Genomic DNA, 57,671 nt, shown 5'->3' with positions numbered 1-57,671 from the left:
CCGCAGGATTTCGATCCTTTTCTCAAGGTAATCAAGCAATCGAGCAACGTCGTGGTGAACATCACCACCGGCGCATCGCCCTATATGCCGGTCGAATACCGGGTGAAGCCTGCAGAAACATGGCAGCCGGAAGTCGCCAGCCTGAACATGGGTTCGATGAATTTCGGCCTTTTCCCGATGCTGAAGCGCGACAGGGAGTGGAAGCACGATTGGGAGCCGGAGATGCTGGAGGCGAGCCACGACCTTGTTTTCCGCAACAGCTTCAGGGATATCCGCTACGCCCTCGACACATTGAACAAGACCGGCACGCGCTACGAGTTCGAGTGTTACGACACCAGCCACCTGTACAATCTGCATTACTTCTGGCGCGAAGGGCTGGTTGAGGGGCCCTTGTTCATCCAGACCTGCTTCGGCCTGCTGGGCGGCATCGGCGCGCATCCGGAAGACGTGATGCACATGAAGCGCACTGCGGACCGCCTGTTCGGTGAGGATTATGAATGGTCGGTTCTCGCGGCGGGCGCCAACCAGATGCCGGTGGCTGCGATGGCGGCCAGCATGGGCGGGCATGTGCGTGTCGGACTCGAAGACAGCCTCTGGCTGGGCAAGGGGCAACTGGCTGAAACCAATGCCGCGCAAGTGATCAAGGTGCGCCAGATTCTCGAAAGCCTGGGTTGCGAGATCGCGACGCCCGATGATGCGCGCCAGATCCTCTCTCTTAAGGGCGGCGACAAGGTCGCCTTCTGAATTCACCGATCAATTGCTGGACGCGAAAGCCGAAACATGATTTCGATACCCACCGACCTTACCCAGTTCCGCGTAGACTTGCACGACAATGGCATCGTCCATCTTGTCTTCGACTGCCCGGACCGGACGATGAACGTCTTTTCAAACAAGGCGATCCATGAATTGGGAGCGTTTGCCGAGTGGCTGCATCGGACCGACGTGAAAGGCGTGGTGGTCCGTTCCGGCAAGGACAACGGGTTTTGTGCTGGCGCAGACCTTACCGAACTGGGCGTTGCTTACGAGATGATCGTCGCCGCGCCGGAAGCCGATCGGTTTGATATCGCGTTCAATCATTTTTTCCCGCTCAGCCATGCTATCCGGCGCCTTGAAACCGCGTGCAAGCCGGTCGCGGCGGCAATCGCGGGGGTGGCGCTTGGCGGAGGGTGCGAGCTTGCGCTTGGCGCACACTATCGCGTGCTGGGCGACACTCCTCGTGCAATGTTGGGACTGCCGGAGTGTCAGGTCGGCCTTTTGCCCGGCGCCGGCGGAACGCAGAGGATGCCGCGTCTGGTGGGCGTGGAGGCTGGCTTGGAGGTGCTGCTTCAAGGAAGGACATTTGCCGGACAGGCCGCGCTGGAGGCCGGGCTGGTGCATGAAGTGGTGGCGCCCGGCGACGAAGTCTCCGCCGCTGAGGCATGGCTGCTTTCCAATACTGCGCATTCCGTCCAGCCTTGGGATGGGGCAGGCGCGGTGCCGATGTCGCATCGCGATTACGCTTCGGTAATCGAGGCCCACCGCGCGCGCGAACTGTCCCGCATGCTCGGGCATGAGCCTGCCCCAATTGCGATACTCGATTGCGTGGAGCTAGGTATGATGCAGCCGCTCGACGGGGCGATCCGGTCCGAGATGTCGGTCTTCGCCAGCCTCATCCAGCGGGCCGAACCACGCAACATGATCCGCGCCATGTTCCTCGGCAAGCAGGCACATGACCGGATGGTAAAACAGGGCTCACTTCCTGCCGCCGTGACCGACGCGCAGGCGGCCATCGAAGAGGCCGTCGCCGCAGCACTGGAATCCCAACCCCGTCTGGCTCTCGCCGGGTTCGGCGCAGGCGCGGACCCCGTGCAGAACCGCGTCGGACAGGGCCTGTGGTTGAACACGCAACCTGAATTGCTGAACGCCCTGGCTGCACCGGCTGCCGTGGCCGCGAAGGTCGTCCGCGGTCTGGACGATGGTTCGGTTCTGGTGCTTGATCATCTCGTTTGCCGTGACGGTATCGTCCCGGCCTATTTCGGCGGCGCTAGCCAACTGGCGCGCCACGCGTCCTGATCTGTTTGTGAGCAGTATGTTGGAATGAAAGTCCTCACGCCCGTGAATGCGTGGGTGACGCGCCCATCGATTAGACCGGACGTCCATGAACGCCGTGCACTGTTCATGAAAAGTAGGTCCGCGCTTGCCTTCAAGGCCCTTCAGACTAGAAGTCGCGGCGCAAGCAGCAAGGGAAAATCCACGCGATGGCCAAACGCTACTGGCTGATGAAGTCCGAACCCGATGTCTATTCCTACGACGACCTCGTAGCCGAAGGGGAAGGGACGTGGGACGGCGTTCGCAACCATCGCGCCAAGAACAACCTTGCCGCGATGAAGAAGGGCGAACAGGCGTTTTTCTACCACTCCAACATCGGGCTCGAGATCGTCGGCGTGATCGAGATCAGTGAGGCGGGCATCACCGACCCGACGGACGAGACCGGCAAGTGGGCCGCGGTGAAGGTGAAGCCTGTTCGCAAGCTGGAGCATCCCGTCACGTTGAAGCACGTGAAGGCGACGCCCGATCTTTCGGAAATGGAACTGGTGAAACAATCGCGCCTGTCGGTCAGCGAAGTCATGCCGGACGAATGGAAAAAAATCCTGTCGATGGCGAAAAAGGGCTGAGCAATCCGGCGATTGCGGTTTGCTGCGCAAGGCGATGGTTAACCCGCCTGTCCCGTTGCGGGGCGCATGGCGCAATGGCCCTTGGATAGCGTTGTAAAGGCCGATAGTTAAGGAACGGTTAGCGCCGCAGGGGCGTTGGTTTGGTGTTCGATCGCCACCAGCAGACAGAGCCTTGAAACCATGCAGAACGCAGCCGTCATTCTTCCGGACCAGCCGACCCGCCGCCCGTTTCGCGCCGCTGTGCTACGCCGCCCGACGTTTGGCCGTCGCCGGTTCGTCGCGCTGAAAGACGAAGGGGAACCCCGTTCGGGCTGGAAACTAACGATGCAGGATGCGCGCGATTTCCTGATGGCCTATTCGGCCTGCCTGCTTGCCGTAATGGGCTTTATTGCCTGACTGCCTATTCGGCTGGAACAAGCTCCAGTTCGGCGCGGTAGAGGATCCACCCCAGCCACGCCGACACGATACACATCGCCGCCGCCAGCAAGAGCTGATCGACGATGGAAACGCCAAGGCCGGTCAGCCCCATGGCCACCAGCGCACCGCCCGCCATCGCGGCGGAATTGACGATATTATTGGCCGCCACGGTGCGTGCAGTCTGCGACTTGTCGACCACGGTGGTGAGGAACGCATAGAGCGGCACGACGAACATGCCGCCCGCAATCGCAATGCCCAGCAGGCAGACAAGCAGCGGTATGGCCAGTGGCAGCTTCACGAATTCCATGACCGAGTAGAGCCCCACGTGCGGGACCCATGCCTTGCACACAAGGTGGAAGGCCACGACGAAAAGGCCCATGACGACAACGGAGACAGGGGCATGGCGGGCCGATACGTCGCCTTTCAAAAGGACGTTGATCGACATCGACCCGATCGCCACGCCGATGGAAAAGACCACGAGAAACAGGCTTGCCACGGCCTTGTCAGCAGTCAGCACGTTCTTGGCCAGTGGCGGAAATTCGATGAACAGGATCGCGCCGATGGTCCAAAAAAAGCTGATCGCAAGGATTGCGTAGAAGACGCGCTTGTCCTCCATCGTGGCGCGCACGACCTTGCAGGACGAGCGGAGGATATTGAAGTCGACTTTCTCTCCCACCGCCTGCGCCGGGGCGGGGGGCACCTGCCGTCCGGTGAAATAGCCGATCACGGCGGTCACCATGACGATTGCCGCGGCAACCTCCACCGAAATGAAACCGGCCAAGATCGTGCCGGCAAGAATGGCAAGATAAGTCCCAGCCTCCACCAGTCCCGTGCCTGAGAGCACTTCGTGTTTTTCCAGATGCTGCGGCAGGATCGCGTACTTGATCGGGCCGAAAAAGGTGGAATGGGCGCCAAGACCGGTCAGCGCCACCAGCATCAGCGGAATGGCAAGCGTGGTCACCATCATGCCCTGCCATGCCAGCAGCAGCCCTGCGGCGCCGATGGTCATGATACCGATTTCCGCCAGCTTCACGATGCGGATGATCGCCGCCTTGTCGCGCATGTCGGCCAGCTGGCCCGACAGCGCCGACAGCAGTACATAGGGTATCGTGAACAGCCCCGATGCGATGGCGGAGAATTTCGCTTCCTCCGCAGTCGAGGAGTACACCGAGTACACCACGAACAGCACCATCGCGTTCTTATAGAGATTGTCGTTGAACGCGCCCAGCATCTGGGTCGCGAACACGGGCAGGAAGCGCCGACGCGCGAGGAGGTGGGTCGATGTCGTCATACGTGCCCGGTGCCAACGTCCTTAAAGGGAAAGGCCTGCGGCACAACCCCCGGCAGCGCTTTTGCCCAGTTGCGGCTCATGCCTGCTTTTGCCGTCACGCGTTTCACGCTATGCGCCTTTATGGGCCAAAGCTTGAGATAATGCTGACACTTCCGAACCTTCTGACAATGTCGCGGATATTCGCGGTACCACTGCTGGTATTCCTGTTGTGGTGGCCGGGTTGGCAAATGGGTCACCTGATCGCTTTCGCGCTTTACTGTGTCGCCGGTATTACCGACTACTTCGACGGCATGCTGGCCCGTTCAAGCGGTAGGGTCAGCCGTCTTGGCATCTTCCTCGATCCCATCGCCGACAAGATCATGGTCGCCGCCGTCATCCTTGTGCTGGTGCACACGGGGATCATTTCGTGGCTGCATGTCCTTGCCGCTCTTGTCATCCTTCTCAGGGAGATAATGGTTTCCGGCCTTCGGGAGTTCCTTGCGGGCGTGCAGGTTTCGGTTCCGGTGTCGAAACTGGCCAAGTGGAAGACGACGTTCCAGATGGTGTCGCTGGGCGCGTTGATCCTGTCGGGTGCCTTTCCGCAGGCACAGTTCGTCTATCAGGTGGGCATCGGCTCGCTCTGGGCGGCGGCAGTGCTGACGGTGCTGACCGGCTGGGATTACCTGCGCATCGGTCTGCGCCATATGGATTGATTGCGGCTCAGCCCGCTCTGCGCAAGGTGACCATCCGGGCGTAGTCGCGACAGGGGCTGGCCATGACGAGGCTCAGGCCGCGACGTTGGCAGCAATCCTGCGCCGCCGTGAACAGGTCCGCGCGCGGCGTGACATGGAACCTCGCCAGCCATGCCCGAAGCAGCGCGCCCGTCCATTGCGGCAGGCGTTTCTGCTGTCCGAAGTCGACGACGTGGAGCGATCCGCCCGGTGCGAGCATTCCGGCCGCATGGTCAAGCGCGCGAGTCCAGTCGGGGATCATCGACAGGGTATAGGACATGACGATGCTGTCGAATTCCCCGCGCCCGAACACGCGGTCGGGATCGAACGCCGTCGCATCGCCAAGACCTAGTGCATAGCGCCGTCCCGTGCGGTCCATCCGCTTGCGGGCGGAAACCAGCATTTCGGCCGAGATGTCGAGACCGTGGAGGCTGGCCGCGGGATAGCGGTTGCCGATCAGTTCGAGGTTGCGCGCAGTGCCGCACCCTATTTCGAGCACGTGGCCGCCATCCGGCACGGCAAGTTCGCGAATCAACCTGTCCCGACCCAGCAGGTAGTATTTACGCGTCAGATCGTAGAAATGGCGCTGCACGCGGTACATCGTATCCATCTGGCGCGCGTGCGCCAGCGAGGCGCGGTCTGCCGTGTCGATACCGTCCATCTCAGCCGCGCCGGACATAGAGATGCGTCGCGCCGTAGATGGCCGAACGGTCCTGCGCGGAAAGTTCGCGCGAGCGGTCTTCCTGATAATCCCACAGCGCCAGCAGCGCGGGATCGAGCCTGCCCGGCAGTAGCGAGGGTTCGGCGGCAGTGCGGAACAGGACGCGCGCACCGGGCCGTGCGGTGCGGCAAACCTGGCTCCACAATGCGTTGAGCTGGGCATCGGTCATCCAGTCCTGCGCATCGAGGAACAGGTAGCAGTCGATCCCCTGTGCATCCTGCGCGCCCAGAAAGTCCGTCATGTTCGCCTGTTGCACCGAGATGCGCGCGATCCGCTCTTTCAGCGCAGCATGGTTTTCGCGTTGCAGGTAGGGCGGAAGGCTCGCCTTGTCCGCAGGCTCGTAGCCGCGCGAAAAAGCCTGCCATGCGAAGTAGTTGTCGGCAAAGGCGAAGTCGCAGGTCAGCTTCTCCAGCCGCTCGCGAAGCACGTCTGCCATCGCCCGCCCGCCGGACAGCTTGGCATATTGGGCAGGCGGAATGCCGAGGCCGAACAGCGATGCCTTCTGCCCCGTCAGCCAGCGGACGAGCGGACGGTCGAACAGCGGCAGCACGCGGGTTTCGAACAAGTGGCGCTGTTCGGCAATGTCGCGTGCTTCGAGCAGGCGGCGCGGGTCCTCGCCGTGAATACGGGCAAGGAAATGGGCAAGGCCGATGAAAGTGCCCAACAGCCCCTGCCGATAGAAATTCCGCCCGAAGTGATGGATGCGCCTGCGGCCGGACAGGTCGCGCGATTCCCAATAGCCCCGTGTCGCATCGTCAAGACGGGGCGCGAGATAGGCGTGGTATGCCGCCACGTTGGCGCGGGTGTTGGCGCCGGCGAAAAAGGCATGGAAATGCTCGTAATCCGGCAGGTACAGCACGGCGGCATGCTTCAGCCGGTTGAGCGCCACGTGTGCCGCGTTGAGATCGACCGCCATGACTTGCGCCGGATCGGCGGTGAGGTAGCTGAGCGCATTGCATCCGCCGCTGGCGATCGTGACGATGCGGTCGTCGGGGCCGATGTCCAGCCCGGCTATGTCGGCCACCGGGTCTTCCCAGATCTGCGGATAGACAAGGCCGCGAAACAGGAAGGCGAACGCGCGTTCGAGCAGCGCCTCCTTGCCCGATGCAGCGCTGACGGCAGCGGCTTCGACAAGCGTGCCGCGCGCCGGAGCCACGGTCGATTCGATAGACATATCTCGTTCCCCCGGACGCATGATGCGACCGTCCGGTGACCGCGATAGTGCGGCTTCGTGAAACGCCCGTGGCGGAAATGCGACCGTTCTGTCGCAAAACAAAAGGGGCGCCGCAAACGGGCGCCCCTTCGAAAAATGTTGTCGGACCGTGTCACAGCTGGCCGAGCATGTGCTCCGCGCTCGACACCTCGAACTGGCCGGCTTCCTCGACGTTCAGCTCGACGACCTTGCCGTCGTCAACAACCGCCGACCAGCGCTGGCCGCGCTGGCCAAGGCCGAAGCCCGAACCGTCCATGGTAAGGCCCAGCGCCTGCGCCATGTCGCCGTTGCCGTCGGCCAGCATCGTGATCGCGTCGGAACCGTCGCGGTCCTTCCATGCCTGCATGACGAAGGGATCGTTGACTGCGGTGCAGGCGATCTCGTCGATGCCCTTGGCCTTCAGTTCGTCCGCCTTTGCGACGAAACCGGGCAGGTGTTTGGCCGAACAGGTCGGGGTGAAGGCACCGGGCACCGAGAACAGAGCCACTTTCTTGCCAGCGAAATATTCGCCCGACTGGACCTTTTCCGGCCCTTCGCTCGTCGCCTTGACCAGCGTCACCTCGGGAAGGGGATCTCCCACCTTGATCGTCATATTGAATCGTCCTTTCAGCCAGCGGATTTGTCGCCGGTGCCAGACATAGGACCGCCATTTCGCGCTGCAAGGAGGTATGGGCGGATAAGACGATGATCCGTGGTTAATTTCCTTTTACTGCTGGGGTTTAACTTTCGGTAAACAATTTGCGGGATGCTCAATGACATCGAGGGCCAGGCCGTGATCGCGGCCATTGTCGGTCCGGCAAAGGTCGGGAGCATCGAAATGGGGACTTTGGGAAAGATCATCGCGGCGGCGGCGTCAGCCGGCATGGTCGCGGGCGCAGTGGTGCCGGCACGGGCCGCAGCCAGCGATTACGTCAGCGCGGAAAAGCTGCGCAAGCTGGACATCATGCTGATGGTCACGGCGCTGCGTTGCCGCCACGGGGGCGACAATTTCCAGCGCGACTACGAAAAGTTCTCGATCAAGCACAACGTCGCGCTGCAAGGTGCGGCAAAATCGCTGCAGGCATCCTATACCGGCAAGTACGGTGCGAAGGGCGCCAAGCGCCAGCTCGACAAGATCAGCGTTTCGATGGCCAACCAGTACGGTCAGGGCCACCCCTGGCTGGAATGCGCGGAATTGAAGCAGGTAACCCACGATCTCGCCGCGGATCGTGACAGCAGCCGGCTCCTGGCGGTTGCGGACCAGTTGCTTGCCAATAGCCGGCCCGCAAAGTTCGCCATGTCCCGATAAGGGCAGGGCGGACAAGTGACCGGACCGGTACCGTACACGCGAGGGTACCGACGAACAGGGGACGCACCCGGATCGCCAGCCGGGTGTTGATGACCGAGGCCGCAAGGCAGATATAAAGTTTTCTTTATATTTGCCCTCGGGACGGAGAGCGGGTAGAGGCCGGTGCAGTCTGGGCTTCTGCCCGCTTTTCGTATTTCCGCCGGGCGCAAGGCGCGCGGCACAGTAGTTTTCAGGAGCTGTTCCCTTGGCCACTGCCACTATCGAGAACGACTACGTCATCGCCGATATTGCCCTTGCCGATTATGGCCGCAAGGAAATCGCGATCGCCGAAACCGAAATGCCCGGCCTCATGGCGCTGCGCGAGGAATATGGCGCGGCGCAGCCGCTGAAGGGCGCGCGCATCACCGGTTCGTTGCATATGACGATCCAAACCGCCGTGCTGATCGAAACGCTGGTGGCGCTGGGTGCAGAGGTTCGCTGGGCGACCTGCAACATCTTTTCGACGCAGGACCATGCTGCTGCTGCCATCGCGGCGCAGGGCATTCCCGTCTTCGCGATCAAGGGCGAGAGCCTTGCCGATTACTGGGACTACGTCGGCCGCATCTTCGATTGGGACGAGGGTAATGGCGAAACCGCCAACATGATCCTCGACGATGGCGGCGATGCCACGATGTTCGCGCTGTGGGGCGCACGGCTTGAGGCGGGCGACGAACTGCCCGAACCGACCAATGCCGAGGAGATCGAGTTCCAGCGCGCGCTGAAAGCGTTCGTGAAGGCGAAGCCCGGCTACCTGATGAAGTCGGTTGCCAACATCCGCGGCGTTTCGGAGGAAACGACGACCGGCGTTCACCGCCTTTACCACATCGCGAAGGGCGGCAAGCTGCCTTTCCCCGCGATCAATGTGAACGATTCGGTGACCAAGTCGAAGTTCGACAACCTCTATGGTTGCAAGGAATCACTGGTCGACGCGATCCGCCGCGCGACCGACGTGATGCTGGCCGGCAAAGTGGCCTGCGTTGCCGGTTTCGGCGACGTCGGCAAGGGCAGTGCCGATTCGCTTCGCAACGGCGGCGCGCGCGTGATGGTGACGGAAATCGACCCGATTTGCGCGCTTCAGGCCGCGATGGAGGGTTATGAAGTCGTCACGATGGAGGAAGCGGTTGAACGCTGCGACATCTTCGTGACCGCCACCGGCAACGAGGGTGTGATCACCGGCGAGCACATGAAAGCGATGAAGAACATGGCCATCGTGTGCAACATCGGCCACTTCGATTCCGAGATCCAGATCAGCGCGCTCGACAACTACGACTGGAACGAGGTGAAGCCGGGTACCGATCTGGTCACGATGCCGGACGGCAAGCAGATCATCGTTCTGGCCAAGGGCCGGCTCGTGAACTTGGGCTGCGCCACCGGTCACCCCAGCTTTGTGATGTCGTCCAGCTTCACCAACCAGACGCTGGCCCAGATCGAGCTGTTCACGAAGGCGGACCAGTACGACAATTCGGTCCACATCCTGCCCAAGCATCTGGACGAGAAGGTGGCCGCGCTGCACCTCGACAAGCTGGGCGTGAAGCTGACCACGCTGTCCCAGCGGCAGGCCGATTACATCGGCGTGCCGGTCGAAGGGCCGTTCAAGCCCGAACACTATCGCTACTAAGGTCACGCCGTAATTCCGTCCATGCCGGGCTGCGAATGGCACTCGTGCGTACTTCCGGTGCTCACGTACCGGAAGTACGCTGCGCTCCGGGTCACGCGCGAGCACCATTCTCGCCTCGCCCTGAACAAAATTCCGACATGACCCCGTCAAACGGTTCAATTCACGGTTTTCCCCGTCGCTTCGGGGGCGGGGCTGTTGTCACGCGGCGCGCTAGGGCATAGCCAAGTCCCATGGGAACCTGGTGGGGCGAAGAGTCGATTGCGATCGGCATACCGGCACTGGTGCTGCTGGGCCTTATAATGGCCTGCTGGACCGCTGCGGCCGCGTGGACGCTGTTCATCGCCCGACGCCGCAACCTGACATCCCGCAAGGACCGGATGCGCCTGCTGCGCATGGTTCGCATGATGGACGAGGCGCCTGCGCTATCCCTGTTGGTGCGCGGCGATGGCCGGATCGAGGGGACGGAACGGATCGCCAGCTGGTTCGGTCTCGAAACCGTGCCGAAGACGATCCAAGAACTGGCCGGAACCGACCGGCGCGGCGTTCCTCCCGAAGAGATCGAGAAGCTGTGGCAGCAGTGCCGCCGCACGCTTAAGTCCGCCGCGCCTTTCCGGCTGACCCTGCATCCGCACGGGCAGGGGCATTCGCTTTCCGTTGCCGGACACCTTGCCGATCCGCAGATCGCGCGCGGCGGTGCAGTGCTCGTCTGGATCATTGATTCCAGCGACAGCGCGAACGAGATTGCGCGCCTGACCGATGTTGCGGCGAAGGCGCAGGCCGATTTCTCCGCGCTCGTCGGCCTGATCGAGGCGGCCCCTGTCCCGATGTGGTTTCGCGGACCGGACGGGCGCATCCGCCTGGTCAACAGTGCCTATGTCGCGGCCGTGGGCGGGGAAACGGCGGAAGATGTCGTTGCCGCCAATACCGAACTGGTCGAGCCGGTGGACGGGGTCAGCCCGTCGGAAGTGGCGCACCAGGCGCGCGACAGCGGCCATTCGATCGAACGCAACGTCATGGTCACCATCGATGGCGAACGGCGCGCCTTCAGCGTCAGCGACCTGCCGGTCGGCAACGAGGGCATTGCCGGCTATGCCATCGATGTCGAGAACATGGAGCAGCTGAACCGCGAATACCGCGCGTTCCGTGCCGCCCAGCGCGCCTTGCTGGACCAGCTTTCCTCCGGCGTTGCGCAGTTTGATCCGCAGCGCAACCTGATCTTCGTGAACCTGCCGATGCAGCGCCTGTTTCGCCTGCCCGCCAGCATCGGGCAGGACGCGATGCCGCTTGCCGAGGTGCTGAATTACATGCGCGATGCGGGCCGCCTTCCCGAAACGCGCGATTTCCCCGCATGGCGGCGGGAGAAAGAGGCGTGGTTCACCGCGTCCGGCGCGAATGACGAGGAGTGGGTCCTGCCCGACGGAACCCATCTGCGCATCGTCGCCCAGCCGATGCCCGATGGCGGGTTGATGATGATCGTCGAGGACCGGACCGAACAGCTGCAACTGGCCAGTGCCCGCGACACGCTGCTGCGGGTGCGCACGGCGACGCTCGATTCGCTGTTCGAGGGGCTGGCCGTGCTGGCGCCTGACGGAAGGCTGCAGCTGTGGAACCGCCGTTTCGCTGCCGAATGGGCGCTGTCGGAAGAATTCCTTGGCAGCCATCCGCATATCGACACCCTGCTCGATGCCCTGCGCCCGCAACTGGCTACGCCCAAGGATGCCAGCCGGATCGGCATGGTGATCGAGGCGGCGACCTTGCGCCGCGAACAGACGGGCGGGCGGGTCAGCCTGTCCGACGGGCGCACGCTGGCGCTGATGGGCATGCCGCTGCCCGATGGCAACGGGATGCTGACCAGCCTAGACATTACCGACAGCCAGAAGGCGGAGGCCGCGCTGCTTGAACGCAACCAGGCGTTGATAGAGGCGGACGCGGTGAAGACCCGCTTCCTTGCCAACATGAGCTACGAATTCCGCACGCCGCTCACTTCCATCACCGGCTTTGCCGAGATGTTGCGCGATGGCGTGGCCGGCGATCTTTCCGATACGGCGCGCGAATACCTGGCCGCGATCCTCGATTCGACCGCACGCCTGTCCGACCAGATCGAATCGGTGCTGGACCTGACGCAGAGCGAGGCGGGCCTGCTGCCGCTGGCGCGCGAGGTGATCGAGATCATGCCGCTGATGACCCGCATCGTGCAGGACCGGGCAACCCAGATCGAGACTGCGGGGCTTACGCTGAACCTGCGCGGCGATCGCAGTTCCGGCACGGTGGAGGGCGATCCGCGCCGTCTTTCCCGCGCGCTGGGCAATGTGCTCGACAATGCCATCGCCTCCAGCCCGCGCGGGTCGCGGGTGAACGTCGACTTGCGCCGCCGCCGTGACGGGGCGCATATCCTGATCCACTACCAGTTGGGGGCAGAGGGGGCAGAGGCGGAACTGGCGCGCCAGAATGCCGGGCTTGGCCTGCCGCTCGCCCGCGAGCTGATCGAGGCGCATGACGGTTCGATCGAATTCATGAGTCACGCTAACAACGGCGTGACCGCGACGATCCGTCTGCCGTGAGCGCAGCGCGCACGATCAAGCTTGCCGACGAGCGGGCGACGGCCGCGCTGGGCCAAAGCATCGCACGCCTTTTGCGCGCGGGCGATGTCGTCGCGCTGTCGGGCGGATTGGGGGCGGGAAAGACGACGCTGGCCCGCGCCATCATCGCGGCACTTGGGCATGAAGGCGAAGTTCCGTCGCCCACGTTCGCCATCGTGCAGACATACGATCCGCCTGATGTTTCCCTGCCGCTGGTCCATGCCGATTTCTACCGGCTGGAAGATCCGTCGGAGGCGGAGGAGCTGGGTCTGGACGATTATCGCGATGGCGCGGCGCTGATTGCGGAGTGGCCCGAACAGGCGGGCGGTTTCGCGCATGAGGCAGGCTGCATCTCCATCACGCTGGAAACGGCGGAAACAGGACGCTTGGCCGTTGTCGAGGCGGGTGCGGATTGGCTAGACCGGATGCCATGAGCAACGCGCCCGTTTCAGACACTGCCCCCCCGCATGCCCGCCCGTTCCTTGCCGCCGCCGGCTGGGGCGACGCGGCGATAGAGCCGCTGGCAGGCGACGCATCGTTCCGCCGCTATTTCCGCGTGCGCCGCGCCGACGGGGCCTGCGCCATGCTGATGGACGCGCCGCCACCGAACGAGGATCCGCAGCCGTTCCTGACCGCGGCACATTACCTGCTGGATCACGGCTTCCGCGCGCCGCAGGTTCTGGCGGAGGATGCGGCGCAAGGCCTCGTCTTGCTGGAGGATTTCGGGCATCGCCGGATGCGCGATCATCTTGACGTTGCGCCCGATGACGAAACGCCGGTCTATCGCGATGCCGTGTCGGTACTGGCCAGGCTGCACCGCGCGCCCGCCGGTCCGTTCCGGCCCTACGACCTCAACGAATACCTGCGTGAGGCGAAGCTGTTCACCGAATGGTTCTGCGTCGCGCACGGCCTTGCCGTCGACGATGCGGGGTTCGAGGTGGCTTGGCGCGAAGTGATGGCGCCGGTGCTGGAAAGCCAGCGCGACGGCGTGACCGTGCTGCGCGACTATCACGCGGAAAACATCATGCTGCTGGAAAACGGCGGAGAGTGGGAAGCGTTCGGACAGGGGCTGCTGGATTTCCAGGACGCGTTGGTGGGCCATCCCGCCTACGATCTCGTGTCGTTGCTGCAGGATGCGCGGCGCGATGTCGATCCGGCGCTGGAAGCAGAAATGCTGCGCCACTACCTGCAGCATGTCGATGACGACGAGGCGTTTCTTGCCGACTATGCCCGGCTGGGTGCGCAGCGCAATGCCAAGATCGTGGGCATTTTCGTGCGGCTTTCGCGGCGCGACGGTAAGGACCGCTACCTCGATCTCATCCCGCGCGTGTGGGAATTGATGGAGCGTGATCTGGCGCATCCGGCGCTGGCGCCCGTCGCCCGCTGGATGGAGGCGAACATTCCAGGCGAATTGCGCACCGCGCGCGGGAAGACTGCCGCGTGAGCAGGCTTGGACAGGAACCGCTGGCCAGTGATACCGCAATGGTCATGGCCGCAGGACTGGGCAAACGGATGCGGCCGCTGACCGTCAGCCGCCCCAAACCGATGGTGAAAGTCTGCGGGAAGCCGCTGCTGGACCATGCGCTGGACAAGCTGGCCGCTGCGGGCGTGGCGAACGCGGTGGTCAATGTTCACTACCTTGCCGACGCGATCGAGGCGCACGTGAAGCTGCGGCAAAGCCCGCAAGTCGTCGTGTCTGACGAGCGTGAAATGCTGCTGGAAACCGGCGGTGGGCTGGTCAAGGCTCGGGAACAGCTGGGCGACACGTTCTTCTGCCTCAATTCCGATGCCATGTGGCTGGATGGCCCGCGTGACGTGTTCCGCCAGCTTTCCATCGCGTGGGATCCGGACAAGATGGATGCGCTGCTGCTGCTGGTTCCGCACCAGCGGGCGCACAATTATCGCGGGAAGGGGGATTTCCATCTCGACCCGCTGGGCCGCATCAGCCGCCGCAAGTCCGGCAGGGTTGCGCCCTTCGTGTTCAGCGGCATACAGCTGTGTTCCTCGCGCCTGCTCCGCGATCCGCCGGAAGAAGCGAAGTTCAGTACGAACCACTTCTGGTCGCGGGCGATAGAGGAAGGGCGGCTTTACGGCACGATCCACCTTGGCGAATGGATAGAGATCGGCCAGCCCGAACACATCGCCCCTGCCGAAGACCTGTTTTCGCGTGTCTGAGGGCACGCGGCTTTCCCTCTATTCGATCGCTGCCCACCGCGGGTTCGCCGATGCCCTCGTAGCGGGGCTGATCCCGCGTTACGCCGAGGATCGCTTCGGCCTTGCGCGGCTGACCCTGCTGCTGCCCAGCCAGCGTGCGGTTCGCACCGTAACCGAAGCGTTCGTGCGCCTTTCGGGTGATGGCCTGCTGCTGCCGCGCATGGCGGTGATCGGCGACATCGATCTGGACGAGACGCTGGGCCCGCTGCTCGATCCGATCGGGGAAGGCGCGGACGTTCCTCCGGCTGCGGACCAGACCCGCCGTTGGCTCACTCTTGCCGCGATGCTGCGGCAGGCGATGCAGGCCGAAGGCTTGCGTGTGCCATCCACCGCCGCGCTGCTGCGCCAGTCGCGAGAGATCGCGCGAACGATGGACCGCCTGCTGGTGGAGGATATCGATCCAGACGACCTGATGCGCGAACGCGTGATCGGCATTGTCGGCGATCTTTCGGCGCACTGGGAAAAGAACCTGCGCCTGTTCATGCTGGTGCAGCGCATGTGGCTTGCCGAACTCGCCTCGCGCGGTCAGGTCGATGCCCCCGCGCGGCGCAACGCGCTGTTCGACCATGCCGCCCGTCGCTGGCGCGAAAGCCCGCCAGCGCATCCCGTCGTCGCAGCGGGTGTAACGTCTGCCAGCCCCGCCATCGCCCGCCTGCTGCGCGTGATTGCCGGCATGCCCGATGGCGCGGTGATCCTGCCCGATCTCGATCTTGCTCTGGAAGAAGAGGTTTGGGCCGCGCTCGGCTCTGCCGGACATGGCGAGACACCGGACGATCCGCCGCTGGGGCCGGGCGATGCGGTGACCCATCCGCAATATCACCTGAAGCTGCTGCTCAACCGCATGGGCGTGAACCGCAGCGAGGTGTGGCCATGGCACCGCCGCGGCCTTGGCGCAGCCCCGCCCGAACGCAGCAAGGCGATTTCGAACCTGTTTCTGCCGCCGGAACAAAGCGCATCGTGGGTCGACCTGCCGGCCGGCAAGCGAAGGCTCTCCGGCGTGCGGATCATGGAAACCGCGCATCCGGAGGAGGAAGCGCAGGCCATCGCCGTGCTGATCCGGGAGGTGCTGGACGTGCCGGAAAAGCGTATTGCCCTCGTCACGCCGGATCGCGGACTGGCGGGACGGGTCATCGCGCACCTTCGCGCATGGAACGTGGTTGCCGACGATTCGGCGGGCACCCCGCTGCCGCAGACGGTGGCGGGGCGCATGTTTCTGTTGCTGGGCGAAGTGCTGGGCACGCGCGCCGCGCCGATCCCGTTTCTTGGCGCCCTGGCCCATCCGCTGGCGGGCAGTGGTGACGGCCGCGCCAACTGGCTGGAACAGGTCCGCAAGCTCGACCTTGCGTTACGCGGGCCAAGGCTGGACGCGGGGCTGGACCCGCTGGGCAAAGTCGCGATGGAGCGTGCCCGCAAACGCGATGACAGTGCCCTTGCGCAGTGGTGGCAGGATGTGGAGGCCGCGCTGGCTCCGCTCGCCACGCTGGGAGAGGGGGAAACGGTGGATCTTGCCGCCGTGCTCGATGCCCTTGTCACGGCGGGCGAAGCGCTATGCGGAACCGCGATCTGGGCCGAAGCGGACGGGCGCGCGCTGGCATCTTTCGTCGAAGACTTGCGAGAAGCGGCGCAAGCCGAACCGACGGTGCTGGACCCTGCCGAACTGCCCGCGATGCTGCGCGATGCGATGGACCAGCAATCGGTTCGTCCGCCGTGGGGCGGGCACCCGCGCATCGCGATCTACGGCTTGATCGAGGCGCGGATGAGCCGGGCCGATCTCGTCATCTGCGGCGGGCTGACCGAGGGATCGTGGCCCGCACCTGCGTCAACCGATCCGCTGGTCGCGCCCGCCGTCCTGCGCGCGCTGGGCGTGCCGGGCGGCGACTTTCGCATCGGGCTTGCCGCGCACGATCTTGCCGCCGCACTCGGCGCGCCGGAAGTCGTGCTCAGCCACGCAAGGCGCGATGCATCCGGTCCTGTCATCGCCAGCCGCTTCGTCCTGCGGGTAAAGGCGATGCTGGGCGACCAGTTCGACAGCCACGTGGAAGCAGAAGCGCCCAAGCTTGCCGCCGCTATGAACGAGGCTGCGCCCGCGCCTGCCTATCCCCAGCCCAAACCGATGCCGGGGGCCGATCAGCGCAAGGTCGACATCAGCGCCACCGCGCTCGACCGGCTGCGATCCGACCCCTACCAGTTCTATGCCAGTCACATTCTGCGGCTGCGCAGGCTGGATGCCATCGACGAGGAGCCGACCCCTGCGTGGAAGGGCACGACGGTCCACGCCATCCTGCAGGAATGGAGCGACAAGTTCCAATGCGCGCCGGGCACTCTGCTGCCGCTGGCGGCGGGGATGCTTTCGGACCTGTCGGGTCACCCCTTCATGCGGGGCCTGTGGCAACCGCGGCTGATGGCGGCGCTGGAATGGGTGGAGGCGGAACAGGCCGCACTGATTGCCGGGGCGCGCGAAGTGCTGCTGGTCGAAAAATCCGGCGCGATGCAGTTCGACGGCGTGAAGATTACCGCCAAGGCCGACCGGATAGACCGCCTGCCCGACGGAACGCTGGCCATCGTCGATTACAAGACCGGCGGCGCGCCCAGCGCGGCCATGGTGGAGCAAGGCTTCACGCTGCAACTGGGGACGACGGGCCTGATCGCGGAACACGGCGGGTTTGAGGGTGTGTCGGGCACGCCGACGCATTTCGAATACTGGTCGCTGGCGCGGGGCAAGGACGGTTTCGGCTATCGTACAGAGCCTGTGAAGGAAGGCCGCAAGACCAGCGGCATCCCGCGCGAGGATTTCCTGCCCGAAAGCGCGCGCTTCCTAACCGATGCCATCGACAAGTGGATCGTGGGCAGCGAGCCGTTCACTGCGCGGCTCAATCCCGATCTTGGCGGTTACAACGATTACGACCAGCTTATGCGGCTGGACGAATGGCAGGGCCGTTCCGAAGACGGTGATGGGGCATGAGCGCGAAAGTCTATCCGCTCAAGGACCGGCAAGCCGATGCCGTCGATCCGCGCGACACCGTGTGGCTGTCGGCCAGCGCGGGCACGGGCAAGACACAGGTGCTGTCGGCCCGCGTATTGCGGCTGCTGCTTCAGCCGGATGTAGAGCCTTCGCAGATCCTGTGCCTGACCTTTACCAAGGCGGGCGCGGCCGAAATGGCGACCCGCGTGAACGACGTGCTGGCCGGTTGGGTTCGTGCCGATGACGTTTCGCTCGCGGCGGACCTCCGCGCGATCGGTGCGGCATTCGATCCCGATACGGTGGCCCGCGCCCGCACGCGTTTTGCCGCCGTTCTCGACTGCCCCGGCGGCGGACTGCGGATCGAGACGATCCACGCCTTTTCGCAATGGCTCCTTTCCGCCTTCCCGCTGGAGGCAGGTCTGGTGCCCGGTACGCGCCCGATGGAAGACCGCGACCGCGAGATCCTGCTGCGCGAAACGCTGTCCGAATTGCTGCTCGATGCCGAACGTTCCGGCGATACCGCACTGACCGACGCGCTTGCCATGCTGTCCCTGCGCACCGACCAGTCGGGCGTCGAACGCTTCCTGATGGCCTGCGCCGAAGCGCGCGCCGCATGGGAAGGGCCGGGCGCGTGGCAGCCGCCGCTGCTGCCACGGGTAAACCGCTTGCTGGGGCTGTCGCCCGATCACTCTCAGGCGGAGGTGGAAAAGCTCTGCTCCGACGCGGCATTCGACGTGCAATCCCTGCGCCGCTGCCTTGAGGCGCAGCAGGCATGGGGCACGGCGACCGCGAGGAAGTTCGAGGAAGTGGTCGCGGCATGGCTGGCATCGGATCCCGCCGCGCGGCTGGCGGCGATAGATGACTTGCGCGGCGTGCTTTTCACCCAGAAGGGCGACATCAAATCGCTGAAGAGTGTCGAGAAGCACTTGCCCGACTATGCCGACTATGCCGCCCGTGTCGGGGCCGCGCTCGGCGAGGTGGAGACAGCGCGCAACCTTGGCGAACTGGCGCTCTGGCTTGCGCCCGCGCTGACGCTGGGCCGCGCCTTCGCACTGCGCTGGGCGGAGGCGAAATCGCGTGAAGGCTTGGTCGATTTCGACGACCAGATCTTTCAGGCCGCGCAGTTGCTCAAGCGGTCCGAGATGGCGGACTGGATCCGTTACAAGCTCGACCGCCGGTTCGACCATATCCTGATCGACGAGGCGCAGGATACGAATGCGGCGCAGTGGGACGTTATCGACGCGCTGAGCGAGGAGTTCTTCGCCGGCGAAGGCGCGCGCGGAGACCGGCTGCGGACGCTGTTCGTGGTGGGCGATTACAAGCAGGCGATCTTCCGTTTCCAGGGAACCAGCCCCGAAAATTTCGAGGCGGCGAGGCAGCGCGTGAAGGCGCGGATCGACGAAGCGCGGGAGAACATCGGGTTCCAGCGCGGCGACCGGTCGATCAGGCCGCTGCGCGAATACGGGCTTGGCCGCAGTTATCGCACTGCACAGCCGGTGCTGGATTTCGTGGACGAGGCGATCGCACATCTCTCCCCCGCGGCATTCGGGCTGAAGACCCCGCCAGAACCGCATGTCGGGGAAGATCGTCCCGGACAGGTCGTGCTGTGGCGCGCGGTGGGCAGCCTGCCGGAGGATGATGACGAGCCGGAAGACGAACAGTCATGGCTATCCCGACCGGACAGGCGCGTGGCGGACAATATCGCGGAGCAGGTGCGCCGCTGGATTACCGGCGGTTTCCCGCTGGCCAAGGGCGGCGTGCGCAATGCGCAGGCGGGCGACATCATGGTGCTGGTGCGCAAGCGCAAGGAGCTCGCCGGTCTGATCGTCGCGCGGCTCCATGCTAAGGGCGTGCCGGTTGCGGGGGTGGACCGGTTGCGGCTGGGCGCGCCGCTGGCGGTGCGCGACCTGATGGCAGGGATGCGTTTTGCCGCGCAGCCTTATGACGATCTGGCGCTCGCCTGCCTGCTCACATCCCCGCTGATCGGCTGGACGCAGGAAGACCTGCTGGAACACGGCTATCGCGATCCGAAAACCGCGCGGCGCGTGACACTTTGGGATCACCTGCGCCGTGCGACCGGCGATTTTCCGCGCGCGACGGTGACGAAACTGCTCGACCTGCTGGCCCGCGCCGATTTCACGCCGCCGCAGGCATTGCTGCACTGGATGCTTGTCGGCCCATGGCATGGGCGCAAGCGGCTGGTGGCGCGGCTGGGCAAGGAAGCGAACGATCCGATCGACGAACTGCTGAATGCGGCACTGGCGTTCAGCGCGACGAACACGCCCAGCCTTGCCGGCTTCATCCGCTGGTTCGATGTGGGCGAGGGCGAGTTGAAGCGTGAAGCAGAGCAGCAGGGCGGGCTGGTCCGCGTGATGACCGTGCACGGGTCGAAGGGGTTGCAGGCCCCGATCGTCATCCTTGCCGATGCCGCCGACGATCCCGACAGGTCGCCCCCGCGCACGCTGGAACTGGAAGAACCGGGCGATGCGGCGCTGGGCTTTGCCGCGCGCAGCCTGCCGATGCCGGGTTTGCGGAAGCACGAGACGCTGGGCCGGCTGGCCGAGGCGAAGGATGCCGTCAAACGGGCCGAGGACGAGGAGCACTGGCGCTTGCTGTACGTTGCGATGACGCGGGCCGAAGAAGCGCTGTTCGTGGCAGGCGCGCTGCCGGCGAAGAAGACCGAGGCACCGGAAAAGAGCTGGTACGCAGCGCTGGAGCCCCTCTTCGCGGACGGCTGGCTGGAAGACACGGTCTGGGGTGCGGCCAAGTCGCGCGGAAACGCGGCGCAGGCAGAGCCGGGGATGCCCAAGGGCGCAGCGCAGACGGTTCTACCGCTGGTGCCCGCATGGCTGACGCAGCCGGTGGGCGAAGAACCGCGCCCGCCGCGCCCGCTCGCCCCGTCATCGCTAGGAGAGCACGAGGCACCCGATCCGCCGCTGCCGCCCGGTACGGGGATAGAGGCTGCGCGGCGCGGCGTGCTGATCCACCGCTTGCTTGAACGCCTACCCGAACTGGCCGCGGATCGGCGCCGAGAAGCGGCGCTGAAGTGGCTGGCGAAGCAGGCGCAGGATCTTGATGCGGCGATCCGTGAGGAAATGGCTGCGGCTGCCGTGGCCACGCTGGCCGATCCGCAATTCGCCGAAGTGTTCGGGCCGGAGGCCCTGGCCGAAGTGCCGATTGCCGCAGTTGTCGGCGGACAGGTAGTGGCGGGCACGATCGACCGGCTGTGCCTGCCTGCGGACATATCGGCCCCGATCCGCATCGTCGATTTCAAGACCGCGCGCCGCCCGCCCGAAACGCTGGATGCGGTGCCCGCCGCCTATATCCGGCAAATGGCTGCCTATGCCTGCGCGCTGGAGGCGATCCATCCGGGCCGGATCGTCGAATGCGCCTTGCTCTATACCCACGCGCCGCGCCTGTTCATGCTGCCGGATGCAATGCTCGGCCCCGAAAAGGCGCGGTTACGGGGTGGCTAGAAATCCTTCGCCGCCGCGCTCATTGCGAATGCGCGGCGTACGCCTATCTTGGCTATCGAAACCGATTCAGGAGAACCTTCCATGCCGACCAAAGCCGTGACCGATGCCAGCTTCCAGAGCGACGTAATCGAATCCGACAAGCCGGTGCTGGTCGATTTCTGGGCGGACTGGTGCGGGCCTTGCAAGATGATCGCACCCGCGCTGGAAGAAATCAGCGAGGAACTGGCCGACAAGGTTACGATCGCCAAGGTCGACATCATGGAAAACACCGATATCGCGGCCCAGATGGGCGTGCAGTCGATCCCGCTGATGGTGCTGTTCAAGGATGGCAAGCCTGCCGCACAGAAGCTGGGCGCCGCGCCGAAGGGCGCGCTCAAGGCATGGCTCGAATCCGAACTCTAATTGCCGATACGCGCGGCCAGTTCTTCCCACAGGGCAGGGCTGGCCGCCGCGATCATGCCCTTTCGCCCCCATTCGTCAACGCGATAGGGTGAGCCGTCGGGACGGGCGCACTTGCCGCCCGCTTCGTTGAGCCAGAGCGCGCCGGCCGCATGGTCCCACGCCAGCGTGCGTTCGAAGACCGAGACATCGTTCACGCCCAGCGCAAGGCGCGGATATTGCTCCGCCGCGCAATAGGGAATGTCGGCGAGCCGGTAGAACGGCGCGAGGTTGGTTTTCACATCTTCGCGCTTCGCATCGTCCATATAGATCATCGAGATTGCAGCCACTGGCGGCGTTTCGCCCGTTGCTCGTGCCGCGATGCGCTCTCCATTCACGAAAGCGCCCCGGCCGAAGATGGTATGGCAGAAACGCTGCTGTAGCGGATCGTAAATCCAGCCCGCCTGCGTCACGCCGTTTTCGGCCAGTGCGATCATCAGGCCGAATGGCGGCCGACCGGCGGCGAAGTTGCGGGTGCCATCGATGGGGTCGATGATCCAGCACAGGGCATCGCCCAGCCTGTCTGACAAGGATGGGTCCGCGTGAACCGCTTCCTCCCCGACAATGGCCGCTTCGGGCAAAATCTTTGCCAGCCCCTCGGCCAGCATTGCCTCGCTCTCCCGATCGGCCACGGTCACGAGATCACCGGGCGACTTCTCGACGATTTCGTGGGTTGCCAGCGACTGGTAGCGAGGCAGCACGACCGCTTCGGACACGCGCTGCATCAGGGCGTGAACCTCGGCGGTCAGGGCTGTGCTCACGTCCGGTAATCCGCGTTGATCGAAATGTAACCATGCGTCAGGTCGCAGGTCCAGACCGTCGCTGTGCCTTCGCCAAGACCGAGGTCGACGTCGATGCGAATGTCCTGTCCCTTCAGATGTGCGGCCACCGGCTCTTCGTCGTAATCGGCAAGCGGCAGGCCGTGCTTTGCCGCCCACGTGCCGCCGAACCCGATCGACAGCTTGTCGCGATCTGCCGGTTCGCCGGCCTTGCCCACGGCCATGACGACGCGCCCCCAGTTCGCATCCTCCCCGGCGATGGCGGTCTTCACCAATGGTGAATTGGCGATGGCGAGGCCGACGCGGTGGGCGCTTTCGTCCGAAACGGCACCGGTCACGGCGATCTCGATGAATTTCTGCGCGCCTTCGCCATCGCGCACCACCAGATGCGCAAGCTGGCGGCAGACGTCGTGGATGGCCGCTGCGAAAGCGTCCGCGCCGGGGCTGTCCACGTCGACAACCTCGGCATTGCCTGCCCGTCCCGTGGCAAAGGCAAGCACCGTGTCGCTGGTCGAGGTATCGCTGTCGACTGTGATGCAGTTGAACGTCGCGTCGCTGGCGGCCGAAAGGCATTTTTGCAGGAAGGCAGGGGCAACTTTGGCGTCGGTGAAGATATAGCCCAGCATCGTCGCCATGTCGGGCGCGATCATGCCGCTGCCCTTGATGATGGCGCTGAAATTCACGCGCGTCTCGCCGATCACCGCGCTTGCCGTTGCGCCCTTGGCAAAAGTGTCGGTCGTGCCGATCGTTTCTGCCGCGGCTTCCCAGTCGCACGGCTGGGCGGTCAGCGCGCTGGCGACGCCTGCCTCGGCCTTGTCCTTGGGCAGGGGCACGCCGATCACGCCGGTGGAAGAGACGAACACGTCACTGGGCTCGCAGCCGAGGTGCGCGGCGACTTGCGCCATGATCTGTTCCACCGCCTCTCGCCCGCGATAGCCGGTGAAGGCGTTGGAATTGCCGGCATTCACCACCAGCGCCCGCGCGCGGCCCAGCTTTACCTGTCCGCGACCCAGCTCGACTTCCGACGAACAGCACACGTTCTTCGTGAACACGCCGGCGACGCTCGTCCCTTCGTCAAGTTCTACGTAAGTGAGGTCGCAGCGGTCCCACGTCTTGTACTGCGCGCGCGCCACGCGGGGCACGGCGCCGGGAATCGCGGGCATGGCGGGGAACGGGCGGGCGAGCGGAGATCTTTCCATGATTGGCGCGGTTAGATGCATTGCCTCAATTGCGCAATCTTGAGCGTGTTTGGATATTCCAGAATACGTTAGGAATATTCCATGATTCTTTTGAAGCATCTATCGCTGGCCGTCGCGCTAACGGTCTTGAGTGCGTCGGCCAAGGCGGCGGAAGAAGCCGTGCCCATTGATAAGGGCGAGTGGATTACGTCAGAAGATTATCCGCCTTCTGCCACGGCTGAGGGGATCGAGGGGCGGGTGAAGGTGGAACTTTCAGTAGCTGCGACCGGGTTGCCTGTTGATTGCAAGGTTGCGCACGGCAGCGGCGATTGGCGGATGGACGATTATACCTGCCAACTGTTGCTGGAGCGGGCCAAATTCGAGCCTGACGCAGACATCGGATACGATGTGGCCAAATATCGAACATCGGTTGTGTGGCAATTGAATCCACGTAAACCGCTGGCCCCGGTCGATATTCGCGTGTCATTCGTCATCGATGAGGACGGCAATGTTTCGGATTGCCATGTCGATGCCCGCGCGGCGGATCTGCCTAAAAAGCCCTGTCCCGATGACGGGTTCTTCGAGCCGTTCACGGACTCGGAGGGTAATCCGGTCAAGAAACGGGTTACATTGAGGCAAAGCGTCGAAATCGATGACTTGGAATAACTCGGGAAACGGGTGGATTTTCGTCCGTTCAGTGCCTATCTTGTCGCAAGCATGAAACGGCTCCTCGCCCTTGCTGCCCTGATCCTGGGCCTGTCCGCGCTGGTCGCGCCGGCGCACGCGCGCCTGCATTACGATCCGCGCGATGCGGAAGTTTCACGTGTCGACAGGACTTGTACCGGGGTCGAAGCGATCCGCCGCGATGCGGAAGCGGCCCAGCCGCGCACCTCGCGCGCGAAGCGTAACCGCGAACTCGGCGCGCCTGCGTCGAAAGCGCCGCGCACCGTGCTTCTGCCGGTGATCATGCTGGCCGACCGGCCTCTCGAATAGAGACTTTCGCGGCACCGCGCATCCTTGCGCGGATGTCGCCCATATCCTTGATTTCGTGCGCGTTCTGCCGTGCGCCTTCCTGACATACCACCACCATTTCAGCGACGCCTGCCGTACATTCGCGCCGGCTCGCCAGTACAAGGAAAGACCCGACCCATGTTCGGATCCATTGCCAAGTCCCTGTTCGGCTCCTCGAACGACCGTTACGTCAAGTCGATGGGCAAGCTCGTCGAGCGGATCAACAGCCTTGAACCGCATTACGAGGCGATGAGCGACGAGGAGCTGCAGGGGCAGACCGCCGCGTTCCGCCAGCGGCTTGAAGCCGGCGAAACACTGGACGATCTTCTGACCGAAGCATTCGCCGTCGTTCGCGAAGGTTCCAAGCGCGTTTTCGGCATGCGCCATTTCGACGTGCAGATGGTGGGCGGCATCGCGCTCCACCGTGGCGAGATCGCCGAGATGCGCACGGGCGAGGGCAAGACGCTGGTCGCCACGTTGTCGGTCTATCTCAACGGGCTTACCGGCAAGGGCGTTCACGTCGTCACCGTCAACGACTACCTCGCCCGCCGCGACGCGGAGACGATGGGCAAGCTCTACAATTTCCTCGGCCTGACCGTCGGCGTCATCGTGCCCAACATGCACGAGCATGACCGCCGCGCCAGCTACAACTGCGACATCACCTATTCGACCAACAACGAGCTTGGCTTCGATTACCTGCGCGACAATATGAAGCACTCGCGCGAGCAGCAGGTGCACCGTCCGTTCAACTATGCCATCGTCGACGAGGTGGACTCGATCCTGATCGACGAGGCGCGCACCCCGCTGATCATCTCCGGCCCGACAGAGGACAAGTCCGAGCTTTACGTAACCATCGACGCGGTTGTGAAACAGCTGGACGAGGAGGACTTCGAAAAGGACGAGAAGACCAAGAACATCACGCTGACCGAGGACGGGGCGGAGAAGATCGAGCAGATCCTGCTCGCCGAAGGTCATCTCGAGACCGAGAACCTCTACGATTTCGAGAACACGCAGGTCGTCCATCACCTCGATCAGGCGCTGAAGGCCGTGCACATGTTCAAGCGTGACACGGACTACATCGTGAAGGACGACAAGGTCGTCATCATCGACGAGTTCACTGGCCGCATGATGGACGGCCGCCGCTGGTCCAACGGCCTTCACCAGGCGGTAGAGGCCAAGGAGGGCGTGAAGATCGAGCCCGAGAACCAGACGATGGCATCGATCACGTTCCAGAACTATTTCCGCATGTACCCCAAGCTTTCGGGCATGACCGGCACCGCCGCGACCGAGGCGGCGGAATTCTTCGACATCTACAAGCTGAACGTCGTGGAGATCCCGACCAACGTGCCGGTGCAGCGCGTGGACGAGGATGACCAGTTCTACAAGAACACGCACGACAAGTTCCGCGCCATCGCCGCCTCCATCCGGGAGCATAACGAGAAGGGCCAGCCGGTCCTTGTCGGCACCGTCTCGATCGAGAAGTCGGAACTGCTCAGCAAGTTCCTTGGCGAAGAGGGTGTGAAGCACTCCGTCCTCAACGCGCGCATGCACGAGATGGAAGCCCATATCGTGGCGCAGGCGGGCCGCCTTGGCGCGGTGACGATCGCCACGAACATGGCAGGGCGCGGCACCGACATCCAGCTTGGCGGCAACCTCGATTTCCGCATCGGCGACGAACTGGGCGACATGCCCGAAGGACCGGAGCGCGACGCGGCAATCGCGAAGATCAAGGAAGAGATCGCCGCCGAACGCCAGCAGGTGCTGGAAGCGGGCGGCCTGTTCGTGCTGGGCACCGAACGCCACGAAAGCCGCCGCATCGACAACCAGCTGCGCGGCCGTTCCGGGCGTCAGGGCGATCCGGGCCTGTCGCGTTTCTACCTCTGCCTTGAAGACGACCTGCTGCGTATCTTCGGCCCCGACACGCTGTTTGCCAAGATGATGAACTCCAACCTGGAGGATGGCGAGGCGATCGGTTCGAAGTGGCTGTCGAAGGCGATCGAGACCGCACAGAAGAAGGTCGAGGCCCGCAACTACGACATCCGCAAGCAGGTCGTGGAATACGACAACGTGATGAACGACCAGCGCAAGGTTATCTACGAACAGCGCGAAGACATCATGGATTCGGAGACCGTGGACGATGTCGTGGTCGACATGCGCAACGACACGGTGAACTGGCTGGTCGGCAATGCCTGCCCGCCCGGATCCTATCCCGAACAGTGGGATGTCGAAGGGCTGAAGGAGAAGATCGAGGAGATCTTCGGCGAACCCGCACCGATCGACGATTGGATGAACGAAGACGGGATCGAGCCCGAAGATCTGGAACAGCGCCTTGCCGCGATGGCCGATGCCAAGATGGACGCCAAGCTGGCCGACACCGAACCCGGCATCTGGCGGCAGGTGGAAAAGTCGGTCCTGCTGGACAGGCTGGACTACCACTGGAAGGAACACCTCGCGACGCTGGATGCGCTGCGGCAGGTGGTGTTCCTGCGTGCTTATGCCCAGAAGACGCCGATCAACGAGTACAAGCAGGAAGCGTTCGGCCTGTTCGAACGGATGCTGGAGGCGATCCGCGAGGACGTGACCAAGATCCTGATGACCAGCCAGCTGCGCATGCAGCAGCCGGAACCCGCCCCCTTGCCCGAACTGCCCGATTTCCTGACCAATCCGGACCTGATGACCGGTCATATCAACCCGCTGACGGGCGAGGACAACTCGAACGACGGCGACGGATCGGCACAGCGGCAGGCGCTGTTCGGCGCGCTGGCCGGATCGACTTTCGCACAGGCTGGACCGGGCGGTGCGGAAAGCGAGAACCCGTGGGCGGACATGGACATTTCGCGTAACGCGCCGTGCCCGTGCGGAAGTGGGAACAAGTACAAACACTGCCACGGGGCAGTTGCGTAATATCGCCTGGATTTCCTCTCCGGCGGGCTGCGAACGGCAGCTGACTGCGCTTCCGGTGCTCACGGCCAGAAAGGCCGCTGCGCGCCGGTTCTCGCCAGCTGCCGTTCTCGCTCCACCGGAACGAAAATCGATCTGCATGAGGCCGGCTATTTTCCGCGTTCGATAGTCACGAACGTGTCATGGTTGCACGGCAATTGCCTTGGAAACGTACCGTTTTCGGGGGCATTCTTGGACGTCGTCAACATCTTCATGAGCGACCCGATGGGGGAGGCGCTTGAACCGTTCGAGCATGACGGCATGCGCTTCACGTTCGACCGGCTCGACTGCAACGGCCCGCGTCGCCTTGTCGAAGGGCAGATGTGGGCGTTCGTCGACTGGGTGATGGACGAATGCTCCGGGCTGGAGCTTTGCCGCCGTCTTCGCGCCGATCCGCGCACTACCGATGCGCATGTCACGATGGTGCTGGAAGTGGACGATCCCGATGATCGCCGCCGTGCGCTGCGGGCCGGAGCCGATGACTACATGATCGGTCCGCTGGATCGTAACGCCGTGCTGGACCGTGTCTTCGCACTGCAGGAACGGCGCGGTCCGCGTCATTTTGCGCAGCAGGTGCGCGTAGGCAAGCTTACCATCGATCTCCTCGCGCTGCAGGCACGCTGGCACGACAGGCCGGTGCCGCTTCGGCCCAACGAATTTCGCCTGCTCCGCTTCTTCGCGGAAAACCCCGATCGCGTGCTGACGCGGATCGAACTGATCGAGGGGTTGGGCAAGCTCGACCCCCCGATCGACGAACGCACCGTCGACGTCTGGATCGGCCGCCTGCGCCGCGCGCTCAAAAGCGTGGGTGCGGGCGAAATGCTGCGTACCGTGCGGGCGATGGGCTACGTTCTCGACAGCCCGCCATCGTAAGCGGGTTCCAGATCGGCGCCCTAGATTGGCGGCGGTCCGTAGCGGCCGTAGTATTCGAGAACGTCGCTGCGCTTCTTGTCGTGGTGCGCCCCGCCGAAATCCTCCAGTTCGTCCGCGTCGTAGTGCGGGGCTTGTTCCAGCGCCGCCTTATCCAGTGAAACGATGTAGCCATGTCGTTCGGCATTATAGCCGAGCATGCTCCACGGTAGCGGGTGAAGGCGGTTGCCGATGCCGAGGAACCCGCCGAACGACATGATCGCGTGAACGACCTGGCCGCTTTCGCGGTCGATCGAAAGGTCGCGGATATGCCCGATCAGCCAGCCATCTTCATTGAAGACCGAGGTGTTTTCTACCCGGCTGGCGAGGATCAGTTTATGATCATGTGCCATCTGGTGCCTCCTCTCCCGAAAGACACCCGATCATACGCCTTTCCATGCGATAAGGCGAATCCCTGACGAAAAGGAAAAAGCCGGACCTCCCCGTGGGGAGGCCCGGCCCGAGGGACTGCTTTCGCAGGGTAGCTCGTTAGAATTCCATCGAAATGCCGAGCGAGAAGCTCGGGCCGACCTCGAACACGTTGTTGTCGACGCGGTATTCGCCGTTCTTCTGATATTCGAGGTTATCGCGACCGAAGATGTTGCGCGCTTCGAATTCCAGCTCGACCGGAACGCCCATGAAGTCGGCGGCCTGACGGGCCACGAAGTCCACGGTGAGACCGGGGTACTCAATAATGGCCGGAGCGTTGAAGTCGCGGCGCGTAACCCGTTTGCTCGCGTAGTTGAGCAGGAAGGTGTACTGGCCCGTCTCTTCTGAATCCTCCAGACCGAACTGCAGGTTCGCGACGTGGTCGGACTGCCCCGTCATCGGATCGCCGACATCGAAGAAGTTGTCGACGTCCGACACGGCATCGGCCAGGATCAGGATGTCGCCCTCGTCGAACTTTATGCTCGACTGCGAGTACGTGTAGTTCGCGTAGATCACGAAGTCCTTGTACTCGAGGAAGCCGGTGCCGTTCAGCGGTATGCCGTACTGTGCTTCGACTTCGGCGCCGTAGAGTTCGGCCTTCGGCACGTTTGCGAACGTGGTGTAGGTATTGCCCTGGATGGCAAGAACCACGGCCTCGATCGGGTTGTCGATTTCCTTGTAGAACCCGGCTAGGCTGAAGTGGTTGCGGCCCGAGATGTAGTATTCGGCCCGTGCTTCGAAGTTCAGCAGTTCGCTGTCGTTCAGGAACGGGTTACCCTCGTACTGGCGGTTGTTGTCGGGATCGAAATACGTCTGCTGCACCAGTTCGCGGAACTGCGGTCGGGCAATGGTTTTCGACGCGGCGAAACGAAGCTGCAACTGGTCGCTGGCTTCCCACGTGATCGTGGCGCTGGGCAGGAAGTAGTCGTTCGCGTTGTACGTGCCCGGCGATCCGGCGACCGGATCGTTGAAAATCGACTGGTCGAGCGCAACGGTTTGCTTCGCATCCTCATAGCGGATACCAGCTTCCATGGTGACGGTGTCGACCGGTAGATAGCTGAGCTTGCCGTAGCCTGCATGGATCGTCAGCGCCGCATCGAATGCGGGGAAGGGCGACACTTCGTTCAGGCGGACGTTGAAGCCCGCCAGCGTGGCGCCGTTGATCAAATCTCCCGGACGACGCAGGGCGACGGCGTTGAGCACCGAGCTGGTCAGGCCGAGCGGCACCATCGCTGGATCAGTCTGAACCTGCAGGTAGAATTCACGACGCGACGAGTAACGGGTAGTGTCGGAATAAGCGTAACCGACAGTGCTCGTCAGGTTGTCGAGCAGCTCGTAGCTGGCGTCGATGCCGCCGTACCAGAGCTCTTCCTTGAGGTCGTCGAACGAAGACGTGACCGGATCGACGTTGTTGATCTGGTTCGTGATGTTCGCGACGTAGTACCCGCCGGTCGGCGTGTTGAGGTTGGTCTTCACGTAGTTGAACGTGAGATTGTACGGTGCTTCGCGATCGGTGCGGGCATAACCGCCACGCAGGTCAAGCTTCAGCGGACCGAAATCGAACTCGCCGACAAGCTGGCTGTCCATCAGCTGGCGTTCGTACCAGCCGGTATTCTGGCGCACGAGGTCGTATTCATCCTCCACACTGTAGCCCACGCCAAGCCGTGCCTGCTTCAGGGTGTCGCGTATGTAGAGATTGGTGAAGCGGATCGTGTGATCGCCGATGTCCAGCCCTATGCCAAGCATGGCGTTGAACAGCATTTTCTGATCGGTGATGAAGGTCTGCCATTCATCGGTGATCTGCGACAGGTCCGAGTTCGCGCTTTGCGAGTGGACCGAACGGTTGCGCCAGCTGTTCTTCAGCGAAACAGTCGCGACCAAGCCGAGAACCGCATCGTCACCTACGTCGAACGAGGTGCCGGCGGTGATCGAGCCTGAGAAGTTGGGCGGCAGGTTGCCGTCCTTCGTTACGGTCGCAAGATTCGTCGGGAACAGTTGTGCGGCGACGCCTTCCTGTGTCTCGATCGGCGTGCTGGAAATACGCTCGCCGCTGGCAAGGAACGCGGCAAGGTTCGACGGGATGTCGCGGTTGCCGTTGTCGAAGCCCAACCAGTCGATGTCGGAGCCGTAATAGGTGATCCCGCTGCGGCCCAGCGTCTTGGTGTCGCCACCGGCCGATGCGCTGATCTTGAGGAAGCTTTCGTCGGGAATGGCGCGGGTCGTCAGGTTGATGACGCCGCCGCCGAATTCGCCGGGGAAGTTCGCCGAATAGGTTTTCTGCACCAGTGAGGATGCGATGACATTCGTCGGGAAGATGTCGAGGGGAACGACGCGGCTCAGCGGTTCGGGGCTGGGCAGCGGCAGGCCGTTCAGCATGGCGAGCGAGTAGCGATCGCCAAGGCCGCGAACGTAGACGCGGCCAGAACCGACCACCGACAGGCCGGTCACGCGGCCCAGTGCGCCGGCGATGTCGCCTTCGCCGGTGCGTGCGATGTCTTCTGAAGAGAGGACGGTGACGACCTGCGTCGATGCCCGGACAGGATCGCGATTACGGCGACCGGTAACGAGGATGGCGCCGCCCGGGATCGAGATATCGGGACCTTCATCCATTTCCTCGGCCGGATCGACCTGGCTCGCCATCTCTTCTTCGGCCGCTTCGGTGCTCGGGTCGTCGCCCGGCGGAACGCCGATGTCTTGCGCAAGTCCCGCAATCGGGAACGTGAGCGCGGTGGAGAGCAGGAGCAGCCCCGCGAGGCGCTTGCCGGTGGACATGGTGTGGAACCCCCTCAATGGTCCGGTACTTGGGAGATCGGCCGCGCGCGGCCGGTAAAGCGTGGAAGGGGAGGGGCCGGCCCGCGCGATGCGAAACCTGCCGCCTCCCCCGCCTTGTCAGTCTCAGTAGACGGGCAGCGTCGTGCAGGCGCCGGTGCCGTTACCGAAGGTCAGCGTCGACGAATCGCAGGTCCAGCCCAGCCACCAGTCGTCGGCTGCGCTCTTCACCGCGCCGATGTGATCGACGGTGTCGAAGAACGACGAGACGTTGGTCTTGGCGTCATAGAACGTGAACGCGTTGATCGCGTCGGAGTTGATGAAGCCGCTCGTGAGCGCGATCGTGAAGTTGTAGTTCACGTTGGTGCTGCCATCGATCAGGCCCTGGACCTGCGTACCGGTGACACCCGAACCGCCTTCGAACTTCGTCGTGCCGCAGCTCATGACATCCGACTGGAAGAACGGAGGGCCGGAGCCGGTGCTGTCGAAGGTCGCGGTTTCGTCGATGCGCAGGCAGGAAAGGCTGCCGGCATCCAGAACCGAGTTGACCAGCGAGAAGTCCGCACCGCCGCGCAGGCGAAGCGTACGGGCCGAAGTTGCGGCGCCGCCGACCAGCGTGGCATTCGAGATCTTCAGGTTGGTCCGCGGAAGGGCGGTGATCGGTTCGGGTGCGCTGTCGGGCGAGTCGAGTTCGACGAGGTTGTCGCCGCCTTCGGCGCGCTGCTTGGCGATGACATACTGCATCGTGGTCTGCGAACCGGTGTCGACGTCGATCGTGTCGTCGTCAGCACCAACGGCCACCACGTGCTTCATGTTCACGACGCCGCCGAAGAATTCCATGCCGTCGTCGGAGCTGTTGAAGCTCTGCCAGTGATCGATCGTGGTGCCCGAACCGATGCCGCCCAGGGTCAGCGACTGAAGCTCGCTGCCGCCGGTAAGCGCGAAGCCGGAGAAGCGGATCTGGAAGTACTTCATCGTGCCCGAGCTGTCGGCTGCGTTGCCACCGCCGTAGTACGTGGTCTGGTTGGTACCTTCCAGCTTCTGCTGGCACTGCCACTGGTTGGCGGCGGCCTTGTTGAAGGCGCCGTCGAAGCAGTCGGAAACCGGTGCGCGGCCAAGCAGCACGACGCCGCCCCACTGACCGATCGACGAGTCGGTGGCATCGCCAACGACGTTTTCACGGCTGGTGAAGATGATCGGCTTGTCGGCGGTGCCGACGGCATTGATCTTGTTGCCGCGGTGGACGACGAGATACGATTCGCCGTTCGGCTGTGTGCGGTTGCCGGCGAAGAGGATGACGCCCGGTTCGATCGTGAGCGTGACGTTGCTGTCGGCGCCGTAAACGATCGGAACGTTGTCGTCGGATGTGTCGGCCAGCGGGCCGCCGTCGGTGCCGACGTTCACGCGACCGTCCATCGCGTAGAGGACGCCCGGGATGTAGCGCAGCGTGGTGCTGGCGTTGAAAGTGTCGGGCAGGATGCAGACGCGGTAGCTGCCGGTGGGCACGCTCATCACGCCGTCGTCGGTCAGACCGGTCGAGCCGCTGATCGACGGGCAGGTGTCGGCAGCAGTCACGGTGCCGCTGGTCGGCGTCGGCGTCGGCGTGCCGCCGGGCGTCGGCGTCGGGTTGGTGATGATGATGTCGCCGCCCGTGCCGGGCGAGACGATCTGGTCGCCGCCGCAGGCCGACAGGGCCAGGACGGAGCAACCAACTACGAGCGATCGGGAGATATTTTTCACGGCGAGCGGTCCCCTCAAGTACCGGATGATTCGAATGGAGTTGCGAAAACTCGGGTTCGCGAGAGGTCAGCTAGGCCTGCCACGTGACAGTTTGTTTGCCTGTCCATGACAGTTCGGTTGCATTTCAAAACTTTTTTGCAGGTGCGCAATGTGACGGGTTTATGTCCCGAATGTGGCAAAAACCGCAGAATGCCGCGGGTCTGCGAATGTTACACAACGATGACAATGTTACATTTTCATTGCAGTTCTGCGCACTTCAACTCATTCTGGCTTCAAGATATCGGATATGGAGAGTTGGAATGGCTGTAACTTTCATCATGGCAATGGTCCTCGCAGCCGGCACCCAGGGCGCTGCGGACAAAGTCGACGTTGCATACGATGCCCTGTCGGAAGGGCAGTCGAAGGCGGCCATCGCGCAGCTTGAACCCGCAAAGGCCAGCGACGATCCCGCGCACCTCATTAATCTTGCCGCCGCATATGCCGCCGAAGGGCGTTATGCCGAAGCGCGCGCCGCATACGAACGTGCCGCCTATGCCGAGCGGTTCGAGCTTGAGACCGCGAACGGCGATTGGGTCGATTCGCGCGTCCTTGCCCGCAAGGCGCTGGCACAACTGGATCGCTCCGCCGTCGACACCCGTATGGCCAGCATGGAACAGTGACGAACCGGACGCGATAACCGGACGGGCGAGGGCAGGGCGAACGACGTTACGCATAGCGGCGATCCCCCATCGACCGCTGCGGACAAACGGGGGCACTCCTCGCTGAAGGGTCGGGCTGACACGATCAGTCCGGCCCTTCGCTTTATACAGCAACGGCATCGCGCATGTCGCAATCCGGAAATATCGGGAGTGGTTTCGCAATTGCGAAGTGGGTAGTAGGATGGCGTGCTGCTGGCCCCTGATCTGCTTGCACGGATAGTCGCGTCGTCGTCGCCCGACCGTCACCGCCGTGTAACATCGCCACGCCATGCAGCCGCGAACACGCGGCATCGCTGCCGCCAGGCAGGGCCATGAACGAGCAGACACCTTCATTGACGCAGATGGGCCCCGCAAGGCCGGTTGCCACACCCTCGTCGATACCGGCGGATGAACTCTACACCAATCGCGAACTCAGCTGGCTGGGCTTCAACCGCCGCGTGCTGGCAGAGGCGCGGCGCAAGGCCTATCCATTGCTGGAACGCCTGCGCTTTCTTTCGATCTCGGGCAGCAACCTCGACGAATTCGTGATGATCCGCGTTGCCGGTCTTGCCGGACAGATGCAGCGCGGCATCAGCAAGACCAGCATCGACGGCCGCACGCCATCGCAGCAGCTTTCCGCGATCCGCAAGGCGATCCGCGATCTAGAGCGGCAGCAGCAGGCCGTTTGGCGCGAGCTTCGCGCCTTGCTGGGCGATGCCGGCATCCATGTCGCGGACGAGGATCGCCTCGATCCCGAATCGCGCGCATGGCTGAAAGACTATTTCGAGCGTCACGTCCTTCCCGTGCTGACGCCGCAGGCTATCGATCCCGCCCACCCGTTCCCGTTCGTGGCGAACCAGGGCATGGGCCTGCTGTTCAACCTGACGCGACTGGTCGACAAGCAGCGCGTGGTCGAAATGATCCTCATTCCTTCGGCATTGCCGCGCTTCGTCCGGTTGCCGGGAGAGGACGCGCACTACATTCCGGTCGAGCGGCTGATCGTGCGCTATGCCAATCTGGTCTTTCCCGGTTTCCGCATCGAAGGCGACGGCGTGTTCCGCGTCATCCGCGATTCCGATATCGAGGTGGAGGAAGAGGCAGAGGATCTCGTCCGCCTGTTCCGCAGCGCGATCCAGCGCCGCCGCCGCGGGCAGGTCATCATGCTGGAGTTGGACGCCGAATTCGATCCCGAGGCGGAGGCGCTGTTGCGCGAGCAGCTCGGTCTTGAAAACGCCATGGTGATCAAGACCGACGGCATCATCGGCGTCGAGGGGCTGGCCGACGTGGTGGACGAGGATCGTCCGGACCTGAAGTTCGATCCCTACAGCCCGCGCTACCCGGAACGGATCATGGAGCACGATGGCGATTGCTTCGCCGCGATTTCCGAAAAGGACATCGTGATCCACCACCCGTACGAAAGTTTCGAGGTGGTGGTTGATTTCGTGCGGCAGGCGGCGAAGGACCCCGACGTCGTCGCGATCAAGCAGACGCTTTACCGCGCCGGCAAGCAATCGGCGATCATCAACGCCCTGATCGCCGCGGCAGAGGCGGGCAAGTCGGTTACCGCCGTCGTCGAGCTGAAAGCCCGTTTCGACGAGGAACAGAATATCCTGTGGGCCAGTCAGCTCGAACGCGCGGGCGTGCAGGTCATCTACGGCTTCGTCGACTGGAAGACCCATGCGAAGGTTTCGATGGTCGTGCGGCGCGAAGGGGACGAGTATCGCACATACTGCCACTTCGGCACCGGCAACTATCACCCGATCACCGCGCGCATCTATACCGACCTGTCGTACTTCACAGCCGATCCGCGGCTGACGCGCGATGCGGCGCGGCTGTTCAACTTCGTCACCGGCTATGTCGAACCGCGCAAGACCGAAGGGCTGGTCATCAGCCCGATCGCGATGCGCGACACGATCTATGCCAATATCGACCGCGAAATCGCGAACCAGCGCAACGGGCGTCCGTCGGGCATCTGGGCCAAGATCAATTCGCTGACCGATCGCGGCATCATCGACAAGCTTTACGAGGCAAGCGCGGCGGGCGTGCCGATCCGGTTGGTGGTGCGCGGGATCTGCTGCCTGAAAGTCGGCATCCCGGGGGTTTCGGACACGATCGAGGTCAAGTCCATCATCGGCCGGTTCCTCGAACACAGCCGCATCTGGGCCTTTGCCAACGGTTATCGCCTGCCCAGTCCGCGTGCGCGCGTGTTCATCAGTTCGGCTGATGCGATGAGCCGGAACCTCGACCGGCGGGTCGAAGTCATGGTGCCGATCCGTAACCGGACAGTGCATGACCAGATCCTTGAACAAGTGCTGGTTGCAAATCTCCTCGATACCGAACAGAGCTGGTTGTTGAAGCCAGACGGGGAGTACGAACGCGCTGTGCCCGGTGAAAAGCCTTTCAACCTGCATCGTTATTTCATGACCAATCCTTCGCTTTCTGGCCGCGGACAGGCCCTTGCGGAAGACCAGATCCCGCGCCTCGCGTTGAGGCGGGGTGCACGGTCGTGAACCGGAGCAAGTCCTCCTATCGGCGCCGGGTCGAAGGTTCCTGGGCGAGCGAGGGTGGCGGAAAGCGCGCCATCATCGATATCGGCTCCAACACCGTCCGCATGGTCGTCTATGGCGGCTCGCATCGCGCGCCGCAGGTTCTCGCCAACGAGAAGGTGACCGCGCGGCTGGGCAGGGGCCTGGCCGATACCGGGCGGATGAGCGACGAATCGATTGCCCTTGCGATGGCGGGGTTGGGGCGGTTCGCCCTGATCTTGCGCGATCTCGATATTACCGACGTGGAGACGGTTGCCACGGCAGCGGTTCGCGATGCCGCCAACGGCGCTGAATTCCTTGCCGGCGTCGAAGCGCTTGGACTTGGCGTCCGGCTGATATCGGGGGAGGAAGAGGCACGGACTAGTGCCTATGGCGTGATCGGCGCATTCCCGCGCGCCGTGGGCGTCGTTGCCGACCTTGGCGGCGGTAGTCTCGAGCTGATTTCCGTTTCCGGCGACGAACCGGGCCGGGGCACGACGCTGCCGCTCGGTTCGCTGCGCCTTGCCGCTCTGCGTGAGGCGGGAGACGAGAAGTTCCATTCGCGCGTGGGCAAGGCGCTGAAGAACGCGGGCTGGAAGGAGCCTTGCGGTGGCACTCTTTACCTCGTGGGTGGCACGTGGCGGACGATGGCAATCCTGGCCATGCGTCAGCAGGGTCATCCCTTGTCCGATCCGCACGGGCTGGAGATAGACGCAGCGACAGCGATGAAGCTGGCGCGCCGCACGGCCAAGACGTCTAGCGAGGCGCTGAAGGCGATCCCGCGCGTTTCCACCATGCGTTCGCTGATCCTGCCGGACGCGGCGGCACTGCTGGTCTGCCTACTCAAACTGCTGCAGCCCGAACGGCTGGTGTTTTCGGCTTGGGGTTTGCGCGAAGGGCTGCTCTACGATCGGTTGGAGCCGGTGGAACGGGCGCAGGACCCGCTGCTGGCGGGTATTTCGCTGTTCGCCGGCCAGCACGGCGCGCCGCCGATGTTGGCTACCCGCGTGGCCGCGTGGACCGTGGATGGCAGCCCGCAGGACGGGGAGGGGAGCGAACGCCTGCGCCTTGCCTCCACGATGCTGGCGCTCGCCTCGCTTCAGGTCGAACCGAACCTGCGCTTGCAGCAGGCGGTGGACTGGGCGCTGTACAAGCGCTGGCTGGCCATCGACGATGTCGGGCGTGCGATGATGGCGGCGACCATCCTTGCCAATGGCGGGACGACGGAACTGCCTACGCTTCTTACCGACCTTGCACCGCAGGAAAGGCTGGACGAAGCGCTGACCTGGGGGCTGGCGATCCGCCTTTGCCGCCGTATCGGTCTGCAATCGCGCAAATCGCTCTTGATGACTCGCCTCAGGGCCGAAAACGGCATTCTGCGACTGGCTTTTCACGAAAGCCATGCCGCTCTCGCAACGCATCCCGCGCCAAAGGACCTGAAGAACCTTGCCGACAGGCTCGGCCTGGAACCGAAGATCGAGGTACTCGGAGACGCAGCATTCTCCGCCATCCGCGACAATGGCATGCATGCGGAAATCGCGGCGGCCTGACGTCCACGCAAACTAGGCCCCCGGATCGATGATCCGCAGCCACCATGAACCTCCGCAAGGAAAAGGGCCCCGGATCAATGATCCGGAGCCCTTTGTACCAACCCTTGCGGGCGGCCTCGATCAGATGTCGTTGCCCAGTGCGCCTTCGACCTTGCCCTTGAACTGCTGGGCTTCGCCCTTGGCTTCCTGCTCACGGCCTTCGGCGCGGGTTTCGGGGTTGCCGCTCTGCTGCTTCGCGTTGCCGATGGCTTCGTTTACGTTGCCTTTGATCTTTTCGGTCAGTTCACCCATGGGGTATCTCCAATATTTTGATAACAGGCGACTTTCGTCTGCTTTTGCCTGATCAACGCATGGAGTGCGGATCGGTATCCGCGCCTTGTCCGGTGCAGCGTGCAACTGGGCGCAGCAATGCGGCAGCAACGTGGCAATCGCGCCGCCGGGCCATTGTTTTCCAGCGATGTGGTGGAAATTGGCTCCCCGAGTAGGATTCGAACCTACGGCCATTCGATTAACAGTCGAATGCTCTACCGCTGAGCTATCGGGGAGCAGCCCTTCTGGCGGGCAGGGGTGCGCCTATATTGGGCCATTCGGGGTTTGGCAACCCTTAGAACGACGCAATTTTCAGATCGCGAATTGTTCACCCACAATCCGCTCGTCAAGGCTGTGCCCGCGGTCGAACATCAAGGTCAGATCACGCTCGTGCGCCACTTCCACGCGGATCTTCGCGATGTCGCGGATTTCGCGCTGGTCAGCCACGGCAGAGACCGGGCGCTTGTCGGCGTCGAGGCTGCGAATCTCGATCGGCAGGTGATCGGGCAGGATCGCGCCGCGCCAGCGCCGGGGGCGGAAGGCGGAGATCGGCGTGAGTGCCAGCAGGCCGCAGCCCAGCGGCAGGATCGGGCCGTTCGCGCTGAAATTATAGGCGGTGGAACCGGCGGGGGTTGCCACTAGTACGCCGTCGCACATCAATTCGGGGATGCGCACTTTCGCACCGACCTTGATTTCCAGCTTCGCCGTCTGGCGCGTTTCACGTAGCAGAGAGACTTCGTTGATCGCGCAAGTGGAAACGATCTCGCCGCTTTGCGTCTCGGCCGTCATCATCAGTGGCGAAACCTCGAACGATCGGGCGCGGTTGACCCTGTCCAGAATGGGCAGGCGGCTCGCCTCGACCTTGTTCATCAGGAAGCCGACGGTGCCGCGATTCATGCCGAACGCGGGCAGGATGTGCTCGTCCTCGATCATCTGGTGCAGCGTCTGCAGCATGAAGCCGTCACCGCCCAGCACAACGACCGCGTCCGCCTCTGCCATCGACACGAAATCGTGCGCCTGCGACAGCTTCTTCGCAGTCGCCTGCGCCTTGTCTGTCGGCGATGCCGCCAGTGCCAGTTTTTCGATCTTAGCCATGCTTCCTGCGACTCCCCCCTCAGGCCCGGCGGACCCTATGGAGCGGCCACCGGCTTGGCAATGGCGTCAGGCCGGTTCCTTCACCTTCGCCGCGCGCCGCACGATGGCGGACAGGCCCTTGGTCAGCTGGAACAGGCCGTTGAGGCGGGATTTCGGATCACCCCAGTTGCGTTCGATCACCAGCTTCATGTCGGGCCGCAGGCGCGCCGTGCCCTTCAGCCGCTCGACATAGGCGATGAGGCCTACCGGATCGGGGAATTCGTCCTTGTGGAAGGCGACCAGCGCGCCGCGCGGGCCAAGATCGATCTTGGCGATCTGCGCCTCGCAGGCCTGCAGCTTGATCTCGATGAGCTTGACGAGGTTTTCCGTGGCAGAGGGCAGGGGGCCGAAACGGTCGATCATTTCGGCGGCGAGCGCCTCGATCTCGTCCTTGTCCTTCGCCTCGTTCAAACGGCGATAGAGCGCCATGCGGATCGACAGGTCCGGCACGTAGTCTTCCGGGATCATGATCGGCGCGTCGACGGTGATCTGGGGGCTCAGCCCGCTGCGATCTTCGACCACGCCCAGTTCGCCCGCCTTGGCGGCAAGGATCGCGTCCTCCAGCATCGACTGGTAAAGTTCGAAGCCGACCTCGCGGATATGGCCCGACTGTTCGTCGCCCAGCAGGTTGCCGGCACCGCGAATGTCGAGATCGTGGCTGGCCAGCTGGAAACCCGCGCCCAGCGTGTCGAGATCGCCCAGCACCTTCAGGCGCTTTTCGGCGACTTCGGACATCTGCTTGTCCTCCTCTGTCGTGAGGTAGGCATAAGCGCGCAGCTTGGACCGGCCCACGCGCCCGCGCAGCTGGTAAAGCTGGGCAAGGCCGAAGCGGTCGGCACGGTGGATGATGATCGTGTTCGCGCTGGGGATGTCGAGGCCCGATTCGACGATCGTAGTCGACAGCAGGACATCGTATTTCTTCTCGTAGAAGGCGCTCATCCGCTCTTCCACTTCGCCCGCACCCATCTGGCCGTGGGCGGAGACGTATTTGACCTCCGGCACGGTCGCCAGCAGCCAGTCCTCTATCTTGGGCATATCTGCGATGCGCGGCACGACGATGAAGCTCTGCCCGCCGCGATGATGCTCGCGCAGCAGGGCTTCTCGCACGACCATGTCGTCCCATTCCATCACGTAAGTGCGGACGGCAAGGCGGTCGACCGGCGGGGTCTGGATGACGGACAGTTCGCGCAGGCCCGACATCGCCATCTGCAATGTGCGCGGGATCGGCGTGGCCGTCAGCGTCAGGACGTGGACATTGGCGCGCAGGGCCTTCAGCTTCTCCTTGTGCGTGACGCCGAAGCGTTGCTCTTCGTCAACGATTACAAGGCCTAGCCGCTTGAACTTCACGCTCTTTGACAGGATTGCGTGGGTGCCGACGACGATATCGATCTTGCCCGCTTCCAGCCCTTCGCGCGTTTCCGCAGCCTCCCTGGCGGGGACGAGGCGGGAAAGGCGCCCGATGTTGAGCGGGAAGCCGCCGAAGCGTTCGCAGAAGTTGGCATAGTGCTGCCGTGCCAGCAGCGTGGTCGGCGCGATCATCACCACCTGCTGTCCGGCCATCGCCGCGACGAAGGCGGCGCGCAGGGCCACCTCGGTCTTGCCGAAGCCGACATCGCCGCAGACGAGGCGGTCCATCGCCTTGCCGTCTTCCAGATCGCGCATGACATCGTCGATCGCGCGTTCCTGGTCCTCCGTCTCGCTCCACGGGAAACGGTCGACGAAGGGATCGTAGCTTTGCGGATCGGCCTCGATAACCGGCGCCTTCTGCAGCGCGCGTTTTGCCGCTGTTGCCAGCAGTTCGTGCGCGATTTCGCGGATGCGCTCCTTCAGCCGCGCCTTGCGCTTCTGCCAGCCTTCGCCGCCAAGCCGGTCGAGCGGGACGTTCTCCTCCCCGCTGCCATAGCGGGAGAGGACGTCGAGGTTTTCGACCGGAACATAGAGCTTGTCGCCGCCGTGATATTCCAGTGCCACGCAGTCGTGCGGGCTCTTGCCGACGGGAACGGACTGCAAGCCGATATAGCGGCCGACGCCGTGATCGATGTGCACGATGTGGTCGCCCGGCTGCAGCGCCTGCAGCTCCGCCATGAAGGCGTCGGCATCCTTCTTGCGCTTTTTCCGGCGGATGAGCCGGTCGCCTAGCAAGTCGCGCTCTGTCACGAATTCAAGCGTATCGTTGGCAAAGCCCGATTCGAGCGGCAGCACTACCGCCACGGGCCGCTGCTTTGCCGCGATGCCCAGTGCTTCCTGCCACGTTTCGGCGCTGGCCGGTTCGTACTTGCCCGCCTCACCAAGCTGGCTGACGATGCGCTTTCTCGCGCCTTCGGAATAACAGGCAAGGATCGCGCGCCTGCCACCATCAGCCTGTTTTTTCAGGTACTTGGCGGCGACTTCGTAGACATTGTCTCCGCGTGTGCGTTCGGGCGTGAAGTCGCGGGCGGAGCCGAAACCGAAGTCGACGACGCGCTCGGCCTCCGGCTCTGCGAAGATCGAGGTGCGGTGGACGGGGCGGCCTGCCAGTTCCGCTTCGAACTCGTCGCGCGCAAGATAGAGCGCTTCCGACGCCAGCGGGCGATAGGCGCCGGGGCTGGTTCGCGCACTCTCGGTGCGGGCGCGGTGATAGTCGACGATCTCGTCCAGCCGTTCATCACCGGCACGCAGCGCGCCGCCGTCGATAATCGTCACATCCCCGTCGCCAAGGTGATCGAACAGCGTCGCCAGCTTGTCCTCGAACAGCGGCAGCCAGTGTTCCATACCCGCCAGCCGCCGCCCGTCGCTCACCGCCTGGTACAGCGGATCGCCCGTTGCCGTCGCGCCCCACCGTTCGCGGTAGCGGGTGCGGAAACGCTTGATCGTATCCTCGTCCAGCAAAGCCTCGCTGGCGGGAAGAAGCAGGTGCCGTTCCAGAGTGCCGGTCGTGCGCTGGGTGTTGGGATCGTAGAGGCGCAGGCTCTCAAGCTCGTCGCCAAAGAAGTCGAGCCGCAGGCCCGCCTGTTCCATCTCGCCCTTGTCGTTCTTCGTTTTGAGGCCCGAAGGCACGATATCGAAGATCGAACCGCGCACGGCAAATTCGCCCGCGTCGATCGCGGTGTCGCTGCGCGCGTAACCCTGCCGCTGCAGCAGTGAGATCAGGCTTTCGTGTCCGATCTCGCTGCCGACTTCCAGCATCCGCGTCGCCTCGCGAATGCGGAACGGGGTGAGCACGCGCTGCAATACGGCGTTGACGGTGGTGACAAGCAGTTGCGGGCCGCTGCGCTTGCGCTGCAGTGCCTGCAACGCCGCCAGCCTGCGCGCGCTGACAGACAGGGCGGGGCTGGAACGGTCGTACGGCAGACAGTCCCACGCCGGAAACTCGATCACGTCCAGTTCCGGCGCGAAGAACGGCGCGGCATCGGCCACTGCCGCCATCGCCTGTTCGTCGGGCGCGATGAACACGGTTCGGGCGGGCGCTTTTGCGTGCGCGGCGGCGCGGGCAAGGTCGGACAGGACGAGCGGCAACGCGCCGCGCGCAAGCGAAGACAGCACCAGCGGTTTTTCCGCGGCGATAATTTTGGGAAGGTCAGCCATGTCTAAGGGGGACTATCTGGCTATGTGACAGTTCCCGCGCAAGGGCGGATTTCGCCGCTCAACGATGGATGTGCACGTAATCCAGCTTGCGCATCGCATCCATCAGCGGCCCTTCATAGCGTTCGGGCGCAATTTCCGTGCCCAGTGCCCACGCCATGATGTAGACGTCGTCTTCTTCGAGCAAAGCCTCGAACCAGTCACACTCCACATCGCCCCACGACGCGTGGTTCTTGTCGAAGAAACCGCCGATCATGAAGTCGGCCTCGCGCGTGCCGCGATGCCATGCGCGAAATTTCAACCTGCCGAGACGAGCACTGTCCACCATGGCGCGCGACTACCTGTGTGGACCCTGATGTGCAAGGCGCTATAGCCGGTGCCATGCGGCCCGAAGTGCTCAATCCCCTGTTTGCCGGTGCCGACAGCCTGAAAGGCGTCGGCCCGAAGCTGGAAAAGCCGTTGGAGAAGCTGGGCCTGTCGCGCCTGCGCGATTTTGCGTTCCACCTGCCCGAACGCTTTATCGACCGCCGCGTCGTCGCCAATCTGGACGAGGCGGCGGTGGGCGAAAACGTGATCGTCGAACTGACCCCTACGCAATACCGCCAGAGCCGCAGCGGGCGCGGGCCGTTCAACGTGCTGGCCAGCGATGCGATCGGCAATGTCGTGTCGCTAACCTACTTCGGCCGCGCCTCTTACTCGGCGAAGAAGTCCTTGCCGCTGAACGAAAAACGGTGGGTTGCGGGCAAGCTGGACCAGTATGGTGACATGCTGCAGATCGTGCATCCCGATCACGTGAGCGCGGAGGGCGGGGTCGCGATGGGCGCCACGCGGGAGCCGGTCTATGCGCTTTCCGAAGGCCTGACGCAGAACCGGTTGCAGGCGCTGATCGAACAGGCACTGGATGAAGCGCCGGAGCTTCCCGAATGGATCGAGCCGGGGCAGCTGGACCGCAAGCAATGGCCCGCGTGGCGCGACGCGCTGGTGCTGGCGCATCAGGGGCAGCACAAGGCCGCGCGCGATCGGCTGGCCTATGACGAACTGTTCGCCTCTGCCCTCGCGCTGATGCTGGTGAAGGCGGACAACAAACGGCGCAAGGGCGTGCCGCTGCGGGGCGACGGGGGCTTGCGGGAAAAGCTGCGCCTGCCGTTCGAACTGACAGGGGCGCAGAAGCGCTCCATCGGCGAGATAGAGGGCGATCTGGCGCAAGGCCACCCGATGCTGCGACTGCTGCAAGGCGATGTCGGCAGCGGCAAGACGGCGGTGGCGCTCCATGCCATGCTGGTCGCGGTGGAAAGCGGGGCGCAGGCGGCCATGCTGGCGCCGACCGAGATCCTTGCCCGCCAGCATTACGACACGCTGGTCGAAATGGCGCGTGGCACGGGGATAGAGATCGCGGTGCTGACGGGGCGCGACAAGGGCAAAGCGCGGGAATCGATCCTGATGGGCCTGCTGGATGGCAGCATCGATGTGATCGTTGGTACCCATGCGATCTTTCAGGACAGTGTAGCCTATCGCAATCTCGCGCTTGTCGTGATCGACGAGCAGCACCGGTTTGGCGTCAATCAGCGCCTGTTGTTACAGCAGAAGGCGCGGGGAACGGCGCACTGCCTTGCCATGACCGCAACGCCGATCCCGCGCACGCTGACGCTGGCGCAATATGGCGAGATGGAAGTGTCGAAGCTCGACGAACTGCCGCCGGGCCGCCAGCCGATCGACACGCGCGTCATTGCGAACGAGCGGCTGGGCGATGTTGTCGCTGGATTGCGCCGCCATGTCGGCGAAGGCAAGCAGGCCTACTGGGTCTGCCCGATGGTGCGCGAGCACGAGACGGAGGATATCGCGGCAGCGGAGGAGCGGTTCGATACGCTGCGGCAGGCGCTTGGCGAAAACGCGGTCACGCTGGTCCACGGCCAGCTTCCGGCCGATGTGAAGGATGCCAACATGGCGCGTTTTGCCAGTGGCGAAGTCGCGGTGCTGGTGGCGACGACAGTGATCGAGGTTGGCGTCAACGTGCCCAATGCCTCGCTGATGGTGATCGAACAGGCCGAACGCTTCGGCCTTGCTCAGCTGCACCAGTTGCGCGGGCGGGTCGGGCGCGGGGCGGAGAAATCGGTCTGCCTGCTGCTGCGCGGCGATACGCTATCCGAAACGGGCCGTGAAAGGCTGGCCCTGATGCGGGAAACGCAGGACGGGTTCCGCCTTGCCGAAGAGGATTTGCGCTTACGCGGCGGGGGCGAAATCCTTGGCACGCGGCAGTCGGGGGAACAGGGCTTCGAACTGGCCTGCCCCGAACAGATCAGCGAATTGCTGGAAACCGCGCACGATGATGCCCGCCTGCTAATGGATCGCGATGGCGGCCTTACTGGCTCGCGCGGAGAAGCCGCGCGGATCGCGCTTTACCTGTTCGAGCGGGACTACGGTGTGCAACTCCTGCGCGGAGGTTAGGCCGCCGAAACGGTCATCCGCACCCGATCGAAATTGCGGGCGGTAAGATCCTCCGGCGCAATCGTGAATTGCAGGACGCCTGTGCCGAAAAAGTGGCCCAGCGTGTCGTTGCCGCCGATTTCCAGCAGCAGCACTTCGCTCTCGATAAAGTCGCGCAAATGCCCCTGTACCCACGAAGGCGTACCGAAAAGGCGATTGGGTGCGGGCCGGTCGGCCAGCTTGTGCGCGGCGGCAGCGCGTTCGATCCATTCGGCGGGAATGGCTTCTGCCGCTGCTCCGCGCGCGCCCAGCGTGGCATTGATCGCGGCACTGACGATGGCGGGGAACACCGGTTCGAGCGAGGTGCGCACCTGTTCCATCCAGCCCCACATCTCGTTGGCAGAGACTTGCGGGATGGGCTCGAACGGTTCCTCGCGGCTGGCCACGGCATAGAGCATGCGCGTTTCATCCAGCCAGCGGGCCAGTTCTGCGGGCTGATTGTCCTGTCGCATCAGGTCCAGCAGATAGGCGCAGGCCATGCGGACGGCGGACCAGTCGTGGGGGAAGGCGGGGTATGGCCGCGCGAAATCCGCGGGCATCGCAGGCGCAGTGCCGCCGCCATCGATCCGCGCCAGTTGGCCCAGCAATTCGTGGCCAACCGTCCAGAACCGCCCGTCGCCTGCGGCAAGATCGACGCGCGCAGGTTCGATCGCCCATTGCGGCAGGCGGCGCGGGATGACGCCGCGCGCGTCATGATCAGCCCCCGCGCAGAAAGGCCATGCCCAGACGGCCTGGCTGCCGTATGCGGGGCCAAGATCGGCAGGCGCCTCGATCTGCGACCAGGCTCCGGTCGGGCAGGGAACATGGACGAAGCGGTATGCCATGGGGCGGGACCAGTCGAGGTCCATGAACAGGTAGAGTACGCCGTCGGCAGGCAGCAGTCCGGTCGCGTCCTGTCCGGCCAGCTTTGCGCATTCGAGCTGCATTACGAAAGTAAGCGGGATCTCTCCGGTGTCTGTTTGGGCGCGCGGCCATGCCAAACCGGCTGGCGCGACGGGCAGGCCGCCATAGAAAGAGAGGCCGGGGCTGCTTGTCGGCGGGAAGATTTCGCCCAGCACGATGGTGTTGGCGCGTGCGGATGCGATAGCGTCGGCTGGCACGGGAACCGCATCCGCCAGGGGTCCCGGTGCCACTGCAGCTTCCGGCGAAGGCGCAGGTTCCGGTTGGGTCCCAAGCTCCGGTTCGGGCGAACCGAAATCGTCGAAATCGCTCCAGTCGAGGGTTTCGGAAAGGGCGGTGGCCGATGCCCGTTCCTCGACAACATCCGTCAGGTCGAGAACGGGTTCGGCAAGCTCTTCTGGTGGTTCCGCTGCTTCCGCCACTTGCCGCATGACCGGTTCGGCAGGGTGCGCCACGCTATCCCAGTTCGGATCATCATGCGCAGGGCCGGTTTGCCAGTCGGCATCGCGATCCAACGTCGGTGCTGGGCTCCATCCCGTCGTTTCATCGTGGATCGCGGGTTCCTCGGCAGGAGCGGGTTCTTCGACCTCCACGGGCACCAGTTCGAGGACAGGCGCGTCGTTGGATGCCGCCGGCGCAGCTTCCGGCCAGTCGTTCTCGATCGGGCCGTCCGCGCTTCCCGTCGCAGCGGTCGCGCTCATGTCGCGGGTCAGTGGTCCGGGGCTGACTTGCGGAACGGGGCGCCCTTCAAGGCGGCGGCGGATCGCATCGGAATCCATCTGCCGCGCATCGGGTGCACTCGCTTGCTGTTGTTCCACGGCAATACCGCGCCGTGTGCGCGCATCCGATCGAAACAGGGAGAAGATGAGCGCAAGGCCAAGTGCCGCCGCAACGACCGTCGTGCCCAGCGGGATCGCGGGAACGAATGTCTTTGCCGCCATGATCGACGCCGCCACCAGCGTCGTCAGCAGGATAATGCGAACCGAACCCGACTGCTTCATCTATGTCCTCCGTGCGCGGGAAAGGCGCAGACAAGGGAGGGTGAAGGTAGAAGCGAATGGTTTACGAAACGGTTAGGAACCAGTCTTGCGGCAAGGTTACCGGACCGGCCCGCAAGTCAGCGGGATTTAACCGTCCTGCCCGATGTGGGCAGGGGCTTCCTCTATCATCCTGACGAAGCGTTCGCGCCACCAGTGCACGTCTTCGCTGCGCACCCCTTCCAGCAGGATATTGTGCCGCCGCTTGCGCTCTGCCAGCGGCATGGTGAGCGCGGTGTGGATTGCGTCGGCCACTTCCTCGGGCGCATAGGGGTTCACCAATAACGCTTCCTGCATCTGCGCCGCCGCCCCGGCAAAGCGGGAGAGGACGAGGACGCCGGGATCTTCCGGATCCTGCGCGGCGACATATTCCTTGGCGACAAGGTTCATCCCGTCACGCAAGGGCGTGACCAGCCCGACTTTCGCGGCGCGATAGAGCGCGGCAAGCTCGTCGCGGGAATAGCCGCGGTTGACGTAGCGGATCGGCGTCCAGTCCACTTCGGCAAAGGCGCCGTTGATGCGGCCCGCCATCTCGTTCAGCTTTTCGCGTACGTTGCGATACTGTTCGACTTCGCCGCGCGACGGCGGGGCGATCTGCACCAGCACAACGGCGCGGTGCGCCTCTGTATGCCGGTTGAGGTACGTCTCGAAACTGTTGAGGCGTTCTTCCAGCCCCTTGGAATAGTCCAGCCGGTCGACACCCACGATCATGCTCAACTGGCGAAGAGAGATACGCGTGCGTTCGGCGATTTCCTGCGCGGCGGGTGTCTTTGCCGCTTCGAGGAAGTTCTTGAAGTCGATGCCGATGGGGCAGACGGCGGCACGCAGTGTCTTGCCGTCCACCGTCACGTATTCGCCATCCACTGTGCCGCCCAGCTCGTTCTGGCAATAGTGCAGGAAGCTTTCCAGCCACTCGCTCGTCTGGAATCCGATCACGTCATAGGCGAACATCGAGCGTACCAGCCGCTCGTGATAAGGCAGGGATACCAGCAGGCGCGTCGGCGGCCATGGCGTGTGGAGGAAAAAGCCGATGCGGTTGTTCACCCCGTGCTCGCGCAGTTGCGAGGCGATGGGGATGAGGTGGTAATCGTTGATCCAGACGGTGTCGCCCGGTTCGATCATGACATGTAGCGGTTCGGCAAAACGTTTGTTCACCCGCTCGTACCCGCTGCCGAAGCTGCGGTTGTACTTGGCAAGGTCGATCCGGTAGTGGAACAGCGGCCACAACGTGCGGTTGGCAAAGCCGTTGTAGTATTCCTCCACGTCCTGCGGTTCGAGATCGACGACGGCGGATCGCACACCGTCGATTTCCTCGAAACTGACCGATCCGGTGAATTTCTCGACCTCTCGTCCGGACCAGCCGAACCACAACCCGCCCGCTTCGCGCAGTGCAGCCTGAAGCGCGACGGCAAGACCGCCTTGCGCGCCATCGGGATGGGGCAGCGATACGCGATTGGATACGACGATCAGGCGGCTCATTTGTCCGTCCCCCGGTTGCATGCTTGGTTTTCGGTCATCCTGCCGGTTCGAGCATGGCGGCGAGCCATGCTTTCACTGCGGCCGGATCGGACAGGCGGTATGCGGCCCTGCTTTCGCGGACAGGGCCGATCAATACGCCATGCCCTTCCAGCGATGTGACGGCGGCAAAGCCGTCCTCATCGGTAACGTCGTCGCCCAGGAACACCGGGCGATGCCCCGCAAACGGCGGCACATCCATCAACCGCGCGATGGCCGTGCCCTTGTGAACGCCCGGCACGCGCACCTCGATCATCTCGTGCCCCGGCTGCAGGTGCAGGCCCGCTGCATGTTCGCGCGCGAGGGCGATGCTGGCATCGGCATGTTGCGGGGCCAGACGAAAATGGAGCGCGGCACCCAGCGGCTTGTCCTCGAAGATCACGCCTTCGCGCGCGGCGGAAAAAGCGACGAAGGCTTCGCGTGCGGCGTCCAGAGATTTCGGGCGGGGCAGGGCGCAGTGCTCGCCATCGGCAAGCCGCCATTCGCCGCCGTGGCTGCCCGCGACGGGCAGGGCACCAAGGCCGAAGCCGTCGAGGTCTGCGATATAGCGGCCGCTGACGATCGCCAGCCTGCCGTCCAGCCGGTCGGCCAGCCGGTGCAGCCGCTCTATCAATGTATCGGGAACGTGCACGGCCTCCGGCCTCTCTGCCAAGGGCACGAGGGTTCCGTCGAAATCGAGGAACAGCGCATCGCGCGACGGATCGAGCGGCGGCGGTTCGGGCATTGTCCGGGTCACGTTTGTCCTATGTGGCGGCAGGTGCATGGGGGTCAACCCTTCTTCGCGGATGCAGCAAGTTCCATGGCCGCGAGGTCACTTGTGCATGGCGGCCCGACCGCAATTGCGGGAGCAGGGGCGATGTGCGAGCCATAAGGCATGACAAGCGCCGATGCGTATCAGCAAGCGGCGACGAAAGGATAGACGAGCCACACCGCATACCACCGAAGTATCGGTCCTGATTCCGGCAAAAATGCAAGAAAACCGCTGCATTTTCGGGATCGAACCGCTCTTCCGGACATTAGGATCGGTGTGGGCATCGTTGCTAGATAAAGAAATGGCGAGGGAACTTGACCAAGACCACATCCAGGGCGCGCAGCGAAAAGACCGCATCGCGCGATAGCAAGCTTGTCGACGTGCTGATCCGGCACATCGTTGATTCCGAACTTCCCGGCGATGAACCATTGCCCAAGGCCTTTCGGACCGAGATTGCGCAGTTCCTGCTCGACGCCGCGGCACAGCGGGAAGAGGGCAAGTCGGTCATCACGATCGCCTCCGCGCCCGAAGGAAGACGCGGTACCCGCATCGCGATCATCAACCGCGACATGCCGTTCCTCGTCGATTCCATTGCCGCCACCCTGTCGGAGTTCGGACTGGTCGCCGACACGCTGGTCCATCCGGTCGTTCCGGTGGAGCGCGGTGCCGACGGCACGCTCGTCACGTTGAAGGCCGATGGCGCTGCGGGACGCGAGGAATCGTTCATCTATGTAGAGGCGCCGCGCGTGGACGGTGCGCACCGCCGCCAGATCGTCGATGCGCTGCAGACAACGCTCGCCGATGTTCGCGCGGCAGTCGAAGACTGGCCCAAGATGATCACCGCAATGGAGCGTGATGCACGCTGCGTCGCCGATCCCGAAGGGCGCGCGCTGCTCGACTGGTTTGCAGGCGGCATGCTGACGCAGCTCGGCCATGTCACCCGCCACCGCGACGGCAGCCAGTCGCAGGTGCTGGGCGTTTGCCGAAAGTCCGCGCGCCAGATTCTTGCCGATCCCTCGTGGGATCGCGCCTTCGCATGGTTCGACCGGCTGGGCGAGGATGCGCTGGCAAAGGCGCCGCTGGCGGTGAAGGCGAACCAGCTTTCGCGCGTCCACCGCCCCGTGCCGATGGACCTGCTGATTGTGCCGGTGGTGGAGGATGGCAAGATCGTCGCCTTGTCGGCCCATGCGGGCACATGGACCAGTGCCGCACTCAACACCCCGCCCGACGAGGTGCCGCGCATGCGGCGCGAATTCGGGGAACTGACCGTCCGGCTGGGCTTCGATCCGAAAGGGCATACCGGCAAGGCGGTGCTCCACGCGCTGACCGTGCTACCCCACGATCTCCTGATCGGTCTGCCCGAACATGCCATCGCCCGGCTTGCCACGATGATGTCGGGACTGGTCGATCGCCCGCGCCCGCGCCTTGCGCTGGTCGAAGGTGCCCTCTCTCGCCATATGTTCGCGTTCGTCTGGCTGCCGCGCGACCTGATGAGCACGGAAACGCGCCTGCGCATCATGGATCTGCTGGAAAGCGAATCCCGCGCCGAAACGCTGGACTGGGCCTTGCAGATCGAAGGGGGCAATCTGGCCCTGCTGCGCTTCGTGCTCGACATTCGCGGCGGGCAGGGCGTGCCGGACGAGACAACGCTTGATGCGCGGCTGCAGACGATGCTGCGCGGTTGGGAGGAAGCGGTCGAACATGCCCTTGCCGAATGCGAGGATGCGGGCCGCGCCGCCGCGCTTGCCGCGCATTATGCCAACGCATTCCCCGTGGCTTATCGCGCCGATTACGGCGCGGCCGAAGCTGCGCGCGACATTCTGCGCATCAGGGCGCTGGCCGCCTTGCCGGAGGATGACACCTCGCTTCGCCGCGATGCGCGCCTCTATCGGCTGGAACATGATCCTGCAGACCAGATCCGCCTGAAAGTCTATCAGTACGAAGGCGTCCTGCCTTTGTCGGATGCGGTTCCGGCGCTGGAGAACTTCGGCTTCCGCGTGATGGCCGAAATCCCGACCCCGCTGGACGAAAGGCGGATCGGCACGGTTCACGACTTCGTGCTCAGCCTGGGGCAGGACGGGGATGTCGGCGCGGTGATGGATCGCGCCGCCGCGATAGAGGGGGCGATTTCCGCCGTCCTCAACAACGTAGACGAAAACGACGCTTTCAACCGGCTGGTCGTCTCCACCGGACTGGGGCGTCAGGAAACGGTGTGGCTGCGCGCGATCTACCGTTATCTGCGGCAGGGCGGGCTGGGCTTTACCATCGGCACGGTCGTTTCCGCCTTTGCCGGCGCGCCTGCGGTGGCACGCGGGTTGGTGGACCTGTTTCGCGCAATGCACGATCCGGCGACGAAGAAGCCCGACGCCGCGGCAGACAAGGCGCGCAAGGCAATCCGCGACGGTCTGGCCAACGTCAACGCGATCAACGACGATCGCCTGCTGCGCCATTATCATGCGACGATAGAGGCGGTGCTGCGCACCAACGCCTTTGCCCCTGCGGCACAAGAGGCGCTGGCGCTGAAGCTGGACAGTTCGGGCGTGCCGGGCCTGCCCAAGCCGCTGCCGTGGCGAGAGATTTTCGTCTATTCCCGGCGGGTGGAGGGCATCCACTTGCGCGCAGGGCCGGTAGCGCGCGGTGGCCTGCGCTGGTCCGACCGGCGCGACGATTATCGCACCGAAATCCTCGGACTGATGAAGGCACAGCGCGTGAAGAACGCTGTCATCGTGCCGACGGGGGCCAAGGGCGGATTCTATCCCAAGCAGCTGCCCGATCCGGTTCGCGACCGCGATTCGTGGGCAGCGGAAGGCAAGGGCAGTTACCAGGTCTTCATCCGCGCGCTGCTTTCGGTTACTGACAATATCGTCGACGGCAAGGTCGTCCACCCGCAGGGCGTGCGCGTGCTGGATGGTGACGACCCCTACTTCGTGGTCGCCGCCGACAAGGGCACGGCCAGCTTCTCCGATGTCGCCAACGCCATTGCCAAGGCGCACGGCTTCTGGCTGGGCGATGCTTTCGCCAGCGGCGGCTCCAACGGATACGACCACAAGGCGATGGGCATCACCGCGCGCGGTGCGTGGATTTCGGTGCAGCGCCACTTCCTTGAAATGGGCGTCGACGTGCAGAACGATCCCGTCTCTGTCGTCGGTTGCGGCGACATGTCGGGTGACGTGTTCGGTAACGGGATGCTGCTGTCGAAATCGATCCGTCTGATAGCGGGGTTCGACCATCGCCACGTGTTCATCGATCCCGATCCCGATCCGGCGACAAGCTGGAAGGAGCGCAAGCGCCTGTTCGGCCTGCCGCGCTCCAGCTGGGCCGATTATGACGAGGCGCTGATCAGCAAGGGCGGCGGCGTCTTCCCGCGCACGATGAAGCGCATTCCGCTGTCAAAGCAGGCGCGAACGGCGCTTGGCATCGAGGATAAGGAGGTCGAGCCCGACCGCCTGATCGCTGCGGTGCTGGCCGCACCGGCAGACCTGCTGTGGTTCGGCGGGATCGGCACTTACGTCAAATCGACATCGCAGAACCATGTCGAGGTCGGCGACCCGTCGAACGACGCGTTGCGCGTCGATGCGGCGGACTTGCGGGTGAAGGTCATCGGCGAAGGCGCGAACCTTGGCATCACGCAAGCCGGGCGCATCGAGTTCGCACTGGGTGGCGGGCGCATCAACACCGACTTCATCGACAATTCGGCGGGCGTCGATTGTTCGGACAACGAGGTCAACATCAAGATCGCGCTGGAAGCCGCGCGCAAGGCGGGCCGCCTGTCCGAAGAACGCCGCAACACGATCCTTGCCGGGATGACCGACGAGGTCGCGGACATCGTGCTGGAAGACAACCGCCTGCAGACGCTGGCCCTGTCCGTTGCTGAACAGGGCGGCTCGCAAGCCACGGCATCGCAGATCCGGCTGATCGAACAACTGGAAGATGGCGGCGACCTGGATCGCAAGACCGAGGGGCTGGCCGCAAGCGACGTCTTCACCCGCCGCGCCGCCGACGGGCACGGGCTGACCCGCCCCGAACTCGCCGTGCTCCTGTCCAGTTCCAAGCTCGTGCTGCAAAAGGCGATCGAGGATTCGAAGCTGCCTGACGATCCCGCGCTGGAAGCATCGCTGGTCGGCTCATTTCCGGCAGAGATGCAGGGCAAGTTCCGCAAGTACATCGAAGGTCACCGCCTGCGGCGCGAAATCATCGCGACCGAAGTCGCCAACCGCGTCGTCAACCGGCTGGGCATGGTCCTGCCGTTCGAACTGGCGGAAGAGGAAGGCGCGTTGCTCTGCGACGTTGCCGGCGCGTTCATTACGGTCGACCTGCTGTTCGACCTCGGATCGCTGTGGCAGCGGATCGAAAATGGCAAGATGGGAGAGGAAGCACGCTTGCTGCTGCTCCACCGCGCCGCAAGCGCCGTGCGCAGCCACATGGCCGATGTCCTGCGGCTGGGCGCGGGGCCGGTTGCGCCGCAGGCGTTGCAGGACGAGCTTAAACCTTTCGTCGACGCCTTGGCCAAGGATACGGACAACCTGCTCGAAGCGGCGGCGTTGGCCCATTCCGAACGCCTGCGCGGCGAACTGACCGGAAAAGGCGCGCCGGTGGCGGATACCGTGCCGGTGGTCAACCTCTTCGAGATGGACGGCGCGGTCGGGCTGGCGCGGCTTGCCGCCGACAGCGGGATCGACGCACGCCAGATCGCGGCGACCTTCACGGATCTTGGCGCAAGGCTGGGCATCGACTGGGCGCAGCAAACGGCTGCGGTGATGAGCCCGTCCGATCCGTGGGAACGCCTGCTGGTGGCCGGTTTGTCGCGCGATCTTCAGCAGATGCGTCTGGAATTCCTGCGTCGCCTGTTGCGCAGCGAAAAGGCGAAAGCCGACCTGCAGGCCTCGGTCGATGGCTGGGCCGAAAGCCGCTCCGCCGCAATCCGCCAGTTCCGCGCGATGGTCGGGCGGGCAGAGAACGCTGTGCCGGTTTCGCCCGCGATGCTGGCGCATATCGCAGGGCAGGGGCGGACACTGTTTGCGGTGTGAGATCGGGGTGGGGGCGCTTGTCGCCTCCCGCCTTGTCGCCGGTTAGGTGCGCCTGGCGCTTCGCTGGGGAATGCTCGCGGATAAACAGCCACCGGGCTGTCTATCGCTAGCGAAAATTGGTCGGGGAGAGAGGATTCGAACCTCCGGCCCCTGCCTCCCGAAGACAGTGCTCTACCAGGCTGAGCTACTCCCCGACCGGTCGGTCTGCCGCTTCGGTGGTGCCGTCGCGGCGAGGCAGGTGCGCGCCTATAAGGGGGACTTCACCCACTGGCAAGCGGGCATTCTCGCTTTCATGGACTTTGTTGCGGACCTTCGCGTTTTTCCTCGCATTTATGCCCCGTGCGGGTTCGCCTTCGGGCATGGCTGGGCTAGAGTTCTCACTCTCCAGCAGCGATCCGCAGGGCATTGGGCATGCGTCACCCCGAATACCAGTATCTCGACCTTCTGGAACACGTGCTCGAACGCGGGGATGAGCGAGTCGACAGGACAGGGGTGGGCACGCGGTCCGTCTTCGGCGCGATGGCGCGCTTCGACCTGTCGGACGGGTCGATCCCGCTGCTGACGACGAAGCGGGTGTTCTGGAAGACTGCGGTGAAGGAGATGCTGTGGTTCCTGACCGGCGGCACCAATATCCAGCCGCTGGTGCGCGAGAATGTGAAGATCTGGACCGACTGGCCGCTGGCGAATTACCGGCGAGAGACGGGCGAGGATATCAGCCAGCCCGATTTCGAGGCGCGCATTGCAGAGGACGACGCCTTTGCCGCGAAGTGGGGCGAGCTTGGCCCGGTTTACGGCAAGCAGTGGCGGCGCTGGCTTAGCAGCGACGGGCGCGAATACGACCAGATCGGCGACCTGATCGAAATGCTGCGCAACAATCCGTCCAGCCGCCGGATGCTGTTCCACGGCTGGAACGTGGCGGAGGTCGGCCAGATGGCCCTGCCGCCGTGCCACATGGTCTACCAGTATCACGTGACATCGGACGGCAGGCTCAATTCACTGATGTTCCAGCGCAGTGCCGACCTGCTGCTGGGCGTCGGCTTCAACTGGGTGAACGCTTGCGCCCTGCAACTGATGCTGGCGCAGCAGGCTGGGCTGGAGTTGGGCGAGTTCGTCTGGTTCGGCGGCGATGTGCACCTCTACCTCAACCACGTGGAGCAGGCGCGCGAGCAGTTGTCGCGCGAGCCGCGCGGCCATCCGAAGATGCGCCTGACCCGCAAGGCTGCAAGTATCGACGATTACCGGATCGAGGATTTCGAAGTGGAGGACTACGCGCCGCAGGCCGTGATCAAGGCTGACGTTGCGGTTTAAGGAGTTGGTTAGCGGCACGACAGCTATCCGATATTTCTGACCATATGTGGAATTGCCGCTAACGATCCGATTGTGGTCGTTGTGTAGACCAGCCCGACTATCCTTGATGCGTCACTTTGTTACGTTGATCGTTCCCACCGATAAGGCCGCAGCTGTTTGAGCGGTGATGGAGCGTCAGGGCAGGGCGGCGACCCCCAATAGACAATCCCTCCATTCGCAACTTTCTATGCGACAGCGAGTGTCAATATCTGACCACGCAAGGCTGGTCTGAGGGCAAAATTGCGCGGGCAATAGAAGGCACCGGAGATGTCGCTGCCGAGGTGTTCACCGCCTCACACCGTGAGGTCGCAGAAGTCGTTTCCTGGCAACAAGTGCTCAAGCCCCCTGACCATGATGAGGCGGTGATCTTCCGTCAATGACGGTCTCCCAAACCATTGCCGCCCAAACCGCCCCGTTGCCCAAACCGCAAACCCGCCCTAAACCCGCCCGGCGATGAAACGGACCCATCTTCCTCTCAATGGCTTGCGCGTGCTGGATGCAGCGGCGCGGCATCTGTCGTTCACTCGCGCGGCGGACGAGCTTGCCGTCACGCCGGCAGCCGTGGGTCAGCAGATTCGCGCGCTGGAGGACTTGCTGGGCGTTGTCCTGTTCCGTCGCACGCCCAAGGGGCTGGAACTGACGGACGAGGCGGAGGCGGGGCTCGATTCCCTGCGTGAAGGCTTCCTGCGGTTCGAGGAATCGGTGCAGGCTATGCAGGCCGGTCAGCTTTCGCACATTTTCACTTTCGCCGCCCCGCGCGACTTCTTCGGCGCGTGGTTTGCCCGCCGGCTTGGCGCTTTTCGCGCGGTGCATCCCGATACCCGTTTCCACATGGCGGGCGGTGCGCTGGCCGATTTTGCCGAGGCGAACCTCGATTTCGCGGTGCGATTGGCCGAAGGGCCGGGCGATCTTGAAGGAGTGCCGCTTGCCCCTGCGCGGCAGGTTGTTGTCGCCGCGCCCGATGCGCACGATGCGTGGATCGCATGGCCCGGTGGTCCCGCGCCGGATGGCGTGGACGCGACGATGCATGTCGGTGCAACGGGGCAGGCGCTGGCCGCGGTCGAAAGCGGGCTGGGGCGCACCACCCTGCCGTTCCAGCTGGTGGAAGACGCGCTGGAAAGCGGCGATCTCGTCGCGTTGGGCGATATCGAGGAGAGCCGCTACGGCTACTGGCTCGTCGCGCCGCGTCCGCAATGGCGGCAGAAGAAGGTGAAGGCGCTCGTCGAGTTCCTGCAGGGGCAATGAGCGAGACGGTTGCCACCACCGAACGGCTCGTCCTGCGCTCGCTGCACCAAGGCGATATTGCCCACCTGTTCGACGCCTTCAGCGATCCCGACAGCATGACATGGTGGAGCCGCGACGTCTTTGCCGACGAGGCGGAACTGGGTGCCTATTTGTGCCCGGAAGAACCGGGAACCGGCCGGACATTCGTGGCGGCGGGTCGCGATGATGACGAACCGTACCTCTATTGCGCGATAT

Annotated in this window: 42 protein-coding genes and 2 tRNA genes (2 of these 44 running past the window's edge); 26 read left to right on the top strand and 18 right to left on the bottom strand. The window is 63.9% G+C overall.

The genetic code is table 11. The annotated features are described in order from the left end of the window. The 4 genes from kce to A7A77_RS01555 all read left to right on the top strand — a co-directional run. On the top strand, positions 1 to 744 hold the 3' portion of the coding sequence (kce, locus tag A7A77_RS01570) for a 3,5-dioxohexanoate:acetyl-CoA acetone transferase (protein ID WP_156500299.1). 186 nt of this gene lie to the left of the window's left edge; 744 of the gene's 930 nt are visible here — the last part of the coding sequence; its start codon lies beyond the left edge, outside the window; its stop codon occupies positions 742 to 744. Positions 745 to 780: 36 nt separating this feature from the next. Next, positions 781 to 2,052 carry an enoyl-CoA hydratase-related protein gene (locus A7A77_RS01565; RefSeq protein WP_066552483.1) on the top strand — a complete coding sequence of 424 codons (1,272 nt, stop codon included), beginning with the start codon at positions 781 to 783 and terminating at the stop codon, positions 2,050 to 2,052. A gap of 185 nt (positions 2,053 to 2,237) precedes the next feature. Beyond that, positions 2,238 to 2,654, top strand: a complete 417-nt coding sequence (locus A7A77_RS01560) for an EVE domain-containing protein (protein ID WP_066552481.1) — start codon at positions 2,238 to 2,240, stop codon at positions 2,652 to 2,654. 180 nt (positions 2,655 to 2,834) lie between these two features. Beyond that, positions 2,835 to 3,050: a hypothetical protein gene (locus tag A7A77_RS01555; RefSeq protein ID WP_066552479.1), complete on the top strand. Its 216-nt coding sequence runs from the start codon at positions 2,835 to 2,837 to the stop codon at positions 3,048 to 3,050. 4 nt (positions 3,051 to 3,054) lie between these two features. On the opposite strand, the gene A7A77_RS01550 is transcribed toward A7A77_RS01555, so the two are convergent. Continuing rightward, positions 3,055 to 4,362 (bottom strand): MFS transporter, encoded by a 1,308-nt coding sequence (locus A7A77_RS01550; protein WP_066552477.1) that lies wholly within the window; start codon positions 4,360 to 4,362, stop codon positions 3,055 to 3,057. A 140-nt stretch (positions 4,363 to 4,502) separates the two neighbouring features. Here A7A77_RS01550 and pgsA point away from each other — a divergent pair, with 140 nt between their 5' ends. Beyond that, positions 4,503 to 5,054 carry a CDP-diacylglycerol--glycerol-3-phosphate 3-phosphatidyltransferase gene (gene pgsA / locus A7A77_RS01545; protein ID WP_066552592.1) on the top strand — a complete coding sequence of 184 codons (552 nt, stop codon included), beginning with the start codon at positions 4,503 to 4,505 and terminating at the stop codon, positions 5,052 to 5,054. A 7-nt stretch (positions 5,055 to 5,061) separates the two neighbouring features. Here pgsA and A7A77_RS01540 read toward each other — a convergent pair whose 3' ends face one another. The 3 genes from A7A77_RS01540 to A7A77_RS01530 form a co-directional block, all read right to left on the bottom strand. Beyond that, entirely contained in the window at positions 5,062 to 5,751 is a 690-nt protein-coding gene (locus A7A77_RS01540; RefSeq protein WP_245638352.1) for a class I SAM-dependent methyltransferase, read from the bottom strand. Beyond that, the gene (locus A7A77_RS01535; protein WP_082835818.1) at positions 5,735 to 6,967 is read right to left on the bottom strand and encodes a BtaA family protein; all 1,233 of its coding nucleotides are present in this window, start codon (positions 6,965 to 6,967) and stop codon (positions 5,735 to 5,737) included. The genes A7A77_RS01540 and A7A77_RS01535 overlap by 17 nt, the downstream gene beginning before the upstream one ends. Before the next feature lie 151 nt (positions 6,968 to 7,118). Then, complete coding sequence (locus tag A7A77_RS01530) at positions 7,119 to 7,598, bottom strand: peroxiredoxin (protein WP_066552475.1); 480 nt, start codon at positions 7,596 to 7,598, stop codon at positions 7,119 to 7,121. Positions 7,599 to 7,751: 153 nt separating this feature from the next. Between A7A77_RS01530 and A7A77_RS01525 the strand changes: the two genes are divergently transcribed. The 9 genes from A7A77_RS01525 (at position 7,752) to trxA (ending at position 21,584) form a co-directional block, all read left to right on the top strand. Further along, complete coding sequence (locus tag A7A77_RS01525) at positions 7,752 to 8,294, top strand: S-adenosyl-L-homocysteine hydrolase (protein ID WP_156500297.1); 543 nt, start codon at positions 7,752 to 7,754, stop codon at positions 8,292 to 8,294. Positions 8,295 to 8,538: 244 nt separating this feature from the next. After that, positions 8,539 to 9,951: an adenosylhomocysteinase gene (gene ahcY, locus A7A77_RS01520; protein ID WP_066552473.1), complete on the top strand. Its 1,413-nt coding sequence runs from the start codon at positions 8,539 to 8,541 to the stop codon at positions 9,949 to 9,951. A 230-nt stretch (positions 9,952 to 10,181) separates the two neighbouring features. Beyond that, complete coding sequence (locus A7A77_RS01515; protein ID WP_066552471.1) at positions 10,182 to 12,512, top strand: sensor histidine kinase; 2,331 nt, start codon at positions 10,182 to 10,184, stop codon at positions 12,510 to 12,512. Continuing rightward, on the top strand, positions 12,509 to 12,964 hold the full coding sequence (gene tsaE / locus A7A77_RS01510; protein WP_156500295.1) for a tRNA (adenosine(37)-N6)-threonylcarbamoyltransferase complex ATPase subunit type 1 TsaE: 456 nt from the start codon (positions 12,509 to 12,511) through the stop codon (positions 12,962 to 12,964). The genes A7A77_RS01515 and tsaE overlap by 4 nt, the downstream gene beginning before the upstream one ends. Beyond that, positions 12,961 to 13,974 (top strand): aminoglycoside phosphotransferase family protein, encoded by a 1,014-nt coding sequence (locus A7A77_RS01505; RefSeq protein WP_066552469.1) that lies wholly within the window; start codon positions 12,961 to 12,963, stop codon positions 13,972 to 13,974. The genes tsaE and A7A77_RS01505 overlap by 4 nt, the downstream gene beginning before the upstream one ends. A 38-nt stretch (positions 13,975 to 14,012) precedes the next feature. Beyond that, positions 14,013 to 14,705, top strand: a complete 693-nt coding sequence (locus A7A77_RS01500) for a nucleotidyltransferase family protein (RefSeq protein WP_066552577.1) — start codon at positions 14,013 to 14,015, stop codon at positions 14,703 to 14,705. Next, positions 14,698 to 17,706 (top strand): double-strand break repair protein AddB, encoded by a 3,009-nt coding sequence (addB, locus tag A7A77_RS01495; RefSeq protein WP_066552467.1) that lies wholly within the window; start codon positions 14,698 to 14,700, stop codon positions 17,704 to 17,706. Before A7A77_RS01500 ends, addB begins: the two co-directional genes overlap by 8 nt. Then, a complete protein-coding gene (gene addA / locus A7A77_RS01490; protein ID WP_066552465.1) occupies positions 17,703 to 21,182 on the top strand; it encodes a double-strand break repair helicase AddA in 3,480 nt (1,159 codons plus the stop codon). Before addB ends, addA begins: the two co-directional genes overlap by 4 nt. An 81-nt stretch (positions 21,183 to 21,263) precedes the next feature. Further along, entirely contained in the window at positions 21,264 to 21,584 is a 321-nt protein-coding gene (gene trxA / locus A7A77_RS01485; RefSeq protein ID WP_066552575.1) for a thioredoxin, read from the top strand. Here trxA and A7A77_RS01480 read toward each other — a convergent pair. After that, positions 21,581 to 22,381 carry an inositol monophosphatase family protein gene (locus A7A77_RS01480; RefSeq protein ID WP_425388531.1) on the bottom strand — a complete coding sequence of 267 codons (801 nt, stop codon included), beginning with the start codon at positions 22,379 to 22,381 and terminating at the stop codon, positions 21,581 to 21,583. The two genes, trxA and A7A77_RS01480, sit on opposite strands and share 4 nt — an antisense overlap. Then, complete coding sequence (gene argJ / locus A7A77_RS01475) at positions 22,378 to 23,598, bottom strand: bifunctional glutamate N-acetyltransferase/amino-acid acetyltransferase ArgJ (RefSeq protein WP_066552463.1); 1,221 nt, start codon at positions 23,596 to 23,598, stop codon at positions 22,378 to 22,380. The genes A7A77_RS01480 and argJ overlap by 4 nt, the downstream gene beginning before the upstream one ends. An 81-nt stretch (positions 23,599 to 23,679) precedes the next feature. Between argJ and A7A77_RS01470 the strand changes: the two genes are divergently transcribed. The 4 genes from A7A77_RS01470 (at position 23,680) to A7A77_RS01455 (ending at position 28,401) form a co-directional block, all read left to right on the top strand. After that, positions 23,680 to 24,243 carry a TonB family protein gene (locus tag A7A77_RS01470; RefSeq protein ID WP_066552461.1) on the top strand — a complete coding sequence of 188 codons (564 nt, stop codon included), beginning with the start codon at positions 23,680 to 23,682 and terminating at the stop codon, positions 24,241 to 24,243. Between the two features lie 12 nt (positions 24,244 to 24,255). Beyond that, on the top strand, positions 24,256 to 24,570 hold the full coding sequence (locus A7A77_RS01465; protein WP_216635527.1) for a hypothetical protein: 315 nt from the start codon (positions 24,256 to 24,258) through the stop codon (positions 24,568 to 24,570). A 156-nt stretch (positions 24,571 to 24,726) separates the two neighbouring features. Continuing rightward, positions 24,727 to 27,492 (top strand): preprotein translocase subunit SecA, encoded by a 2,766-nt coding sequence (secA, locus tag A7A77_RS01460; protein ID WP_066552459.1) that lies wholly within the window; start codon positions 24,727 to 24,729, stop codon positions 27,490 to 27,492. Positions 27,493 to 27,720: 228 nt separating this feature from the next. Next, positions 27,721 to 28,401 (top strand): response regulator transcription factor, encoded by a 681-nt coding sequence (locus tag A7A77_RS01455; protein WP_245638351.1) that lies wholly within the window; start codon positions 27,721 to 27,723, stop codon positions 28,399 to 28,401. Between the two features lie 20 nt (positions 28,402 to 28,421). Here A7A77_RS01455 and A7A77_RS01450 read toward each other — a convergent pair whose 3' ends face one another. The 3 genes from A7A77_RS01450 to A7A77_RS01440 form a co-directional block, all read right to left on the bottom strand. Continuing rightward, positions 28,422 to 28,790, bottom strand: coding sequence for a PRC-barrel domain-containing protein (locus A7A77_RS01450; RefSeq protein ID WP_066552457.1), 369 nt, complete (start codon positions 28,788 to 28,790; stop codon positions 28,422 to 28,424). Positions 28,791 to 28,926: 136 nt separating this feature from the next. Next, a complete protein-coding gene (locus A7A77_RS01445; protein WP_066552456.1) occupies positions 28,927 to 31,638 on the bottom strand; it encodes a TonB-dependent receptor domain-containing protein in 2,712 nt (903 codons plus the stop codon). Positions 31,639 to 31,761: 123 nt separating this feature from the next. Then, positions 31,762 to 33,375 (bottom strand): hypothetical protein, encoded by a 1,614-nt coding sequence (locus A7A77_RS01440; protein WP_066552454.1) that lies wholly within the window; start codon positions 33,373 to 33,375, stop codon positions 31,762 to 31,764. Positions 33,376 to 33,674: 299 nt separating this feature from the next. Between A7A77_RS01440 and A7A77_RS01435 the strand changes: the two genes are divergently transcribed. The 3 genes from A7A77_RS01435 (at position 33,675) to A7A77_RS01425 (ending at position 38,127) form a co-directional block, all read left to right on the top strand. Further along, on the top strand, positions 33,675 to 34,034 hold the full coding sequence (locus tag A7A77_RS01435; RefSeq protein WP_066552453.1) for a hypothetical protein: 360 nt from the start codon (positions 33,675 to 33,677) through the stop codon (positions 34,032 to 34,034). A gap of 380 nt (positions 34,035 to 34,414) precedes the next feature. Beyond that, positions 34,415 to 36,562, top strand: a complete 2,148-nt coding sequence (locus tag A7A77_RS01430; protein WP_156500312.1) for an RNA degradosome polyphosphate kinase — start codon at positions 34,415 to 34,417, stop codon at positions 36,560 to 36,562. Further along, positions 36,559 to 38,127 carry a Ppx/GppA family phosphatase gene (locus tag A7A77_RS01425; protein WP_245638350.1) on the top strand — a complete coding sequence of 523 codons (1,569 nt, stop codon included), beginning with the start codon at positions 36,559 to 36,561 and terminating at the stop codon, positions 38,125 to 38,127. The genes A7A77_RS01430 and A7A77_RS01425 overlap by 4 nt, the downstream gene beginning before the upstream one ends. Positions 38,128 to 38,247: 120 nt before the next feature. Here the strand turns inward: A7A77_RS01425 and A7A77_RS01420 are convergent, their stop codons facing one another. The 5 genes from A7A77_RS01420 to A7A77_RS01400 form a co-directional block, all read right to left on the bottom strand. After that, on the bottom strand, positions 38,248 to 38,418 hold the full coding sequence (locus A7A77_RS01420; RefSeq protein WP_066552450.1) for a CsbD family protein: 171 nt from the start codon (positions 38,416 to 38,418) through the stop codon (positions 38,248 to 38,250). 179 nt (positions 38,419 to 38,597) lie between these two features. Continuing rightward, positions 38,598 to 38,672: transfer RNA gene (locus tag A7A77_RS01415), tRNA-Asn, on the bottom strand. A gap of 76 nt (positions 38,673 to 38,748) precedes the next feature. Next, positions 38,749 to 39,531, bottom strand: coding sequence for an NAD kinase (locus A7A77_RS01410; protein ID WP_066552448.1), 783 nt, complete (start codon positions 39,529 to 39,531; stop codon positions 38,749 to 38,751). Between the two features lie 66 nt (positions 39,532 to 39,597). Next, entirely contained in the window at positions 39,598 to 43,134 is a 3,537-nt protein-coding gene (gene mfd, locus A7A77_RS01405) for a transcription-repair coupling factor (RefSeq protein WP_066552446.1), read from the bottom strand. Positions 43,135 to 43,192: 58 nt separating this feature from the next. Continuing rightward, the gene (locus A7A77_RS01400) at positions 43,193 to 43,459 is read right to left on the bottom strand and encodes an FAD assembly factor SdhE (protein ID WP_066552444.1); all 267 of its coding nucleotides are present in this window, start codon (positions 43,457 to 43,459) and stop codon (positions 43,193 to 43,195) included. Between the two features lie 53 nt (positions 43,460 to 43,512). Between A7A77_RS01400 and recG the strand changes: the two genes are divergently transcribed. Beyond that, entirely contained in the window at positions 43,513 to 45,576 is a 2,064-nt protein-coding gene (gene recG / locus A7A77_RS01395) for an ATP-dependent DNA helicase RecG (RefSeq protein WP_066552442.1), read from the top strand. On the opposite strand, the gene A7A77_RS01390 is transcribed toward recG, so the two are convergent. The 3 genes from A7A77_RS01390 to otsB form a co-directional block, all read right to left on the bottom strand. Continuing rightward, the gene (locus A7A77_RS01390; protein ID WP_066552440.1) at positions 45,573 to 47,516 is read right to left on the bottom strand and encodes a DUF1963 domain-containing protein; all 1,944 of its coding nucleotides are present in this window, start codon (positions 47,514 to 47,516) and stop codon (positions 45,573 to 45,575) included. The two genes, recG and A7A77_RS01390, sit on opposite strands and share 4 nt — an antisense overlap. 126 nt (positions 47,517 to 47,642) lie before the next feature. Then, positions 47,643 to 49,031 carry an alpha,alpha-trehalose-phosphate synthase (UDP-forming) gene (otsA, locus tag A7A77_RS01385; RefSeq protein ID WP_066552438.1) on the bottom strand — a complete coding sequence of 463 codons (1,389 nt, stop codon included), beginning with the start codon at positions 49,029 to 49,031 and terminating at the stop codon, positions 47,643 to 47,645. A gap of 34 nt (positions 49,032 to 49,065) precedes the next feature. Beyond that, positions 49,066 to 49,803 (bottom strand): trehalose-phosphatase, encoded by a 738-nt coding sequence (gene otsB, locus A7A77_RS01380; RefSeq protein ID WP_245638349.1) that lies wholly within the window; start codon positions 49,801 to 49,803, stop codon positions 49,066 to 49,068. Between the two features lie 329 nt (positions 49,804 to 50,132). Here otsB and A7A77_RS01375 point away from each other — a divergent pair, with 329 nt between their 5' ends. Then, a complete protein-coding gene (locus A7A77_RS01375; RefSeq protein WP_066552434.1) occupies positions 50,133 to 54,845 on the top strand; it encodes an NAD-glutamate dehydrogenase domain-containing protein in 4,713 nt (1,570 codons plus the stop codon). A 117-nt stretch (positions 54,846 to 54,962) separates the two neighbouring features. Here the strand turns inward: A7A77_RS01375 and A7A77_RS01370 are convergent. After that, positions 54,963 to 55,039, bottom strand: a tRNA-Pro gene (locus tag A7A77_RS01370). A gap of 217 nt (positions 55,040 to 55,256) precedes the next feature. On the opposite strand from A7A77_RS01370, the gene thyA reads away from it, so the two are divergent. The 3 genes from thyA to A7A77_RS01355 form a co-directional block, all read left to right on the top strand. Next, on the top strand, positions 55,257 to 56,153 hold the full coding sequence (gene thyA / locus A7A77_RS01365; RefSeq protein ID WP_066552431.1) for a thymidylate synthase: 897 nt from the start codon (positions 55,257 to 55,259) through the stop codon (positions 56,151 to 56,153). Positions 56,154 to 56,645: 492 nt separating this feature from the next. Next, on the top strand, positions 56,646 to 57,437 hold the full coding sequence (locus tag A7A77_RS01360) for a LysR family transcriptional regulator (RefSeq protein ID WP_066552428.1): 792 nt from the start codon (positions 56,646 to 56,648) through the stop codon (positions 57,435 to 57,437). Further along, positions 57,434 to 57,671, top strand: partial view of a GNAT family N-acetyltransferase gene (locus tag A7A77_RS01355; RefSeq protein WP_066552426.1) — the 5' portion only. Its footprint extends 296 nt past the window's final position; only the first 238 of its 534 coding nucleotides appear in the window; the start codon lies at positions 57,434 to 57,436; the stop codon falls past the right edge of the window. Before A7A77_RS01360 ends, A7A77_RS01355 begins: the two co-directional genes overlap by 4 nt.

Origin of the sequence: Croceicoccus bisphenolivorans (assembly GCF_001634625.1) — a bacterium.
In the GTDB taxonomy this organism is placed as follows: domain Bacteria; phylum Pseudomonadota; class Alphaproteobacteria; order Sphingomonadales; family Sphingomonadaceae; genus Croceicoccus; species Croceicoccus bisphenolivorans.
This window is presented reverse-complemented; position numbering and strand designations above follow the sequence as displayed.

Excerpts from the sequence above, each read along its gene's own strand:
- A7A77_RS01565 (WP_066552483.1), top strand. The coding sequence starts at position 781 with ATGATTTCGATACCCACCGACCTTACCCAGTTCCGCGTAGACTTGCAC.
- A7A77_RS01560 (WP_066552481.1), top strand. The coding sequence starts at position 2,238 with ATGGCCAAACGCTACTGGCTGATGAAGTCCGAACCCGATGTCTATTCC.
- A7A77_RS01555 (WP_066552479.1), top strand. The coding sequence starts at position 2,835 with ATGCAGAACGCAGCCGTCATTCTTCCGGACCAGCCGACCCGCCGCCCG.
- A7A77_RS01550 (WP_066552477.1), bottom strand. The coding sequence starts at position 4,362 with ATGACGACATCGACCCACCTCCTCGCGCGTCGGCGCTTCCTGCCCGTG.
- pgsA (WP_066552592.1), top strand. The coding sequence starts at position 4,503 with ATGCTGACACTTCCGAACCTTCTGACAATGTCGCGGATATTCGCGGTA.
- A7A77_RS01540 (WP_245638352.1), bottom strand. The coding sequence starts at position 5,751 with ATGTCCGGCGCGGCTGAGATGGACGGTATCGACACGGCAGACCGCGCC.
- A7A77_RS01535 (WP_082835818.1), bottom strand. The coding sequence starts at position 6,967 with ATGTCTATCGAATCGACCGTGGCTCCGGCGCGCGGCACGCTTGTCGAA.
- A7A77_RS01530 (WP_066552475.1), bottom strand. The coding sequence starts at position 7,598 with ATGACGATCAAGGTGGGAGATCCCCTTCCCGAGGTGACGCTGGTCAAG.
- A7A77_RS01525 (WP_156500297.1), top strand. The coding sequence starts at position 7,752 with ATGCTCAATGACATCGAGGGCCAGGCCGTGATCGCGGCCATTGTCGGT.
- A7A77_RS01515 (WP_066552471.1), top strand. The coding sequence starts at position 10,182 with ATGGGAACCTGGTGGGGCGAAGAGTCGATTGCGATCGGCATACCGGCA.
- A7A77_RS01505 (WP_066552469.1), top strand. The coding sequence starts at position 12,961 with ATGAGCAACGCGCCCGTTTCAGACACTGCCCCCCCGCATGCCCGCCCG.
- A7A77_RS01500 (WP_066552577.1), top strand. The coding sequence starts at position 14,013 with ATGGTCATGGCCGCAGGACTGGGCAAACGGATGCGGCCGCTGACCGTC.
- addA (WP_066552465.1), top strand. The coding sequence starts at position 17,703 with ATGAGCGCGAAAGTCTATCCGCTCAAGGACCGGCAAGCCGATGCCGTC.
- trxA (WP_066552575.1), top strand. The coding sequence starts at position 21,264 with ATGCCGACCAAAGCCGTGACCGATGCCAGCTTCCAGAGCGACGTAATC.
- argJ (WP_066552463.1), bottom strand. The coding sequence starts at position 23,598 with ATGGAAAGATCTCCGCTCGCCCGCCCGTTCCCCGCCATGCCCGCGATT.
- A7A77_RS01470 (WP_066552461.1), top strand. The coding sequence starts at position 23,680 with ATGATTCTTTTGAAGCATCTATCGCTGGCCGTCGCGCTAACGGTCTTG.
- secA (WP_066552459.1), top strand. The coding sequence starts at position 24,727 with ATGTTCGGATCCATTGCCAAGTCCCTGTTCGGCTCCTCGAACGACCGT.
- A7A77_RS01450 (WP_066552457.1), bottom strand. The coding sequence starts at position 28,790 with ATGGCACATGATCATAAACTGATCCTCGCCAGCCGGGTAGAAAACACC.
- A7A77_RS01445 (WP_066552456.1), bottom strand. The coding sequence starts at position 31,638 with ATGTCCACCGGCAAGCGCCTCGCGGGGCTGCTCCTGCTCTCCACCGCG.
- A7A77_RS01435 (WP_066552453.1), top strand. The coding sequence starts at position 33,675 with ATGGCTGTAACTTTCATCATGGCAATGGTCCTCGCAGCCGGCACCCAG.
- A7A77_RS01430 (WP_156500312.1), top strand. The coding sequence starts at position 34,415 with ATGGGCCCCGCAAGGCCGGTTGCCACACCCTCGTCGATACCGGCGGAT.
- A7A77_RS01420 (WP_066552450.1), bottom strand. The coding sequence starts at position 38,418 with ATGGGTGAACTGACCGAAAAGATCAAAGGCAACGTAAACGAAGCCATC.
- A7A77_RS01410 (WP_066552448.1), bottom strand. The coding sequence starts at position 39,531 with ATGGCTAAGATCGAAAAACTGGCACTGGCGGCATCGCCGACAGACAAG.
- mfd (WP_066552446.1), bottom strand. The coding sequence starts at position 43,134 with ATGGCTGACCTTCCCAAAATTATCGCCGCGGAAAAACCGCTGGTGCTG.
- A7A77_RS01400 (WP_066552444.1), bottom strand. The coding sequence starts at position 43,459 with ATGGTGGACAGTGCTCGTCTCGGCAGGTTGAAATTTCGCGCATGGCAT.
- recG (WP_066552442.1), top strand. The coding sequence starts at position 43,513 with ATGCGGCCCGAAGTGCTCAATCCCCTGTTTGCCGGTGCCGACAGCCTG.
- A7A77_RS01390 (WP_066552440.1), bottom strand. The coding sequence starts at position 47,516 with ATGAAGCAGTCGGGTTCGGTTCGCATTATCCTGCTGACGACGCTGGTG.
- otsA (WP_066552438.1), bottom strand. The coding sequence starts at position 49,031 with ATGAGCCGCCTGATCGTCGTATCCAATCGCGTATCGCTGCCCCATCCC.
- thyA (WP_066552431.1), top strand. The coding sequence starts at position 55,257 with ATGCGTCACCCCGAATACCAGTATCTCGACCTTCTGGAACACGTGCTC.
- A7A77_RS01360 (WP_066552428.1), top strand. The coding sequence starts at position 56,646 with ATGAAACGGACCCATCTTCCTCTCAATGGCTTGCGCGTGCTGGATGCA.